The 47,280-nt window shown below is 61.6% G+C and carries 49 protein-coding genes and 1 tRNA gene; 16 read left to right on the top strand and 34 right to left on the bottom strand.

Going from position 1 to position 47,280, the window contains the following annotated elements:
* Window positions 1–298 precede the first annotated feature (298 nt).
* The 5 genes from JHD67_RS12425 to JHD67_RS12405 all read right to left on the bottom strand — a co-directional run bounded on the left by JHD67_RS12425 (window position 299) and on the right by JHD67_RS12405 (window position 4,916).
* Window positions 299–1,804, bottom strand: coding sequence for a hypothetical protein (locus JHD67_RS12425; protein WP_199099497.1), 1,506 nt, complete (start codon window positions 1,802–1,804; stop codon window positions 299–301).
* Window positions 1,805–1,943: 139 nt separating this feature from the next.
* Window positions 1,944–2,495 carry a hypothetical protein gene (locus JHD67_RS12420; protein WP_199099496.1) on the bottom strand — a complete coding sequence of 184 codons (552 nt, stop codon included), beginning with the start codon at window positions 2,493–2,495 and terminating at the stop codon, window positions 1,944–1,946.
* Between the two features lie 54 nt (window positions 2,496–2,549).
* Window positions 2,550–3,386 (bottom strand): hypothetical protein, encoded by an 837-nt coding sequence (locus JHD67_RS12415; protein WP_199099495.1) that lies wholly within the window; start codon window positions 3,384–3,386, stop codon window positions 2,550–2,552.
* 4 nt (window positions 3,387–3,390) lie between these two features.
* Window positions 3,391–3,915, bottom strand: a complete 525-nt coding sequence (locus tag JHD67_RS12410; protein ID WP_199099494.1) for a hypothetical protein — start codon at window positions 3,913–3,915, stop codon at window positions 3,391–3,393.
* Complete coding sequence (locus JHD67_RS12405; protein ID WP_199099493.1) at window positions 3,912–4,916, bottom strand: DNA-binding protein; 1,005 nt, start codon at window positions 4,914–4,916, stop codon at window positions 3,912–3,914. Before JHD67_RS12405 ends, JHD67_RS12410 begins: the two co-directional genes overlap by 4 nt.
* A 370-nt stretch (window positions 4,917–5,286) precedes the next feature.
* Between JHD67_RS12405 and JHD67_RS12400 the strand changes: the two genes are divergently transcribed.
* The 7 genes from JHD67_RS12400 to JHD67_RS12370 all read left to right on the top strand — a co-directional run bounded on the left by JHD67_RS12400 (window position 5,287) and on the right by JHD67_RS12370 (window position 10,483).
* Entirely contained in the window at window positions 5,287–6,318 is a 1,032-nt protein-coding gene (locus JHD67_RS12400) for a transglutaminase family protein (RefSeq protein ID WP_199099492.1), read from the top strand.
* Between the two features lie 14 nt (window positions 6,319–6,332).
* Window positions 6,333–6,881, top strand: a complete 549-nt coding sequence (locus tag JHD67_RS12395; RefSeq protein WP_233171852.1) for an NlpC/P60 family protein — start codon at window positions 6,333–6,335, stop codon at window positions 6,879–6,881.
* 17 nt (window positions 6,882–6,898) lie between these two features.
* Window positions 6,899–7,492: a hypothetical protein gene (locus JHD67_RS12390; RefSeq protein WP_199099490.1), complete on the top strand. Its 594-nt coding sequence runs from the start codon at window positions 6,899–6,901 to the stop codon at window positions 7,490–7,492.
* Between the two features lie 101 nt (window positions 7,493–7,593).
* Window positions 7,594–8,190: an RHS repeat-associated core domain-containing protein gene (locus tag JHD67_RS12385; protein WP_343214355.1), complete on the top strand. Its 597-nt coding sequence runs from the start codon at window positions 7,594–7,596 to the stop codon at window positions 8,188–8,190.
* A gap of 15 nt (window positions 8,191–8,205) precedes the next feature.
* The gene (locus tag JHD67_RS12380) at window positions 8,206–8,643 is read left to right on the top strand and encodes a hypothetical protein (RefSeq protein WP_199099489.1); all 438 of its coding nucleotides are present in this window, start codon (window positions 8,206–8,208) and stop codon (window positions 8,641–8,643) included.
* Between the two features lie 21 nt (window positions 8,644–8,664).
* On the top strand, window positions 8,665–9,108 hold the full coding sequence (locus tag JHD67_RS12375; RefSeq protein WP_199099488.1) for a hypothetical protein: 444 nt from the start codon (window positions 8,665–8,667) through the stop codon (window positions 9,106–9,108).
* Window positions 9,109–9,493: 385 nt separating this feature from the next.
* Window positions 9,494–10,483, top strand: a complete 990-nt coding sequence (locus tag JHD67_RS12370) for a site-specific integrase (protein ID WP_199099487.1) — start codon at window positions 9,494–9,496, stop codon at window positions 10,481–10,483.
* 24 nt (window positions 10,484–10,507) lie between these two features.
* Here JHD67_RS12370 and tnpC read toward each other — a convergent pair whose 3' ends face one another.
* The 12 genes from tnpC to JHD67_RS12310 form a co-directional block, all read right to left on the bottom strand.
* A complete protein-coding gene (gene tnpC / locus JHD67_RS12365) occupies window positions 10,508–10,834 on the bottom strand; it encodes a Tn3 family transposase post-transcriptional regulator TnpC (protein ID WP_199099486.1) in 327 nt (108 codons plus the stop codon).
* Complete coding sequence (locus JHD67_RS12360) at window positions 10,827–13,850, bottom strand: Tn3 family transposase (protein ID WP_233171851.1); 3,024 nt, start codon at window positions 13,848–13,850, stop codon at window positions 10,827–10,829. The genes tnpC and JHD67_RS12360 overlap by 8 nt, the downstream gene beginning before the upstream one ends.
* Before the next feature lie 77 nt (window positions 13,851–13,927).
* Window positions 13,928–14,524: a zonular occludens toxin domain-containing protein gene (locus tag JHD67_RS12355; protein WP_199099485.1), complete on the bottom strand. Its 597-nt coding sequence runs from the start codon at window positions 14,522–14,524 to the stop codon at window positions 13,928–13,930.
* The gene (locus tag JHD67_RS12350; RefSeq protein ID WP_199099484.1) at window positions 14,521–14,811 is read right to left on the bottom strand and encodes a DUF2523 family protein; all 291 of its coding nucleotides are present in this window, start codon (window positions 14,809–14,811) and stop codon (window positions 14,521–14,523) included. The genes JHD67_RS12355 and JHD67_RS12350 overlap by 4 nt, the downstream gene beginning before the upstream one ends.
* Window positions 14,811–15,641, bottom strand: a complete 831-nt coding sequence (locus tag JHD67_RS12345) for a hypothetical protein (RefSeq protein ID WP_199099483.1) — start codon at window positions 15,639–15,641, stop codon at window positions 14,811–14,813. The genes JHD67_RS12350 and JHD67_RS12345 overlap by 1 nt, the downstream gene beginning before the upstream one ends.
* 531 nt (window positions 15,642–16,172) lie before the next feature.
* Window positions 16,173–16,400, bottom strand: a complete 228-nt coding sequence (locus JHD67_RS12340; protein ID WP_199099482.1) for a major capsid protein — start codon at window positions 16,398–16,400, stop codon at window positions 16,173–16,175.
* Window positions 16,397–16,603 (bottom strand): hypothetical protein, encoded by a 207-nt coding sequence (locus JHD67_RS12335; RefSeq protein ID WP_199099481.1) that lies wholly within the window; start codon window positions 16,601–16,603, stop codon window positions 16,397–16,399. The genes JHD67_RS12340 and JHD67_RS12335 overlap by 4 nt, the downstream gene beginning before the upstream one ends.
* A gap of 11 nt (window positions 16,604–16,614) precedes the next feature.
* The gene (locus JHD67_RS12330) at window positions 16,615–16,899 is read right to left on the bottom strand and encodes a hypothetical protein (RefSeq protein WP_199099480.1); all 285 of its coding nucleotides are present in this window, start codon (window positions 16,897–16,899) and stop codon (window positions 16,615–16,617) included.
* Window positions 16,896–17,918 carry a hypothetical protein gene (locus JHD67_RS12325; RefSeq protein WP_199099479.1) on the bottom strand — a complete coding sequence of 341 codons (1,023 nt, stop codon included), beginning with the start codon at window positions 17,916–17,918 and terminating at the stop codon, window positions 16,896–16,898. The genes JHD67_RS12330 and JHD67_RS12325 overlap by 4 nt, the downstream gene beginning before the upstream one ends.
* Window positions 17,915–18,109: a hypothetical protein gene (locus JHD67_RS12320; RefSeq protein ID WP_199099478.1), complete on the bottom strand. Its 195-nt coding sequence runs from the start codon at window positions 18,107–18,109 to the stop codon at window positions 17,915–17,917. Before JHD67_RS12320 ends, JHD67_RS12325 begins: the two co-directional genes overlap by 4 nt.
* On the bottom strand, window positions 18,099–18,350 hold the full coding sequence (locus JHD67_RS12315; protein WP_199099477.1) for a hypothetical protein: 252 nt from the start codon (window positions 18,348–18,350) through the stop codon (window positions 18,099–18,101). Before JHD67_RS12315 ends, JHD67_RS12320 begins: the two co-directional genes overlap by 11 nt.
* Window positions 18,350–18,532, bottom strand: coding sequence for a hypothetical protein (locus JHD67_RS12310; RefSeq protein ID WP_199099476.1), 183 nt, complete (start codon window positions 18,530–18,532; stop codon window positions 18,350–18,352). The genes JHD67_RS12315 and JHD67_RS12310 overlap by 1 nt, the downstream gene beginning before the upstream one ends.
* Before the next feature lie 195 nt (window positions 18,533–18,727).
* On the opposite strand from JHD67_RS12310, the gene JHD67_RS12305 reads away from it, so the two are divergent.
* Window positions 18,728–19,081, top strand: coding sequence for a helix-turn-helix transcriptional regulator (locus JHD67_RS12305; protein WP_199099475.1), 354 nt, complete (start codon window positions 18,728–18,730; stop codon window positions 19,079–19,081).
* Between the two features lie 4 nt (window positions 19,082–19,085).
* Here the strand turns inward: JHD67_RS12305 and fdhD are convergent, their stop codons facing one another.
* The 12 genes from fdhD to moaA all read right to left on the bottom strand — a co-directional run bounded on the left by fdhD (window position 19,086) and on the right by moaA (window position 29,948).
* Window positions 19,086–19,889 carry a formate dehydrogenase accessory sulfurtransferase FdhD gene (gene fdhD, locus JHD67_RS12300; protein ID WP_199099474.1) on the bottom strand — a complete coding sequence of 268 codons (804 nt, stop codon included), beginning with the start codon at window positions 19,887–19,889 and terminating at the stop codon, window positions 19,086–19,088.
* Window positions 19,890–19,893: 4 nt separating this feature from the next.
* Window positions 19,894–22,215, bottom strand: a complete 2,322-nt coding sequence (locus JHD67_RS12295) for an FdhF/YdeP family oxidoreductase (RefSeq protein WP_199099473.1) — start codon at window positions 22,213–22,215, stop codon at window positions 19,894–19,896.
* 144 nt (window positions 22,216–22,359) lie between these two features.
* The gene (locus JHD67_RS12290) at window positions 22,360–23,349 is read right to left on the bottom strand and encodes an ABC transporter ATP-binding protein (RefSeq protein WP_199099472.1); all 990 of its coding nucleotides are present in this window, start codon (window positions 23,347–23,349) and stop codon (window positions 22,360–22,362) included.
* Entirely contained in the window at window positions 23,349–24,131 is a 783-nt protein-coding gene (locus JHD67_RS12285; protein ID WP_199099471.1) for an ABC transporter permease subunit, read from the bottom strand. Before JHD67_RS12285 ends, JHD67_RS12290 begins: the two co-directional genes overlap by 1 nt.
* Complete coding sequence (locus tag JHD67_RS12280; RefSeq protein WP_199099470.1) at window positions 24,128–25,036, bottom strand: extracellular solute-binding protein; 909 nt, start codon at window positions 25,034–25,036, stop codon at window positions 24,128–24,130. Before JHD67_RS12280 ends, JHD67_RS12285 begins: the two co-directional genes overlap by 4 nt.
* Entirely contained in the window at window positions 25,033–25,383 is a 351-nt protein-coding gene (locus JHD67_RS12275; protein ID WP_199099469.1) for a hypothetical protein, read from the bottom strand. The genes JHD67_RS12280 and JHD67_RS12275 overlap by 4 nt, the downstream gene beginning before the upstream one ends.
* Window positions 25,380–25,952: an NTP transferase domain-containing protein gene (locus JHD67_RS12270; protein WP_199099468.1), complete on the bottom strand. Its 573-nt coding sequence runs from the start codon at window positions 25,950–25,952 to the stop codon at window positions 25,380–25,382. Before JHD67_RS12270 ends, JHD67_RS12275 begins: the two co-directional genes overlap by 4 nt.
* On the bottom strand, window positions 25,936–26,451 hold the full coding sequence (locus JHD67_RS12265) for a molybdenum cofactor biosynthesis protein MoaE (protein WP_199099467.1): 516 nt from the start codon (window positions 26,449–26,451) through the stop codon (window positions 25,936–25,938). The genes JHD67_RS12270 and JHD67_RS12265 overlap by 17 nt, the downstream gene beginning before the upstream one ends.
* A gap of 1 nt (window position 26,452) precedes the next feature.
* Window positions 26,453–26,713 (bottom strand): MoaD/ThiS family protein, encoded by a 261-nt coding sequence (locus JHD67_RS12260; protein WP_199099466.1) that lies wholly within the window; start codon window positions 26,711–26,713, stop codon window positions 26,453–26,455.
* A complete protein-coding gene (gene glp / locus JHD67_RS12255) occupies window positions 26,710–27,966 on the bottom strand; it encodes a gephyrin-like molybdotransferase Glp (protein ID WP_233171850.1) in 1,257 nt (418 codons plus the stop codon). Before glp ends, JHD67_RS12260 begins: the two co-directional genes overlap by 4 nt.
* Entirely contained in the window at window positions 27,963–28,961 is a 999-nt protein-coding gene (gene moaCB, locus JHD67_RS12250) for a bifunctional molybdenum cofactor biosynthesis protein MoaC/MoaB (RefSeq protein WP_233171849.1), read from the bottom strand. The genes glp and moaCB overlap by 4 nt, the downstream gene beginning before the upstream one ends.
* A 3-nt stretch (window positions 28,962–28,964) precedes the next feature.
* Window positions 28,965–29,948, bottom strand: coding sequence for a GTP 3',8-cyclase MoaA (gene moaA, locus JHD67_RS12245; RefSeq protein WP_343214354.1), 984 nt, complete (start codon window positions 29,946–29,948; stop codon window positions 28,965–28,967).
* Between the two features lie 517 nt (window positions 29,949–30,465).
* Between moaA and fdnG the strand changes: the two genes are divergently transcribed.
* Genes fdnG through fdhE form a run of 4 tightly spaced genes read left to right on the top strand, consistent with a single transcriptional unit; the run spans window position 30,466 to window position 36,059 of the window.
* A complete protein-coding gene (fdnG, locus tag JHD67_RS12240) occupies window positions 30,466–33,537 on the top strand; it encodes a formate dehydrogenase-N subunit alpha (RefSeq protein WP_199099464.1) in 3,072 nt (1,023 codons plus the stop codon).
* Window positions 33,538–33,547: 10 nt separating this feature from the next.
* Window positions 33,548–34,459, top strand: coding sequence for a formate dehydrogenase subunit beta (gene fdxH / locus JHD67_RS12235; protein WP_199099463.1), 912 nt, complete (start codon window positions 33,548–33,550; stop codon window positions 34,457–34,459).
* Window positions 34,456–35,115 carry a formate dehydrogenase subunit gamma gene (locus tag JHD67_RS12230; RefSeq protein WP_199099462.1) on the top strand — a complete coding sequence of 220 codons (660 nt, stop codon included), beginning with the start codon at window positions 34,456–34,458 and terminating at the stop codon, window positions 35,113–35,115. Before fdxH ends, JHD67_RS12230 begins: the two co-directional genes overlap by 4 nt.
* A complete protein-coding gene (gene fdhE, locus JHD67_RS12225; protein WP_199099461.1) occupies window positions 35,112–36,059 on the top strand; it encodes a formate dehydrogenase accessory protein FdhE in 948 nt (315 codons plus the stop codon). Before JHD67_RS12230 ends, fdhE begins: the two co-directional genes overlap by 4 nt.
* 40 nt (window positions 36,060–36,099) lie before the next feature.
* Here the strand turns inward: fdhE and JHD67_RS12220 are convergent, their stop codons facing one another.
* Complete coding sequence (locus JHD67_RS12220; protein WP_199099460.1) at window positions 36,100–37,158, bottom strand: permease; 1,059 nt, start codon at window positions 37,156–37,158, stop codon at window positions 36,100–36,102.
* A 355-nt stretch (window positions 37,159–37,513) separates the two neighbouring features.
* Here JHD67_RS12220 and selA point away from each other — a divergent pair, with 355 nt between their 5' ends.
* The 3 genes from selA to JHD67_RS12205 all read left to right on the top strand — a co-directional run bounded on the left by selA (window position 37,514) and on the right by JHD67_RS12205 (window position 40,976).
* Window positions 37,514–38,938: an L-seryl-tRNA(Sec) selenium transferase gene (selA, locus tag JHD67_RS12215; RefSeq protein WP_233171848.1), complete on the top strand. Its 1,425-nt coding sequence runs from the start codon at window positions 37,514–37,516 to the stop codon at window positions 38,936–38,938.
* Complete coding sequence (gene selB / locus JHD67_RS12210; protein WP_199099458.1) at window positions 38,935–40,869, top strand: selenocysteine-specific translation elongation factor; 1,935 nt, start codon at window positions 38,935–38,937, stop codon at window positions 40,867–40,869. Before selA ends, selB begins: the two co-directional genes overlap by 4 nt.
* Window positions 40,870–40,880: 11 nt before the next feature.
* Window positions 40,881–40,976, top strand: a tRNA-Sec gene (locus tag JHD67_RS12205).
* A 12-nt stretch (window positions 40,977–40,988) separates the two neighbouring features.
* Here the strand turns inward: JHD67_RS12205 and selD are convergent.
* Window positions 40,989–42,029: a selenide, water dikinase SelD gene (gene selD / locus JHD67_RS12200; protein WP_199099457.1), complete on the bottom strand. Its 1,041-nt coding sequence runs from the start codon at window positions 42,027–42,029 to the stop codon at window positions 40,989–40,991.
* A gap of 176 nt (window positions 42,030–42,205) precedes the next feature.
* Window positions 42,206–42,679: an Lrp/AsnC family transcriptional regulator gene (locus tag JHD67_RS12195; protein ID WP_199099456.1), complete on the bottom strand. Its 474-nt coding sequence runs from the start codon at window positions 42,677–42,679 to the stop codon at window positions 42,206–42,208.
* Between the two features lie 157 nt (window positions 42,680–42,836).
* Here JHD67_RS12195 and ald point away from each other — a divergent pair, with 157 nt between their 5' ends.
* Window positions 42,837–43,955 carry an alanine dehydrogenase gene (gene ald, locus JHD67_RS12190; RefSeq protein ID WP_199099455.1) on the top strand — a complete coding sequence of 373 codons (1,119 nt, stop codon included), beginning with the start codon at window positions 42,837–42,839 and terminating at the stop codon, window positions 43,953–43,955.
* Between the two features lie 88 nt (window positions 43,956–44,043).
* Here the strand turns inward: ald and JHD67_RS12185 are convergent, their stop codons facing one another.
* Together JHD67_RS12185 and JHD67_RS12180 are read right to left on the bottom strand one after the other, a co-directional pair.
* Window positions 44,044–46,083: a trehalase family glycosidase gene (locus JHD67_RS12185; protein WP_199099454.1), complete on the bottom strand. Its 2,040-nt coding sequence runs from the start codon at window positions 46,081–46,083 to the stop codon at window positions 44,044–44,046.
* Window positions 46,084–46,231: 148 nt separating this feature from the next.
* Window positions 46,232–47,113, bottom strand: coding sequence for a TonB-dependent receptor (locus JHD67_RS12180; RefSeq protein WP_199099453.1), 882 nt, complete (start codon window positions 47,111–47,113; stop codon window positions 46,232–46,234).
* Window positions 47,114–47,280: the final 167 nt, after the last annotated feature.

The raw sequence follows: 47,280 nt of genomic DNA, 5'->3' as shown, positions 1-47,280 counted from the left end.
TACATCGAGGTTTTCTACAACCGGCAACGCCGACATGGACATCTTGGCGGCCTTGCGCCAATGATGTTCGAGGCGGCCAACTCAAAATCCGGCAGCTAACCGTCTACGAAAGCGGGGGCGTACCAATGTCTTCCTCGTAATGGTCGTCAATGTCAGACATTTCAGTCTCCCGGCGGCAGTGCGTCACTTGCCGCTAATAGGTGCCGGAGAGGCGATCCCTCACTCGTGGGGATCTGGCACGGCAGGCCTTATAGCGAATCAACTCGCGTGGCTCACGCTCGACCGGGCTAGAAATTACTCAAGAGTAGAAGCTTCCGGGTTGATGCACAGAAATGGGCTGGCCTGTGATGGTTTCAAGAAACTGCTGCGGCAACATTCTTTCGACAATAGTCAGAAACGTCTCAATCAAAGCCCTGAATTGGTCTAGGTCACCCTCCTGGATACGCCGCCACAAGCTTGGACGGTAACGAACCAAGATGGAAAGCGCGTACAAGATAACCACGCACGTGGCGCGATATTCCTGCAACGCTCCAAAGAGCGGTAACGTGAGCGCATTCCGTTGGAAGGGGCTGCTATGCAGCGGCAACACTTCGTGCCAATACTGTGCGCCCGGATGGTCGACGGCGACGCGGAAATGACGCGCATTGCGCCCCGAGGCGACCTGCGTAATCTCCCTGAGAGGACCGGGGAATGCTTGCAGATCCTCCGCTTTCGATCGACCCGAGCTATCAACTAGCAAGATGTACGACGCCGTGGCTTTTTCGCCGCTTGCGTTGAACGCTGAGCGCTGGTTGAGATCCGGCTGGTAGATGGCGCCCAGCCATGCAGGTGGACCATCGAAGACGTCGACATAGATGTCCCCGAGTTCGGGAATGCGGGCAAACAGTTGCTCCAACGTGAACCAACTATCGGCGGGCAGCGCCGCCAAATCATCAGGCTTTTTCGGTTTTTGATCCACGCTGACTATTGAGGTCGCGACCATAGTCTTGGCCCAGCGACTGAAGAAGCCTGATTTAAGAGCGCCCACAGTAAAATCAGCAACACCTTCATGCGGGCCGTCCAAGGTATACAGGCCGTGCCCTTGCTTGGTTGCACCTTCCAATTCGGCGAGCGTTCGCGCCCCCTTCGGTGACGCCAGGAGTTCGGCAAAGGCAAACGATAGGCTGCCATAGTAAAGGTTGAGCACCCGTTGACTGACATTGTGCGCTTCCTTGGGGGCGAAGTAGTCGATCGCATTGCGTACAGCGAACGCCACCCCTTCTCCTTTTGTGGAGATATCGTCTGCGTCCAAAGTGGCATGATCAATGAGCGCACGTTGCGCGATCATCTTTCTGGCCAGCGTGGCGCTTCGCAACTGCGAAAGTCGCGCCCAAATTGCGTCAATGGGCGTTTCTGAAAGGAAACGGCGTGGTTCAAGAGTTGGGGTGGTAGTGTCCTCGTCCATCACCTGTGTGATTCCTAACTTGCCTGAGGTGGCCCGATTCCAATCCACCAGAATGAGATGGAAGTCGCCGAGCGCTTTGACAGGCTTGGTCACGCCTGCGGTGAAGGATTGCACCATGTAAGGCTCGCCTCGATACAGAATGACATCGGCCTCGCTTTCCAGTCGCTTGTAGATCCGGTTGTCAGTGCCCGACGAAAAGAGCAACGCAGCGCGACGCGTAACGTCCTGTCGCGTTGCTGCAATCACCAACTGGCCATCGCCCTCCTCATCTTCGCGCTCAATTGTGGCCTCCCATCCATGCGTACGCAGCGGTGCAAGCACGCTATTTTCCGCATCCTGTCGAAGGATATTCAGCCGCATCTGCAGTCCATGATCGCGCACCTACTATCTCCGAATTGCCGGCACCATCGCCGCGTGAAACGTCTGATCAATATCAAGCAACGCAAGCAGGCACCTCCATCGTAATGAAGCCTTGAGGACCTCCAAATTGACCGATCTGTCAGGCTTGATCTGTGTAAGCGTCTTCATGGCGAGCAAGTATGTCGGCTGGCTTGATTGATGAAAGGACTCGATCGAACTCGTCAATCAAGTCACGAGCAAAGACCGATGTTGAGCTAGGGGCATTTACGAGCAAATCTCGGCGAGCAGTGCTCCAGCCGGAAGGACTTCGATCGGAAGGGATCGGTACTTTGGCGCCTGATTTCTCCATCTTCGCTGCGGGCATACGAACTTCGGCGAGTGTTTTTTTGAGTTCACGCAACTCATTGTGAATCGGCTTGGAAAAACAAGTCCCGGACTGACACATGGTGCGCACAACTTCGTAGGCCCCCAGTATCCAAAGCCACATAAGCGAATCCGCACGACCCAGCCTGCCGCCATCGATAACGTGGGCCGAAAATCCCTGATCGAGATTCAGGATGATTTCGTCGGAAAGGTCGAGAAGGACGTGGATTCGGCCAGATAGATAGTTTGAATACGCCAGGAAAGGATCGCGCTCGACCATCTGCTCCCAGGTGGGATTGATAAGCACGTTCTTGAATCGGTCACGCATTCGCATACTTTGGCTACCTTATCCTATAGATGATGCCTCTGATTTGCTTGGGTTCTACGGCGCCACCATTGCCTGGTAGCCAGGACAATGTGTAACGATTGTGTAAGTGCACGGGATGAGGAAGTTGAACAGGCTGATGTGCACAACCGTGCATGCGCCTCCCGCATACGTCTCAGCATCCATGATGTCCATCTGGTGCCAGTTAACCCCTTTTTGAGAGGGCTCCTCCATGGGCACGCATCCAACCCAGTTTCCGAAATCTTGCCGTTGCCCTAAAAGCAGTGACAGCGCAGGGCTTTCCTCTCTCGCAAATCCGCCACGCATGCCCACATGGAAACCGTAAGCGATCTTGCACAAGTAGCGTAAAAAGGGCCCGATATCGATCGCCTGCTTTCCGCGAATACCAGCCGCCTGGTGGCGAAGCAGGAATGCCTGCATCTCTATGCCAATCGAAGCCGAATCGATGGCCCGCACTTCCAGCGCGTTGTTATCCGGCAATGGCAGCGGGTCAGTCAGCGCACGTGCTGGCATGAACATGGGCATGATCAGCATGGACGCCGCTTCGCGGACGGGGACATTCTTCCTGAAGCTTCGATTTCCGGCGCCTACGAATTCCACCTTGATGTGGGTAGGTTGGGCTCTCTTGTTGTAAGACCGCATACCCAGGAGAAGGCGCGGGTGTAGAAACATCCCTTTTTTCTGCAGAGCTAACTCGATCTTACTGGTGAGATCCTGATGTTCTTTGCAGGTGGCCTTCGGGAGCAAGAGCGTCCCATTTAGCCCGCGCGGAACGACGTGCTCGTCCGTCAGTGGGCCGTCTTCGGTTCCGCAGTAGATGCAGTGATCGGCGGGAGACAGGCGTTCGGTCGGCGGAAGATCTGGACCCTGCATGGGTCTATGCCCCTTGCCGTTGCGCTGCTCGCCACCGAATGTCCTCCGCCGATGCTCTCGGCAAGGCAATGAAATCGCACTCCGCCATGACGTTGTAGGTGTCTTGGAATGGCAAGTACAGGTCGACCACCCAAGCATCCCCTTCCTTCCGGCCAGCGTAAGGATGCAGGATTTCCCCGTCCGATAGACGGCGGTCAAACCGCAGCACGCCTTCGTGCGGATAATGGTGTGCATGTCGCGCCTCCATCATCCGCCGGACCGCTTCCGCCGGGTAACCGGGATGCCCCGCAGTCTTGTGCTCATGGAAGGCAGCTTTCAGTGCTTCCGCGTTCGTGAAGTGGCAGCGCTCAATGTCCTTTTCATCGAACACGACTTCTTTCGCGATATACGGCGGCCCCTGGTACCAGCCCGGGTTGTCGCGATCCAGTTGGATGGCGAGGATGGTCCGCGTGCCGACATCCGTGCAGCGCCACCGAAAACCAGCACTGGCGACAAACTCCAGGCCAATATGAAAATCCGCATGATTCATGGTTTCTCCTCCGACGATCGCTGGGGCGCGAGCTGGGCCAGTAGTGCCTCAATGGCCTGTAGCCGCGTTTCACCGCGCCGGCGTTCTTCGACTTCGACGGTACGGGCATCCCGCTCGGCCGACAAGTCGACGATCGACCGGTCCAGTTCGTCGCGAAGCTGGTCCCGCTGGAGAGTGATCTGGACAACCTGTAGGCCGAGCCCCTCCACCTGTCGCTCTAGGCCCGGCACCGCCTTGGCGACCCGCGTCAGTTGCTCGTGCTCCCGTCGTAGAGTGCGCAGCGCAAGATCGCTTTGGCCATGGAGTTCGGTGAGTCGCGCATTGTCGCGATTGAGCTGCAGTAGTTCCTGGTTCTTACCGTTGATCCACTCCTGGGCTTGGCGCAGCTCCACCTGCAAGCCCTGCACCTGATGCTCATGGCGGCGTGACTCCGTCTCCCGCTGCTCCTTCGCCGACTGCCGGAAATGCTCCAGAGCCTCGCGAGCCTGCTGGTGTTTTTGCTCCAGCGACTGGACGTGAGTCATCTGTTCGGCCAGGCGTGCCTCCAGTCCGACCACCCGTTCTTCCAGTGCCCGGACCAAAGCGGTGCGGTCCTGCAGTTGCCCGACGGTATCCTGATACAAGCGTGTCGCCTCTTGAAGCGCGGTCTCCGTTCGCTGCAATTGATCGCCCAGGGCACGCCCCTCCCGCTCCTGGCTGGCCAGGGCTTCGGCCGCCTTCTGAACCGACGCATCGCACCGGGCCTGGATCTCCGTGATACGGGTGTCGGCCTCCTCGGCAAGGCGTTTGGAGAGTTGCCCGACCAAGCTCCGTAACGAATCACTGATGACGATCTCCGTCGTCGGCGCCGTCGAGCTCTCGGCTTCCAGCTCTTTCAGATAGCGATGAATCGTGCTCTTGGAGCCGGTATTGCCCAGCGCCACACGGACGGCATCGACGGAGGGGTGTTTGCCCTGCGCGATCAGGCCGTCACGGGCCTTCTGAACCTCGGTCTTGTACAAGCCTGCGCGCGCCATAGCCGCCTCTCTGATGAATAACGTAATGTATTACATACCATGTAATTACGTAATATACAATGACAGGTATTCAGCTACAGGAAGTAATGAACTGGAATCGGATAATGGGAAGTTATCCGGTGTCAGCGGAAATTTTCAGGTGCCGGGCCCGATACCCGTTATGAATGACCAGGAATAAGCCATGGCAGTTAGGCCCGGATGCCAGCGTATGGCCAGCCTGATGCCTCGAGGAAGAGTCTTCATTGGTGCAATAGCCTCGGGCCGGCTTGACTGGAGGCCGCCTGCCGCCGACTGAGCCAGTTGCCGGGCTTCATGAACAGGAAGTAGCATCAAACACTTGGAACGGGGAGGCAGGATGCGTCGCTGGTTTGTTACGCTGCTGATTTCGTTGGCGGCTGGGATCTCTCTTCCTGGCCATGCCGCTGTGCTTGCGAAAGGCACGCCACCCAAGGATCCTAACCTTCGAACCCTTGATTCGCTGCTGCAGCAGCCCGAGGAGCGGATCGACCTCGCTCGCGCCGAGGTGGCTATCGAGCGAATGATCGATCCATCTGTGGATGAGAAAGCGACGTTGGGGCTACTCGATGCATGGGCCTCGAGGGTGAAGGCTCGCCTTCCTCAGGGAGAGGCCATCAGCAACGACACCAAAGTGGGTGTGCTCGCATCCACGCTCTATCAGCCTGGCCCTTGGAACGACTTTCATCCGTTTAGCTACGACCTTGATGATGAGCTAGGGCTAAGCATTCCGGGAAAGCTGATGTCGCATTACCTTGCCACTCGCAAGGGAAACTGCGTCTCGATGCCAGTTCTGTTCGTCATCCTCGGGCACAAACTAGGTCTTCCCATCACACTAGCTATCGCGCCCAATCACGTTCTCGCCAAATACAAGCGCGACAACGGTGAATGGATGAATATCGAGGCCACGACCGGCGGAACGAAGTCAGACAGCAAGTACCAGGAAGAATTGGGCATCACGCCCAGGGCCATCGCGACCGGCATCTATCTGCGCCCGCTGAGTCAACGCGAGGCACTACTGGTCCCTGTAGACACGCTGATGCAGTTCTATCGGGAAAATCGACCTCCCGAGCAAGTCATGCCAGTCACGGACGCCGTGCTGAAAGTGGACCCGAACAACATCGTGGCCCTGCTGGTGAGGAGGGATGCCTATCGTCGCATCGTCGATGACCGGTATGCCAAGCAGTATCCGACCCCCGATCAAATGCCTCCCTCAATGCGGGATGGCTATATGGAGATTTACCGCAACCAGGTTGCACTCGTGCAAAAAATCCAAAGCCTGGGCTGGGTTCCCGAGACCCAGGAGCACAGAACTGGTTACCTACGGACAGTCGAACAGGCGAAAACCGGTCAACAAGGAGGAGTCCGATGAGGAAGGTGTGCGCCATGAGCCTAGGCGCCTTGTGCTCGCTTGCGTTTAGTCACAGTGCTGACGCCCGATACATTCAGTCGGACCCGCTCGGACTTGCTGCCGGACCAAACACCTATGCTTATGTGGCCGGAAATCCGCTCCGTTACATCGACCCTTTAGGCCTGGACTTGACTCCGGCACAGCAGGCCGCCGTGATGTCAGCGGCGCAGGATTGGGCGAACTCAAAAGTTCCGTACCTGTGGGGCGGGAACACAAAGAAGGGAGCTGATTGCTCGGGCTCAATATCCTCGATCTTCGCTCAGGCCGGGATCGATATCGGCAGGTTGCAGTCTCAGCAATTTAAGCAATCGCCATTTAGCCCTGTGCCAACGGACTCGGCGTTGCAACCTGGCGATATCGGAGTTTATCCGACACATGTTGTCATCTATGCCGGCACCGACAACACAGGCGTACCAGGGGCCAACGTTTTCTCGGCATTTGGCGCGAATTCCAGCCATCAGTACTATGGCGCCGCGAATGGGGCTTGGTTTGGCTCTCCTGTTTGGTACAGGTACTCGCCTTGAACTCTAAGAGACTAGCCATGCACACTTTATTGTTGATGGTGGCGATGTGTGCCGGGCAAGCACTGGCTGCCAATGCAGCGCCAGTAGACAGAACCTTTTCCCAAAAGGGGGATGTCATAGGCGATGGTCGGATGGAAACCCTGACGCTCCATGTGATCGGTCAATCCTTAGAGTCGCCGTTCAAATGGGACTTCACGATCGTTGACGAGGCAGGAAAGGTAATGTTCCGGGTCGAGAGAAATGACGCCTCCCTGGATGGCTTTTTTAAAGACGATGGGTACGTGGCAAATTGCACGGGCTATCAGCGATGCAAGTCGAAGTACTATTTCGATGATCTCCCGCAAGCAATCTTCGCGAGCGTAAAGCCATCTCCCAAGGCATGGAGCTTCGACGGCTATACGCTGTCCAATCTACGAAACACAGCCACCCCCTTTTTGGCGGCACATGGCTTCTCACCCGATGCAATCGAAAAGACGTTGACCCAAATGAAGGAAATTTTGAGCAAGCCAGGCTATCGCTTGGTGGCGGCCCCTCTCTCGCCGGTGCAGAGTGATCCGCCGATGCTTTGGGTGCCGAGTATCCAAATGTTTGTGCCGATTTATCAGGATTAGCGGCAATGCCCAGGCTTTGACCGAAGGTAATCAGGGGCATCGGGGCGCACGCTCGTTATGCGGCATCAAGTACAAAGGCCGGCCAACAAAGGAGTGACTCAGTGAAGAAATTGCTCGCTGCAAGCCTAGGGGTATTGTGCTTAGCTGCGTTTAGCCATAGCGCGGATGCTCGCTATATCCAATCCGATCCCTTGGGTCTAATGGCAGGCCCTAATACCTATGCTTATGTCCGTAGCAACCCGCTTAACGCGATTGACCCCTTGGGTCTCGCTACCGTGGTGATCTATAGCGGCGCAACTAACAGCAACCCGTTCGGGCACATCGCACTGGGAACGACAGGTGCTGGATTGTTTAGCTACGGAACTGCTGATCCGTATGGATCCAGTGTTACTAGCTATGTGGACACGCAGCTGTTGCAACGAAATGTTTCCATTGCGGTCATTCCGTATACGTCGAGTGCTGATGAAGCATCTATCGCCTGGGCGATGCAGGCTTATAGCAAAACGAAGTACGACGTCATGAACCACAACTGCTCCACAGCAGTCGGAAATGCCCTCAAGGCCGGTGGCGTCCCTGTCGATCCAACGACTGCACCGGGGGACATGTTCAATCAAATATCCAACTTGCCGGGAGTCCAAATTTTCAATCTCAGTCCCGGCAGCGCGCCTCCCGATCTATCCGGTTTCAATCGGCATTGACCGAGGGGCGCTTGCTTGAATAACGACACGCAAACAACAAGTGCCTGGGTATACGGCGGCGCGCTTCTCGCTGTGCTTTTGATTGCTGCTGGAGGCACGTATCTGGCCCTGTCGGGCTTTTTTAGCCGAGGGGAGCTCGGCACCAAGGATTACTACGCCACGCTGCAAAGGGTGGAGTTTGAAAATCGAGATAACAAGGACCCAAACCCCATCCGGAGAGAAAACGTAGATGATTCAGGGCTGGACGTTCTGGGTGTCCCCGGCGGGGATGCCCCGGAGACAAGGGTATGGATAGTTCTCAATCGGACGTCTCCTGACGGGCGCTTTTTGATCATCCCGCAAGATATCCCGATAAAAGCTGATTGTGATTCTATTAGTCGAGCCATATCGGGTGAGCACGTTGTGGACGCCGTCAAGCAGTACTTGCTGAAGAGTTGCGCACATCGCCCATAGGGCCTTGCCTGGAGGCCATTGGTGGAACTTCAAGCCAAAGACAAAATTTGGTTCGTGGTCTCAGTGCTTACGGTGTATTTGCTGCTTGACCTGGCTGCATCCCCAATGATTCACCCCTATTTCAGGGATATATCTTTCTATGCCCTGGAGATTTTTCTAGCGGCTTTTCTGCTATTTCTCTCCGCTGCGAGGCTGTACGGAGCGAGGCCATACATCTTGCTTATCGCAATGTGCGCGGCTGGCTATCTGCTGGGTGCAGTGGCCTATTTGATCAAGTGGACCTTCCTGGACCATCGCGTGGCATCTGTGGGTCACCTGACTCAAATTGGGAGCAGCGTCCTTTCCGCGAACCTTTGGTTGATGGCCATCTTCACTTACCGCTGGCTGTCTCTGCCTATTGCCACCTTGGCTGGGAGATGGATCGCGAATAACTTCAAGGGCAAGGCGGCTTTGGGTAAGGGCTGATCTCAGGAATATTGCCACCCTGATGACACCCCAACGACTTCAATTGATCGCCTGTGGGATATTGACCATCGTCCCTGCGCTTTATTTCACGTCATGCAGCGTCATATCAGCCCGAACGACGCACGCCTTCGAACTCATCAAGAAAGGCAATGCCGAGCGGCAGGTCATCGAAATCCTGGGAGAGCCAAAAGACCGAGAATTTGCCGGCGCACGACGCCTCATCCAATATGGTGGCCCGGAGTGTAGGGTTCCATGTGCGCAACGGCTTTGGTACCCGAATAGATTGAGCCTCGCAGGGGAAGCGTGGCTAGTGGAACTTGATGCCACAGGTCATGTGGTGGATTCCGGCCATCTCACATCGCCTTGATAGATGCGAGCACCTGCCATGACAGATCTACGTCCATTCCTCGACGCCGCTACTCGTGCCAATACACAGCGTAGCTACGCTACGGCCGTTCGTCACTTCGAGGTGGAATGGGGTGGATACCTGCCGGCGACCTCTGACAGCGTAGCCCGCTATCTGGCCGAACACGCCGATAAGCTTTCCATCAATACACTCCGACAGCGCTTGGCTGCTTTGGCACAATGGCACGCCGACCAGGGGTTTGCGGATCCGACGCGGACTCCACTGGTAAGGAAGGTGCTCAAGGGAATCCGTGCGCTGCATCCGTCCATTGAAAAGCAGGCAGTGCCGCTGCAACTGACTGAACTGGGCATGGTCGCAGACTGGCTCGATACCGCAGCTACCGCTGCCGAGCGCGATGGCAACTTCGTGCGAGCACTGCAGCATAGGCGTGACCGCGCCTTAATGTTGATGGGCTTCTGGCAAGGATTTCGAGCGGACGAGTTGACTCGGTTGCACATCGAACATATCCACCTGCAGCCGGGCGAAGGCCTGACGGGATTTCTACCCCGCAGCAAGACCGATCGTGACAACAACGGGCGTACCTTTAAGATCCCAGCGCTATCGCGTTGGTGCCCAGTCGATGCCACTCACGCTTGGATAGTTGTATCCAAGCGAGTGCACGGACCACTGTTCCCCCGGATCAACCGATGGGGAGCACTGGGTGTAACGCCACTAGACGTCGACAGCATCGTACCTGTACTGCGTCGCGCGTTTGGACGGGCGGGATTGGCGCAGGCCGACACTTACACCGGTCATTCACTGCGCCGTGGCTTTGCTAGTTGGGCCAATGCGAACGGTTGGGACATCAAGAGCCTGATGGCGTATGTGGGGTGGCGCAAGGTCGACACGGCCATGCGGTATGTGGATGCCGGGACACCGTTTATGCCGGCAGGTGCCGATCCGCGCCTGCCGCCGCCCACGGTCACGCAAGCACTTCCGCCGTCGGGTCGTGCCACCACGATCCCCTAGCGCTTTGCGCAAGAACTAACATGCCTATTGAGACAAAGCCTCAAGCGGCTGCACGCTACAACGGATTGAACCAAGCACACCTTCAAGTTGGTCGATCTCAAGATGAATCTCTGCAGCCAATTCACCGATCGCCGCTGGCGAGCTGGCGACGGACAGAGGGCCGCCGTTGATCACGGCATGCGCCATGGCATGCAGTCGTAACAAATCGGCGCGCAAGGCGTCTGGATCAGCCAGCGCGGCGCACACCTGGTCCAAGTGATCAATCAATTGCAGCAGCCGGGTCGTGTCGTAAGTGGACCGCAGCTGCTCCAGTGCGGCCAAGACTTCGGTGTGGCGGGTTGATTTACTCATCAGCGGCCTCCCGTTGCTCCTCCACGATGGCTGCAGATGCGCGGGCCGCCTTGACGGCCGCTCTAAGGGTGCGATCGCGAATCCATGGCTCGGGTGGGCGCTTCAGGTCCAGACGGTAGTCGCCGAAGCGTTTGATGCCACTGGTGACATAGGGTGACAGGCAGCTCACATCCACCCCCGAAATCTCAAGGCCATCATCGTTGAGCTTCTGCATGGCCCGCATCATATCGACCGTGTTCTGCAGGATGACTGCCGAAGCAATCAGGTCGTTGTAACGTAGGCGCTTTTGTTGCTCGTCCGGATCGTTCTCAGCAATGACATCGCCACCAAACGAAAGAAACTTGGCGAACCCATTGTACGACTCGATTTTGTTGGTCTCGCTGGTCACTTCCTGTCGCAGCGGCAGGCTGCCGATCCATTTGAGCAGGAAGACGGTGCGATGAGCGCGCCCAAGCTCCTGCGCAGCAAGGAACAGCCGGTTACGCTGGCTACTGGCCCCTAAGCGGCGAAGCAACAAGGGGGAGGAAATTTTGCCCGCTTGGATGGAAATGGCGACTTGGAGCAAATCTTGCCAGTGCCTCTCAATCAAGGACCAGTCGATTGACCCGTGAAAAAGTGATTCGATGTGGGTATAGCGAGCCTGTTTGTCCGGCCGAAAGAAATCTAAATCCTTCCAGTTGCGAATGCGCGGCAGCAGATTTATGCCTAACAGGTAGGTGAAGGCGAAGACCGTGGCCGATTGGCCCTGGGTATCGGAGTACACCGTGTCCGGCTCTACAGAAAGCTTAGCCTGGAGCAGTCCTTCAATCACGTAAATCGCTTCCCAGACACCCGGCGGAATGAAGTGCCGAAACGTAGCGATGTAGTTGTTGGCAACATGTCGATACGCCACTGCACCCATTTTCTTGTAGCGGAAGTGGTAGCCGGCGAGCAGATTCTGATCGTAGAAGTCGTATTGGGTGCCGTCCGCCGCTACGCGCTTGCCATCGCCCCAGGCACGGGGTAGATCCAGACGTAGGTAGAGCTCAGCCAGTTCACGCGTGGCAGCCTCCAGTTTCTCGATGGTCACGTGCCGGCGATTCACACGCGAGATCATGTGGGGGCTGACGTCGCCCACGAAATGCCGGGCGGCTTGATTGGGCCCCAGATTGCATCCCATGGCGAAGATCGTCTGCAGGTAGCGTTCGGCGGCTTGCTTGATCTTTGGCTCATGCCCGGAGATGGGCCCGAAATGCCGCGTGAAATGCGTCCAATGCTCGATATTTGCGAGAATGTCCAGCAGATTGCGAGTCGGCAGTTCTCGACTCAGCGCGCTTTGCAACGCGATCGCCGATGCCGGAATCTCGCGAGCCTGAAGCCTTCGCAGTACCGGCTCGCCTTCGGCGCCGATGGCCAAGTCACTCTTGAGATCGGGAAATGCAGCATCCAGTTGGGTCGCGGTATCCGCCAAGCGTTGTTTTAGCTCTGCCACGCAATCGGCCGCTGTGGAAGGAATATCCACCTTCGCGCAGAACGTCACCAAGCGAGCCTCACATTCAGGCCAGGGGAGCAAATGCTCGCGAAAATCTGCGTACGCTTCCGAGCCCGCCACGCAGGTGTCGCCCGATTTCAGCTCGCTGGCCAAGTGCGAGAACACACACATCTCGAGATACCGGCGATTGATCGCTGGCCCGTCGATCTCGGGGCGAAGGATCAGCTTGCGCCAACGCTCTGAACAAAACTGCAGATCCACTTCCGCTGAGATCCATTCCACCCGGCGGGATTCGTTGGCCAGCACAACCGTCATGGCAGCAATCAGCGATTGATTCTGGGTGGCTGACACAAACTCTAGCGTGCGCGCCAACCGCATCAGCACAGGGCGGTGGCTTGTGAAGAACCGCCACAGTAGCGGCAAATGGTTGCTCCCTCCCGCCTGTTGGATGACCGCACAGTCCTCACGTAATTTTGCCGAATCCCCGTTCGGTGTCAGCAGCGCCCGGATGCGGCGGCCAGCAGGCAAATCGTCGGATTCTTCCAGCAGGATGGCCAGAACGTCATCGAGCTTGGCAACCAACTGCTCCGCCATCGAGCGTTGGTGCAACTGAATCTGGAGCAGCTCGTCGCGAGCTCGTTTATGCAGTGCACTCACACGTCGAATGAACATCTCGGCCAGGTCATCCCTGGCTCGCACACGCATGCGGTGGATGAGGGCTAGCATGAGGGCATAACGACGCTGCGGAACGGTGCGCCGCAAGTCATCGGCATCCAGCAGCGCGGCCTGATGAGCCAGGTGCTGCAATTTACTTGCCGGCGCATGACGCAAGGGTTCATCGACATCACCGAGCGTATTCAACCAGGCGAGCTGGTCCAGCAATCCCTCCAGGTGCTTCTTAGTTGCCCGTTTTGGCAGCGCCTTGAGTGCCTGAAAGGCGCTCTGGCGCCGAGCGAAGTCGGTGGACAGCAATCCATCGAGAAAGGCGCGACGCTCCTCTGTCAGATCTTGATCAACGCGGGCGTAAAGGCGGTCCTGTGCCGTTGACGCCGCTGCCTCAGCCATTTTGTCCAAGGTGGAGAATGCAGGCAGCTCGTACCGGCGAAAAATCAGCTCCTCGATCGTCGCATTGATGATGTCAACGCGCTGATCCATCACTTCGGCCGCCTCGTAAGCGGCTCGAACTGCGATGTGTTGGGCTTCTTTGCCGTAATACCCTTTGACGTTGAGGTGGGTACGGATCGCGGTGTAGTGTCGGTAGAGAGTCTTGGACCCTCGGTAGTCCGCCTCAATGGAGGGCTTCAAGCCCATGACCGTTCGAATATGGCTGGTGATTTCCGGTGGCACCGTTGCCAGGTCTGGAAAGTGGTGTAGCTGTTGGAATGTCTTCAGCAGAACCATCAAGCTAAGGCGGGCCCGATCACCACGGGCAAAACCTGAAACCCAAGCGACCTCGTCAGCATCCGGGGTGTAACGCTGAAGCAGATCACGGGTCGTGATGACCCGTGGAAACCGCGGGTATGCCGTGCGCTCAAGGTTCGCCATAACCACCATCCAGGGCAGGGGGTGGGTCGAAGATAGCGAATCGGCAACGGGTGAGTCACCTGCTTACATGCTTTTTGCTAGTGATTTCGCAGGGATAGCGGCGCCATGACCCAATTTTTACCTTTTCCGGGCACAACCCCAATACGGCGCTCCGTGGTGTCCTGTTCGGTGGACACGTAGAGGTTTCGCTTCATCAGTTCGGACGGGTAGGCCCAAAATTTCTTGGTGTCGGAGCGCCGAACGTTGGGCTCAAAACGGTCCCACCAGAGAATGATCGCTTTCTTAAATCCGAACTTGCGGCGGATGTGTTCGTGGTGGTCGATCAAATCGTGCAGGAACCGGTCAACCTGCTTGCTGGGCGACTGCGCAACCAAGATGAAATCGTAACCGTAGTGGCGATGGGTCGCCATCAGATCAACGTGCTGAGGCACCTTGCCGGATGCGCCGCGCATCGGGAAAACACGGTAGCACTCGTCAATCAAAATAACGGAGCCGGGTGGGCAATCCATCCACCGGGTTGGGTCCTTAAGTTCGATGAAGCCCGCTTCATCGTACTTAAGGCCCTTCACGCCATAGGCGTAAACCGTGCGCCCCTGCTTTTTAAACTCCAAAGCTTGCCAGAGCGCGCGCAACGTCTTGCCGTGGCCGGGTTGGCCTGTCTTTAAATAGATCATGCGTTGGTCACCGCTTTAAGGGCGATGCTGCCCGTGGCGCGCGCCACTAAGGCAGAAATCACCATGGAAACGTAGACGTCGCCGCCAAACGCGCCGAACGCCTGAAACAGAAATGGGTCCCAGCCAGACATCTGCGATTGCACGAACGACATCAGCGCCGGCAATCCGACCTTGGTCACAACAACGGTTAAGCCGAGGGTCACGAGAACTTTCAACACCCATTGGCCGGCATAGGTAGAGACGAGCCAAAGGAGCATGCGGCCCAGGAGCTGAATAATCGCGCCCATCAGGACTTACCTCCCGCTGCAAGAATGCAAGCCGCAGTAAACGCGCCCGCGAACATCAGCGCATAGCGAATCACGCGCAGCCAACGGCAAAAGAAATCCTGATCGCTGAGCCAGGGCTTGCCGAAAACCTGAAGGTTCGGTAGTGCTGGGCAGGCACTGCCGGCCCAACTTGTGCGATCGATCTTGTCCAGGCCATCGGTCTGCGTTGAAAAGACGTCACCCTTCGATGTGTCGGAAACCTTGTAGCCGTCGCCGTCGCCGTCCTTTACGCGCGCCCACTCCGGCATGCCACAGCGCAACTCCCACTCCTGCCGAGCAATGAGGCCAAGGGCTGCACTGCCCTCAACCATCGGAGGCGTATTGCAGTCGCCGCCACCACTGGCGGTGGTGCCATCGTCCTTTTTCTTGTCATCGGGTTTGTCGCCCTTCCCGTCCACGTCCCCGGGCTGCGTGCCAGGATTCGGCTTGTTGCCGGTGTTGTTGTAGTTGTTGACGGTGGTGCTATCGACCGGACCATTGTCTTTCTGTGACGTGTACTTATCACTGGATGTGATCTGCGAAGCAGGGTCACTAATAGGTGGGTTCGGAGGCTTGGGTGCAGGGTTGCCGGCGCATAGCGTGGTGTCACCACTGGATGCGCACGCGCCCTGCTTTGCTGCGTCTTTGCTAACGCACACCTGCCCGCCACTGCCATCTACTGCACACCACTTGCCAGCGGCCGAGTCGTAGCAACTCCCGCCGCCGCAAAGCTTGCGCTGCGTCTCATCCTTGGGCGGTGGGTCTGTAGTGTTCTGGGGACCCGCTCCACAGGTTTCACCGGTAGGAGTCATCTTGCCGGCACCAATGCCAGACGTGCCGCCCGTTATGCCACGGACGGTCCAATTTTCCTTGCCCGGAGACGGCGCGTAAGAGCAGCCAGCCAAGCAGAGAGTGAGGTTCCCGGGGGACGTTGTTTGATAGGGCGCGCGGGCCTTGCAGATTTCGCCAAAGCCGCCGTCCGTGTCCCAACGAAACTGCAAGTAATTGCAATCCCCGTTGGGGCCGAGGCAGTACATCCTCATCGTCGTGTAGGCGACGCATGTCCACCATTGCTGAGAGGGCTGCAAATTACCCGACTTGAAAGTTGCGCATTGCTGAGATGCCTGATATTGCGTTGTAGCGGCGTGCGCAGCCCTGGGTGCAGCACCCAGGGCAACACAGAGCATCACGAACGCCCCAACGACCAAGCAGCGCATCACGGCGCGATGCATAGCCACACGGCGGGCAGCAGCCCCAGGATCACGAAATACCCTTCCATCGCTTCACCCTCAAAGGAAAAGAAAGGCCCGCCTAGATCGCTAGGCGGGCGTGGAACAGGCGGCTTAGCCCGCGCTCTTTTTGCTCATGCGAATGAGCACGATCACGCCGAGCAGGCTCAGAACGGCCGCGCCGATGAGCAGAATCTCGCCCTTACCGTCCTGCAGCTGCGCAGTGAAGGAACTCGACAGGCCGGTGTCGGCCGCGTGCGCCTGGGCGGCCAGCAGGCCGGTGGTCACCACCGCCGCAGCGGCGGTGCTCTTGCTCTTGATGAAATTGCCGATCTTGTTCATGCGTTTTCCTCTGCTGTTTTACGACTGATCCGCACGAGATAACCAACGGCCCACACCGCAGCAATCGCTCCGGAAATAACGGCACCATCGGCCGCAGACAGCGGCGGTAAACCGCCTGCGTAGTTCACCCACTCAAGGTGAGAGCACGTGAGAGTGGCCGTGTCGATGTTCTCCGGCGCACACGTCGCAATGAGATTCGGCACGGCCAATCCCCTTACTTGATCGGCGAAGCGGGCGTGGGGGCCGCCTTGTTCGCCAACGGAACGAGCTTCACGCGACCGAGCGCGAGGCGGCCGTTCGTAATGGAAAAGCTGCGCGGGTCAAGAGTGGCCGGGCCCGGCTGCACCGGCTCATCGCTGGAGAACTCGAACGAGTTCACAAGGCCGTCCACCTCCACCGATGCCCACTGCTTGAAGTAGTCGCGCACCACGCCGTCACGCTCAAAACGCGCCGGCTCCGGTTCGCGGGCCAACACCGTAATCATCAAAGGCTTGCTCATTGCACTGTCTCCGTTATTGGCGGCACATTCCGCCATGCAAATACCCGCCCAGATGGCAGGACCGTCACTTTCCACTCAGAGGCGAGGAACTCGCCCGTAACACGATTGAGGTAACCGCCGGTCACCTTGCGAATGTCGGCAGCGCCGCCGAACGTCTCGCGCGCAAACATGGGCGCACGCCACCATCGAATGACGCGCTTGCCTTCGTCAGTCGGGCCGCACACGCCATAAAGGCGCGCGCCCTTAGGAACATGCTTGGCCTGCTCCGCAATGAATTTGCTGGCGTACTTCGCCATGTAGGCGACCGGGCGGTTGATGTGCACCTTGCTGCTAAGCACATGGGCAAAACCATGCGGCCACCAGCCAGCCTTGTGCGGGTTCGGGAAATAGTCGCGCGCACGCACCCAGATCATGCAGTGGTAATGGGGCCGGCCGCGCTTGGTGAGTTCCATCACCCACACCATGCGCATCCGCGTTCCGTTGCAATTGCGCTTGAACCAATCGCGCACGTGCCGCCGAAAATCGCCCACATGACCCGCCTGCCATGCATCGTCCTGCGCGTAGGTGAGCGTGACGAACAGGCGGCGCCAACGAACGTTCTGTTCATCGGTATGCGCGGCTGCATCAAGAATGTGCGCCGAATTGCGCACCGCCTTCTGGAGCTTTCGCACACGAGATGAATAGACGTCTATTTCGATGATCTCTCGGAGCGGTGCTCCCTTTGTTTTATATGGGTCAAGTTTCGCGGGCGCGCCGCATGCGCTTGCGCTGTCTTCCACGCCAAAGAAGCGAGCGCGAGCGAGATCGGCGAACGGCGCATCCAGGGCGTTCTGTTGCTCTGCGTACTCGCGTGCCTGTCGTGCGCCGAATGCTCGCAATGCGCGCATGGCAGGACTGGCATATTCGCGCGTTCGTCGCGACATGCGCGGCGGCGGCAACTCAAGCGCGCTCGTGCCAGCAAACCTGCCGGCACCGCTGCGCATGGTGTAGAAGTCTGTGGGCTTGCCGTCAGCGATCACAGGCTCACCCCGAACGCATCGCCCAGGGTGTCAAGGTCAAGCTCCACGCCATCCTCTACGGCAGCATCAAGCAAGACGATGGCGCAGGTTGCATAGGCGGCTTCAAGACTCACCTGCCCCAGCAAGCCGGCAGCTTCAGAGTGAGAACGCATAGCCGCAATGCGGCCGCTCAGTTCGATATCAGCCGCCACTTTCGCGCTCCTGCAAGCTGCGCAACTGGCCTTCCCAGCGGCGCAAGTAGTCGATCAATCGTTCACGCCGCTGCAATGCGGCCACTGCAATCGAAAGGCCGGCGTGCACGCCTTCGACGTAAACGAGTCGAGCATCACGCTCAACACGTTCACTGCCCTGCCCTATGCGCGCGGCGTGCATGCACACACGACGGTCGAATGCCGTCGCGGTTTCTGAGATGGAACGAACGGGAGCGCTCATCAGCGCTTTACGCCCTGCTTGGCGCACTGTTGGCCGATGACCTCGCCCAATGCCGCGAAGTCGGCCTTCTCATCCCGGGACGCAACGGGAGAGTGATTGGCATAGAGAAGCGCCATTTCCAAATCCGACGCCTGATCGCGCGTCAGCGTGAGGATCACCTCGGCTTGAAGGATGCGGTTCACAGAACCCACCCTTCCGCACGCAGGCGGGCTTGGCGGTCGCGGTAGGGTTTCGAGGCCAAAAGCAGCCAGAAGGCCGGGAGAGCGACGCAGAGAGCGGCGGTGAGGTACATGGATGGCCCCTTGTGGTGTATCCGACTCGGATACAACGGGGCTATGTATACTGGTCGTGGACACCACTGTCAACGGGACGGAAACATGAGCGCGACCATCGATCTGCTAGACCGGTACATCAAGGCGTCGGCCTTACCGTCAGACAACGCAGTGGCAAAGAGTCTTGGTATTGGGCGGGCGGCGGTCAGCAAGTGGAGAAATGGGCTAGGCCACCCGGACGCCGATAGCGTCGCCGCGATGTGCGCCGCGACGGGCCAAGCCATCGCTCACTGGCTACCGCTGATCGAGGCAGAGCGCGCACGTAACCCGGAAGCGCGCAAGGTGTGGCTTCGACTTGCTCAAATGGCCGCAGCCGTGACCCTTGTTGTTGGCCTGTCGCCGGCTCACGCCGGGGCCGCCCCTTCGGCCCATAAACCGGGCACCCTGTATATTATGTAAAATTCTAGATGGAGCCAGTGAGCCGCTGCGGATGGCTGTAGACGACGTATCGTCCCGGCCGCACGAATCCAGCCAAGGTGAGATGGCTGGATTGAGCCAGGGCTACGGCGAGTGCCGTTGGTGCGGATATGGCGGCCAGGACGCCGACGCCAAGGTTGGCGGCTTTGGTGACCATCTCGTAGCTCGCTCGGCTGGTGACCAATACGAAGCCTTCGCGCATATTGGTGCCGTCGCGAGACAAGGCGCCCAAGAGCTTGTCCAGCGCATTATGGCGGCCGACGTCTTCGCGTACGCAGCGGATTTCGCCCTCGATCGATGCCCAGGCGGCGGCGTGCACGGCGCCGGTTTGGCTATTCAGTGGCTGATGCTGTGCTAATGCGGCCAGCGCTTGTTCCAGTGCGTGAGCGGCGACCAGGGGGCCTTCCGGTATTTGAGGCGATGGTCGAAGCACGTCTTCCAGGTGGCGGTTGCCACAAAGCCCGCAACCGCTGCGGCCTGGCATGAGGCGAGCGGATTCGTTGTCCACGGCTTCCACGTCATCGGCCTCGATGTCGATGACGTAACCTTCCAGTTGTTCGTGTACGGCGACGCTGCGGATGTCGCCGGCGCGCGCTACGCGGCGCTCGCTCAGGGAGAATCCGTAGGCAAAATCCTCCAGGTCCAGCGGCGTGGCCATCATGACGGCAAAGGCTTCGCCGTTGTAGCGCAACTCGACGGGCATCTCTTCGGCCAGCCAGTCCTCGCCTGCCCGCTTCTCTGTGCCCTGGTGGACGATAACCGCGCGACGCGCCAAGCCGGAATGTTCCATGACGTCAGATCTCGTGTTGACTGGGCAAGGACGAGGCGGACAGCCGCACGGGAATGGATTTGTAACCGGGCGTGCCGGACCGGGGATCGTGATCGTCCAGGGCTAGCAAGCCGTTACCCTCCGGGTAATACATCGCCACGGAGCCTCGCGCGATACCAAAGGCTACCGCGACCAAGCCGTTCACGGTGCGTCCGTTGGGCGTGCCATCCAGTTGACTTGCGACCACATCGATGCGATCGCCCTCTCGCAGGCCGCGCTCGGCAAGGTCTTCCGGGTTCACGAAGACTACGTCACGCCTGCCGGTAATGCCGCGATAGCGGTCGTTGAGGCCGTAAATACTGGTGTTGTACTGATCATGAGAGCGGATCGTGGCCAGCCGGAGTAGATCCACGGCCTCCGCAGGCTGCTCAGCCATGGGAGCGAGCAAGAAATGAGCTTTGCCGTCCGACGTGGACCAGCGCCGCTGTGCCGCGGCGTTCTCCAGGTAGAAGCCTCCGGGCAGACGGATGCGCGCGTTGTAGTTGGCAAACATGGGCAGCACCGCCTCGATGCCCTCGCGGATACGATCGTAGTCCGCGACCATCGCCTCCCAATTCACCTTGGTGTTGGGCAGCGTAGCGCGAGCCAGCAACGCAATGATGGCGGGCTCGGATCGCAACTCTTGGGAGGCGGGCTTCAGCCTGCCTTGTGAGCCGTGCACCATCGACATTGAGTCTTCGACGGACACGAGTTGCGGCCCGCTGGCTTGAAGGTCGAGTTCGGTGCGCCCCAGGCATGGCAGTACAAACGATTGGCGTGCGGGTATCAGGTGTGAGCGATTGAGCTTGGTGGCGATATGCACCGATAGCTCCAGTTTACGCATCGCGGGGAACGTAAGCTGTGGATCGGACATGGCGGTGGCCAGGTTGCCGCCCAGGCAGATCAGTGCCTTGGATTGTCCCGCAGCGATGGCTTGTACCGCCGCCACAGCGTTATGCCCAGGTGCCGATGGCGGCTCGAATCCGTACGTGCGACGGATGCCCTCCAGCAAGGCAGCGCTGGGTTTTTCGGTGATGCCCACCGTGCGATCGCCCTGCACATTGGAGTGTCCGCGCAACGGGCAAATGCCGGCACCCTGCTTGCCAATATTGCCGCGTAGAAGCAGCAGGTTTACCAGTTGCTGTACGTTCTCGACGCCATGGCGATGCTGCGTGATGCCCATGCCATAGCAAATGATGACCCTCTCAGCACGGGCGTAAATAGCCGCGGCGGATGCGATCTCCGCCTTTGCAAGGCCCGATTGATGCTCGATGCTTTCCCATGAGGTGCCGTGCAGGTCTGACGCCAGGGCGTCAAAGCCTCGGGTGTGCTCATCGATAAAGCTCCGGTCGAGCATGCCGGCGCCTCCGGCCGCACGGTCAGCAGCGTCGGCCTCCAGCAGCCACTTCATCATGCCCTTCAGTGTGGCTATATCGCCGCCAATCTTTGGCTTGAAGTAGGTCGAGGCGATCGGCACCGAGCGACCGGTGAGCATTTCCGTAGGGTCTTGCGGTGAAGTGAAGCGCTCCAGCCCGCGTTCGGGCATGGGGTTGAACACCACAATCGGTGCACCGCGCAGCGATACCTCTCGCAACGTACCCAGCATGCGCGGATGGTTGGTGCCTGGGTTGTGGCCCACGCAGAACACCGCGTCCGCATGATCGAAATCTTCAAGGGATACAGTGCCCTTCCCTACGCCAATGGCTTCGGTCAAGCCGACGCCGCTGGCTTCATGACACATGTTCGAACAGTCAGGGAAGTTGTTGCAGCCGTATTCGCGCACGAACAACTGATACAGGAATGCCGCCTCGTTGGAGGTTCGACCTGAGGTGTAGAACTCGGCCATGGCCGGATCGGGCAAGGCTTGCAGTGCGGCGCCAATGCGCGCGGCGGCATCCTCCCAGGAGATCGGGAGGTATTTGTCCTGCTCGGCATCGTACGCCATGGGATGCGTCAGGCGCCCCTCGTCCTCCAGCGCGTGGTCACTCCACTCCCATAGCTCCGTGAGCGTGTGCTCGGCGAAGAATTGGGGTGTAGTGCGCTTGGAGGTGGCCTCCCATGACACTGCCTTGGCGCCGTTTTCGCAGAACTCGAATGAGGACGTGTGACGGGGATCAGGCCATGCACAACCCGGGCAATCGAAACCCATAGGTTGATTGACGCGACGCAATGCCTCGACTGAACGCCCCGTCGCCATCTGTCCACGAATGGCCTTGGCCACGGCACGTAGCGCGCCCCAGCCACCGGCGGGGCCCTCGTAGGGCTGGATGCTTTTGTCGGGTTCGGAGTCGTTGGGCGGCGTGCTCATGGAGTTGTCACTTTGCGGAAAGGCTTGCTGTTGCGCCCCACATGATTGGCGCAGAGGTGATTCTGCACACGGATCATGGAGAAGTCGTTGAGTGTACGTCGCTATCGAAGCAAATCGTGGGCGCCAGTACGCGGTGGAGCGCGCTCAAGCCTCGCCTTCCGTTGGCCAGCAACGGATGGCGTCGGGCTGCAGCGACAGCCATGGCGCGGGTGGCAACTCGCGTCCCGGCGGCAATTGCATCCACAGTCGTGCCTGTCCGCAGCGCATGCCCAGGTAGCTGCCATGGACATTCGTCTGTCGCAGGTCGAACTGGGCCGCGATAGCCCCCTGCGATGCCGATTCGCTCAGTGCGACGGCACTGGGCGGGATATGCCAATCCACTGTCGCACCGTCAGCCAGCGCGGTGCGTACGGGAACGGCGACACCCGCCTCAGGCCACCACAATTGTTGTGCGCCGGGCGTGCCGATCACGCGCCCGCGTTGCACATTGCGCAATCCAAGAAGGCGCGCCACAGCCCCGCTGGCCGGCTGTGCGTAAACCTGATCGGGCGTGCCTATCTGCACAATGCGTCGCGCATGCATTACTACGAGGCGATCCGCGACTGCGGCCAGCGCCGGATCGTGGCTGACAGCGAGGGCGGGAATGGCGGCCTGATGCACTTCCGCAATCAGCTCGGCGAGCACTTCGTCACGAGTAACAGGGTCCAGCGCGGAGGTGGGCTCGTCCAGAAGCAGCAAGCTGGGACGGCGGGCCAGCGCGCGGGCCAGCGCCACGCGTTGCTGCTGGCCACCCGATAGCGATGCCGGCCAGCGTTCCGCCAATTCGGCCAAGCCTACGCGCTCCAGCCACTGGATAGCCATCGCGCGGCGATCTGGTCCACGCAGGGTAAAGGCGACGTTCTCCCAGGCGCGCAGGTGCGGAAACAGGGCGTGCCCCTGCGGCAGATAACCGACGGCACGCTGCTGCGGCGGCAGATGGTTGAACGGTTCGCCGCGCGCCGAAATCAGCCCGGCGATGGCCTTCAGCAATAGCGTCTTGCCTTCGCCGCTGGCGCCCAGCAATACCGTAAAACCCTCCACTTCGAAGCGGGCATGCAGCGATACGGGGTATTCAATGCGGTAATCGATCTGCATTAGGAGAGCCGCCTGCGTACCGCCATGCCCAGAACCAAGGGCAACGGCAGCGCGACCAGGAAGAACACCCAAAGGAGCGGGTAGACGGCATCCAACCCGACGTTTTGCAGGTTCACCCACAGCTTTACTGGAATGCCCTGCGGGTAATAGGCAATGATCAAAACGGCGCCGAATTCACCCAATGCGCGCACCCAGGCCAGTGCTACGGCCGCGGCCAACCCCAGCCGTGCCAGCGGCAGACTGACGTGAATAAAACTACGCCAAGGCGAATAGCCAAGCGTGAGCGCTATCTGCTCCAGTTCGCGCGGGACACCTTCAAACGCGGTTCGGGCCGCCATCACGTAATAAGGGAGTGCAGCGTAAAACTGGGCCAGCACGAACGCAGGGGCGGAATTGGTGAGCAGTAGCCCTGCCCGCTCCAGCACGTGTCCCGCGGCCCCGTAGGGGCCATACATGGTGGCCAGCAGCAGGCCCATGGCTAGCGGCGGCGTAAGCAATGCAACGAGCAGCAACGCATCGATCAGCCACTGGCCGCGCATTCGATGCCGCGCCAGCCACCAGGCCAAGGGCGTGCCCAGGCCCACGATCGGCACAAGCGACAACAGACTGTAGCCGAGTGATACGCCAACCGCCGCGCCATCGCCCTGGGTGAAAGCGAAATGCCGCCAATGGGTGGACAGCAGCAAGCCGACAAAGGGTGTAACCAGTATCAGCAGCGTCAGTGCTGCTGGCAGCGCAGACAGTCGCAGGCGAAAGGGCGCCGTATCGGCCACGGATGTCACAGGGTGTCGCCGTGTGGTGGATCATAGCCGCGCTCATGAAGCATGGCCTGGCCTTCACTGGCTTGCAGCAGGTGCACGAAGTCGGCGGCAAGCGCCGGTTGCCTGCTTTCACTCAGCACCGCGGCATAGAACACCAGCGGCTGCGCCTTGAGCTCCTTGCCGTCGGCAAGATGCAGGCTTGCCTTTGCGTACCACGCCTCTTGCATGGCCGGCTGTGCCAGGTTGATCTCGTCGGGAAGGTCGATGGTGGGCAAATGGTGCGAATACGCTGCGCTGGCATAACCAATGGCAGCGTCGATCTGGCCGGCCTGGAGGCGCGACATCAGCGAGGGTTCGGCGAATATCTGGCTGGGATTTTGCAGTTCGCCAGCGACCTGTCGCAACAGGCCGGCCTGTTTGTAATAGCGCTCGGCGAGCTGTAGCGTGAGCAAGGCATTGGCGCCCTGGGGATCGACCGCGGGATCGGTTCGCCCAAGGCGAACACCGGGTTCGCGCAGCACGTCTTGCCAATGTTTTTCACCGCGCGCGGCCGCCGCGAAGTCTGCCGCGTAGCGACTGCCTGGGCTGTAGATCACCACCATGCGCGTGCTGGCTATGGGCACGGCATGCTCGATACGTGCGGCCTGCTGCAGCACCTTGATTGGCCCCGGGGTAATGGCGATGAACACGTCCGCCTGCAGCTGTTTTGCCGCCAGTAGCCGGGCAAGCGCGAACGAGCCCTGCCCGATGCCTTCGTAACGTGCGTTGTGCGCCTTTGCAAAGGCTGGCCCCAGCGATTCATCCATCACCACGCCCATTGAGCCGGCGTAGGCGACACGAAGCGTCGGCGTGTCGTCTGCGTAGCTGGCGATGCTGGTGAGAAAGAGTAGTGGCGCTAGCCAGCGCAATAGGAACGGTCGGGTCATGCCCTGCCCTCTTTCGAGTGACGACGATGACGCACGCTATCGCGCACATCGACATCAAACAGTAGTTGCAGCGGCTCCCCGCTGGGTACAGCCAACGTTATCGGCAGGCCATCGCGGCTAGGCAGGCGAGAGGCGAAGGCATGCACCTCGGCCCTGTTCAATACGATGCGCCAACCATCGCTCTCGCGTTGCCATCCGGGCGTGGCGCCCAGGGCCAGTCGCTGGCACTCCACCACACCGTCTGGCCATTGCGTGTGATTGCTCACCTCGGCGCCGTCGAGAAGCCGGGCCAGCTCCGCTTCGTCGATGCGCACACGGAGCGTCTGGTCCTGCAGTTGCACCTTCATCCAGTCACCTCGTTCCATTGGGTTGCGGTGTTGCAGTCGGCGAGTTGCGCCCGTTCGCTTGCATCGAGCGGAAGGGCTTGATGGTTCAGGGCGACCTGCAGGGCGCGCAGCGAACGTTGGCGCGGATCGTCTTGCTGCATAAGATTCTGCAGCATTGCGCGACTGGCGTTGTCCAGGCGCAAGCGCAGCGGCAGTACGTGATCCACAAAGCTGAGGCTGCGTGCACCGGGGTGTTCGCAGCGCAATCGTCGCAACAGCGGGGGCTGCAGCAGCGGCATGTCGACCGGGATCACCAGTAAGTCGATATTGCCCGCGATGGCTCGTGCGATGCCCTCCAGTCCGCCCAACGGGCCGGCATGCGGCCACGCGTCGGCGATGCCGCCGTAGTCCGGGCGGTCGCCCGCCACCCGGGTTTCCGTGACGTCGGCTTGCTTTAGTGCCGCGAGTTGGCGCTCGATCAGCGGCCGCCCTTGCCAGGGAAGCAGCGCTTTGTCGCGCCCCATGCGCGAGGATAAGCCGCCAGCGAGTACCACGCCGATGCATGGCAGGATTTCAGTGATGGTGTCCATGAACGGCGTTGCCGTCCTCGCCGGTCGCGTCGTGCGCGGTAGCATCCGACTCCGGCTGGCATAACGAGCAGCCTTCGCTCCAGGCGCTATCGCCGTCGATGTAGTGTTCCTGCTTCCAGATCGGCGCCTCGTGTTTGACAGCCTCGATCGCCAACCGGCAAGCCTGGAAGGCTTCGGCCCGATGCGGCGTGCCAGCGGCCACGACAACGGCCACGTCGCCCAGGCTCAGATGTCCCTTGGCATGGGCGATATAGAGCTTCAGCGGCGCACCTAGTTCGTGCTGGGCGCGTTCGCCGATGGCGCGGAACGTGCGCAGGGCTAATGGCTCAAAAAGATCGTAGCTGATGCCGGTGACCTGCCGGCCCAGGTTGAACTCGCGCACCTTGCCCACGAAAACGGCGATGCCGCCAAAGCGGGGGTCGGAGACGAAATCGAGTGCTTCTGCCACATTCAGTGCGGCCAATTGGCGCTCGACGACGGCAACGTGCAGGTCATCCATGTCAGCCTCCGCTCACCGGGGGCAGTACCGCCAGCTCAAGATTTTCCGGGACCTTGCGATGGTTGTGGAGAATTTCGTCCGCACTGGCGAATGCCGATACCCGCACCAGCCCAGCATTGATTGCGGGGGCATGGTCGCGCAGGTGCTCCGTCAGCAGCTCGCGCAAGGTGGCGATGGTGCTGTCCGGCGGCACGTCTACCTCAAGGTAGCCGCGTGGATCTGCTTCGCGCAGCGCCCCATAGAGTGCAATTCGAACATTCATTCGCCGCTGCTCCACACCCATGAAGGGCTTTCCAAATGACCTGGGCCATAGACATCTACTGGTGATCCCGCTGGCAACTCACTGGCCTCCAGCGGGATTCTGATCCAGGCATTCGCCTCGGCAAGCGGGCGGATGCGGTAGGACTCCTGCCCTGTCAGTGCAATGGCGGCCAACTGCCCTTGCCGATTGATCTCAAGCCGTGATTTCAAATACATGTCCAAGCGCGGCTTCTTGGAATACGCCGCAGCCAAGGGCACCTGCCACGGCCGCTCCGGTGACAGGCCCAGCATGGTGCGCAGCGCGGGCTCCACAAAGAAGCGCAGCCCCACGGCCACCGCCACGGGATTGCCGGGCAGCCCGAAGAACAAGGTGCCGTCGGGCAGTCGCGCAAACAGCAAAGGCTTGCCCGGTCGAATCGCCACCTTGTGGAACAGTACCTGCGCGCCCAGTTGTTGCAACGCGACCGGCACAAAATCGTAGCGCCCCATGGACACCGCGCCGGTGGAGATGATTACCTGCGCGCCCGAGGTACGCGCACGTGCGACCGCCGCGACAAAAGCATCGACGTCATCGCCCACGGTTTCGGCATGCGTCAGGTCGGCGCCGGCCAGCGGCAGTCGAGCGGTGAGAAAAGGTCCGTTGGAATTGCGGATCTGCCCCGCTGCCAGGGGTGTCGTGGGGTGATCGACCAGTTCGCGGCCTGTGCAGAGCACGGCCACGCGCGGCCTTGCGGCTACTTGGACGCTATCCACGCCGAGCGCAGCCAGCAGCATGAGGTGCTGCGGTGCCAGCAAGGTGCCGGCGGCCATGACCGATGTGCCGGCAGCTACGTCGGAGCCAGCGAAGCGCACGTTCTGCCCAGCGGCCACGTCGGCCAGTAAACGCGTGCGCGGCGGGTTGTCCAGGCGCTCGGTCTGTTCCAGCGGAATGACCCGATCGAGTCCATCGGGCATGCGGGCGCCGGTCATGATCTCCCAGGCGCCATGCGCGTTGCCGCGCATCGCATCGCCCGCGGCTTGTTCGCCTTCGATCCCCCATTCGGAACCGGCGCGTAACGGCTCAACCCCGCCGCCGAGCGCGTAACCATCCATCGCCGAATTGTCGAACGGCGGCAGATCGCTGGCACTCACCACCGGCTGTCGGAGTATGCGGCCCAGCACGGCGGCGCCGGGGCAGCTTTCGGTCGGCGTCTGCGTGGAGGCTTCCCGGATGATCTGCAATGCATCGGCAGGATCAAGCAAAGCGTGACTCATGCGTGGCCCTCGCCGGCCGCCATGTGCAGGGCATGACCGAGGATGGGCGCGAGAATGTCCATGCCTTCCGCCACCGCCTTGGCGCTACCCGGCAAGGCGATCACCAGCGTGCGGTCGATCAGTACCGCGTCGGTGCGGCTCAGCCAGGCCATGAGCGTGTGTTGGCTGCTTTCGCTGCGGAATAGCTCGCCAATGCCGGCTACATGTCGATCGGCCACCATGGACAGCGCCTCCGGCGTGCGATCGCGCGGGCCCAATCCGGTGCCGCCCGTGCAAAGTACGAGCTGGGTGCCGGTGGTGGCCAGTTCACGCAGGCGCGCAGCCAGCGGCTCTGCTTCATCGGCATGCAGCTCGGCCCGTGCCGTATCAGCCCCCAGGGTACGCAAGCGATCGACCAGGGTGGGACCGGAGACATCCTGGTAGTCGCCGCGACTGGCGCGATCGCTGAGTGTGATCACGGCCGCGGTTACGCCATCCAGGCGGGCGGGCGTACGGGGGCGATAGTGCTCGCGCTCCGCCTCGCTCATGCCATCCGGGTGAAGCCACAGCCCTTTCTTGCCGCCTTCCTTGAACAGCAGGCGGACGCCGCCCAGCGACAAGGCAGGCTGCACGGGCTTGGTCAGGTCGTAGAGCGTGAGCAGGGCCGCACTGACGCCGGCCAGGGCTTCCATCTCCACCCCGGTACGGGAGAACGTCGCTACCTCGCAATAAACGCGAATAGCCTGGCGCGCGGCCACGCATTCGCAGCGAACATCGATGTACTCCAGCGGCAGCGGATGGCACAGCGGCATGAGCTGCGAGGCATTCTTGGCGCCTTGCAGGCCAGCGATCTCCGCCATGGTGATGGCGTCGCCTTTGGGCAGTCGCCCCTGTGCGATGGCGTCGTACGCGTCGCCTGCCTGCAGCTCGCCCACGGCCACGGCGCGGCGCGCGGTGGCGCGCTTGCGGCGCACGTCTGCCATATGGAAATGGGCGCGCGGTTCGCGCTCGGGCATGAATCAGCCTCCGGTAGATGCCAAATGAGGAGTGATGCCGGTACGGCCTTGGTGCAAGTGGTGTGTCTCTTCCTTGCGCACGAGCTGGCCACCGATGGCGCGCACTAACTCGTCCAGTTGCTCGTCGGCCTGCAATAGCGGGCGCAGCGGGATGCCGAACTCACCAAAAAGGCACAGGCGGAGGTCGCCCGTGGCCGTAACGCGCAATCGGTTGCAGCCGCCGCAGAAATCTTTCGAGTACGGCGCAATGATGCCGATGCGTCCGGCATAGTCGGCATGCTGATACTCGCGCGCCGGGCCTGCATCGGCTGCGCGCGGAAGCGCCTGCCAGCCCGAGGCCTGCAGTTGGGCCTCCAGTAGCTCAGCGCGTACATGGTGTTCGCGGAAAAAACCGAGATTGTCGCCAGTCTGCATCAGCTCGATAAAGCGCAGGCCTATCGGCCGATCGCGTAAATAGTCGAGCCACGCGGGTAGCTCGCGGTCGTTCACGTCGCGCAGCAGCACCGCGTTGAGCTTGACCGCGGGAAGTCCGGCCGCCACCGCCATATCGATGCCATCCAGGATGTCAGCAAGGCGGTCGTGACCGGTGATGCGCGCAAAGCGGGCCGGGTCGAGACTATCCACGCTGACGTTGATGGCGTTGAGTCCCGCATCCATCCACTCATTGAGGCGCCGCGAAAGCAAGGTCCCGTTGGTGGTCATGGCCAGCTTGCGTACGCCAGGTACGGCGGCGGCGGTGCGCAGCACGTCGGTGAGGTCATGGCGCACGGAGGGTTCGCCACCGGTGATGCGCAGCTTGTGCATGCCGACCGCCGCGAAGCCGCGAAGAAGTCGCGCGATCTCAGGCAGGTCCAGTGGCGCGGCCATGCCCGGTGCGGCGTGATAGCCCTTCGGCAGGCAATAGGTGCAGCGGAAGTTGCACGCTGGAATGACCGATAGGCGCAAATACGGAAAGCGACGGCCGTAGCGATCGGTCAGCACGGGCACGTCGTCCCCTCGCCGCTCCGGAGGCGGTGAAGCGAGCGCGTTTTCCCGCCCAGGCGGGGAACTGCAAACCACGGACACTGCACTCCATTCCTTATCGGGGCGTGGGCCTGTCTTCCAGGCGTTGGAGACATTACGTCGCGTTAACAATCGCCCTGCCTGTCGACGTCGAGCCGAGCCTCGGCGCATGGCTTGAAGTATGTGCGCAGCCGCGCCAGGACACCAAGTCTTTTTGACGATGCTGTCATAAAGCCCATTGTGTGAAGGTGCCCCTCACAATCGGTTCGGCATCCATACGACACGCCATATGGCGGCCTGAGGTATCCACCCACGGCTAAGCCCTGTCGCATCCGACGTACCGTCATTCCTCCCAATGACAAGCGAACGGAGCGTGCCCAACTTATGCTAACTTTTGCCTAGCCAACGGGACGCGTCCCGTTGCCTTCAGGGAGTAGTACGAGCCACGTCCGCCCCTTTACCCGGGCGGCATGTTTAGCCAGATTTCCCGGGAGCAACAACGATGGCACTCACCCGTCGCGAGTTCATCAAATTCACCGGCTTGGGGTTGGCTGCGTCCAGCCTGGGCGTGCTCGGCTTTGGGGCCTCGGGCGAGGCGCAAGCCGCCGCCGTGCGGCCCTTCAAGCTCACCCACGCCACCGAGACGCGTAACACCTGTACGTATTGCTCGGTAGCGTGCGGCATTCTGATCTACAGCATGGGCGATCGTGCCAAGAATGCCCGCTCCAACATCATCCATATCGAAGGCGACCCGGATCACCCGGTGAATCGAGGCACGCTGTGCCCGAAGGGTTCGGCCCTGCTCGATATCGTGCATGCGCCTACCCGCCTGAAGGCGCCGCGGTATCGGCCGCCAGGGGGCACCGAGTTCAAGGAAGTGTCCTGGGATTTTGCACTGGATCGCATCGCTCGCCTGATGAAGGACGATCGCGACAAGCACTTCATGACGCAGAACGCGGCCGGCACCACCGTCAATCGCTGGACCAGCACCGGCATGCTGGCGGCGTCGGCATCGTCCAACGAAACCGCCTACCTCACGTGGAAGGTAGCCCGTTCGCTCGGCATGGTGGTGTTCGACAACCAGGCGCGCGTCTGACACGGACCGACGGTGGCCAGTCTGGCCCCATCATTCGGTCGCGGTGCGATGACCAACACCTGGCAGGACATCAAGAACGCCAATCTCGTTATCGTCATGGGTGGCAACGCTGCCGAAGCGCATCCTTGCGGCTTCAAATGGGTCATCGAGGCCAAGATCGAGAACGGCGCCAAGCTGGTCGTGGTCGATCCGCGCTTTACCCGCACGGCGTCGGTGGCCGATTACTACGCCCCCATCCGACCGGGGACGGACATCGCATTCCTCAACGGGCTGATTCGCTACCTGCTGGAAAAGGACGCGATCCAGCACGAATACGTGCGCGCCTATACCAATGCCGGCCTGATCGTGAAGGATGGTTTCGCGTTCAACGAAGGCCTGTTCAGCGGCTACAACGAAGAGAAGCACAGCTACGACAAGTCCAGCTGGGACTACGAGTTCGACCAGGACGGCTTTGCCAAGTCGGACGACACCTGGCAGAACCCGCGCTGCGTCATCAACCTGCTCAAAGAGCATGTTTCCCGCTACACGCCGGACATGGTGTCGCGCATTTGCGGCACGCCGCAGGACAAGTACCTGCACATCTGCGAGCTGGTGGCCGCCACGGCGGCGCCGGACAAGGCCATGACCAGCCTGTTCGCCCTGGGCTGGACCCAGCACTCGGTGGGTGCGCAGAACATCCGCACCATGGCGATGATCCAGTTGTTGCTGGGCAATATCGGCGTGGCCGGTGGAGGCATGAATGCCCTGCGCGGTCACTCCAACATTCAAGGCTTGACCGATATCGGCCTGCTTTCCAACTTGATGCCGGGTTATCTCAACCTGCCCAACGAAAAGGAAACCAGCTTCGACGAATACATGAAGACGAAGCTGTACAAGCCTTTGCGGCCGGGCCAGACCAGCTATTGGCAGAATTACCGCAAGTTCGTGGTCAGCCTGCAGAAGGCCATCTACGGCGATGCGGCAACCCAGGACAACAACTGGGCGTACGACTGGCTGCCCAAGCTGGACGTGCCGCTGTACGACATCATCAAGGCCTTCGAGATGATGAATAGCGGCCAGATCAACGGCTACATCTGCCAGGGCTTCAACCCGCTGCAGGCGTTTCCTGACCGCGGCAAGATCCGTCGCGGGCTCAGCAAGCTGAAGTTCCTGGTCACCATGGACCCGCTGGACACCGAGACCTCGCGCTTCTGGCAGGATTTTGGCCCGCAGAACCCGGCCAAGTCCGCCGAAATCCAGACGGAAGTGTTCCAGTTGCCCACCACGTGCTTTGCCGAGGAAAACGGCTCGCTGGTCAATTCGGCGCGCTGGCTGCAATGGCACTGGAAGGCGGCCGACGGACCGGGCCAGGCCATGTCCGACATCTGGATCATGACGGGCCTGTTCCATCGCCTGCGGGATCTGTATCGCAAGGAAGGCGGCGCGTTTGCCGACCCGCTCTTGAACCTCACCTGGAAATACACCGATCCGAACAATCCGGACCCGGAGGAACTTTCCAAGGAGATGAATGGCCGAGCACTGGCCGATCTCACCGACGCAACCAGTGGCGCAGTCACCAAGGGGGGCACCCTGCTCGATGGGTTTGCCCAGCTGCGTGACGATGGCACGACGGCCTCCGGTTGCTGGATATTCGCCGGCAGCTTTACCGAGAAGGGCAACCAGATGGCGCGGCGCGACGCCACCGATCCGCGCGAGCAAGGCATCGCCCCCAATTGGGCGTGGGCGTGGCCGGCCAATCGACGCATCCTGTACAACCGCGCCAGTGCCGATCCGGATGGCAAACCATGGAATCCGGCCAAGCCGATCATTTCCTGGAATGGCATGCGCTGGGTGGGTATCGATGTACCCGACTACGGCCCCACGGTGAAGCCATCCGATGGTGTCGGCCCATTCATCATGAACGCCGAGGGCTTGGGGCGACTGTTTGCGCGCGACCAAATGGCCGACGGCCCGTTCCCTGAGCATTACGAGCCGATGGAGTCACCGGCAGCCAATGTGCTGCATCCCAAGGTGAGCGCCAACCCGGTCGCCCGCGTGTTTTCCGATGATCGCGCGGCCTTCGGCACGCCCGAGCACTTCCCTTATGTGGCTACCACCTACCGCCTCACCGAGCACTTCCATTACTGGACCAAGCACGCGCTCATCAACGCCATCCTCCAGCCCGAGGAGTTCATCGAGATCGGCGAGGTGCTGGCCAAGGAGAAAGGCATTGAGCAAGGCGGCTGGGTAAAGGTGTCGTCCAAGCGTGGCGAGGTGGTGTGCAAGGCCTATGTGACCAAGCGCATCAAGCCGCTCGCAGTCGATGGCAAGCCAACCCATGTGATTGGCGTGCCCATCCACTGGGGTTTCACCGGGCAAGCCAGGAAGGGCTACGGCGCCAATACGCTCACGCCATCGGTCGGCGATGCCAATACGCAGACGCCGGAATTCAAGGCGTTCCTGGTCAACGTTGAAAAGACCACGGCTCCGGCAGCCTGAGGACATAGTCATGTCAGACCTGCAATCGCAAGACTATATCCGCCGCTCCGCGTCGACCATGACGCCTCCCTCGGCGCGCAATCACGAGGAGGAAGTCGCCAAGCTTATCGATGTCAGCCGCTGTATTGGCTGCAAGGCCTGCCAGTCAGCATGCATGGAGTGGAACGACTTGCGGCCGGAGATCGGTCACTTCGAGGGCTCCTACCAGAACCCGGCCGACCTGGGCCCCAGCGTCTGGACCCTGATGAAGTTCGCCGAGTACGAGAACGAACAAGGCAACCTGGAATGGCTAATCCGCAAGGATGGCTGCATGCACTGCGAAGACCCGGGTTGCCTCAAGGCCTGCCCCGCGCGCGGGGCCATTGTGCAGTACGCCAATGGCATCGTCGACTTCATCAGCGACAAATGCATCGGCTGCGGCTACTGCGTAAAGGGCTGCCCGTTCGACATCCCCCGCATCAGCAAGACCGATCACAAGTCCTACAAATGCACGCTTTGCTCTGATCGTGTGTCGGTCGGCCTGGAGCCGGCCTGCGTCAAAGCCTGCCCCACCGGCGCCATCATGTTCGGCTCGAAGACGGACATGAAGCACTGGGCCGGCGAGCGTATCGACGAGCTGAAGTCGCGCGGCTTCGACAAGGCAGGCCTTTACGATCCGCAGGAAGTCGGCGGTACGCACGTGATGTACGTACTACACCATGCCGACAAGCCGTCGTTGTACTCCGGCCTGCCGGACAAGCCGCGCATCAGTCCCGTGGTGAGCGCCTGGAAGGGTGTCATCAAACCGTTGGCGCTGATCGGCATCGGGCTTGCCGCCCTCGCCGGCTTCTTCCACTCGGTGACGGTCGGCCCGAACGAGGTCACTGAAGAAGATGAGGTCGAGGGCGAGCGCGCGCTGCGGGAAAAGGAGAACACCCCATGAGCCGCCCGAAGACCGTCATCATCCGCTACACCGCGCTCAACCGCGTCAATCACTGGATTACCGCGATCTGCTTTGTGCTGCTTACGCTGTCGGGCCTGGCGATGTTTCACCCCATGCTGTTCTTTTTTTCCGAGCTGTTCGGCGGCGGCCAATGGATGCGCGCCGCACATCCATGGATCGGCATCCTGCTCTTGCTCAGCTATATCGGCTTGATCATTCAGTTCTGGCGCGAGAACCTGCCGAACAAGGATGACGCCGCGTGGATGGACTCGATGAAGTACGTGGTGACCAACGACGAGGAGCACGTGCCCCCGGTGGGTCGCAATAACGCCGGGCAGAAGCTGGTGTTCTGGTCGATGACCTTGTTGATTCCCGTGCTGTTCTTCAGTGGCATCCTGATGTGGGAGGTGTATTTCGGTGCGGCCACCTCCATCCCGGTGCAGCGCGTGGCGGTGCTGATTCACAGCCTGGCGGCCATCGCGGCCATCATCGTCTGGGTCGTTCACGTGTACGCCGCCATCTGGATTCGCAACTCGGTGCGGGCCATGACCCAGGGCTATGTGACACCCGGGTGGGCTTGGCGTCATCACCGCAAGTGGCTATGGGAACTGGCCTCCGGCCAGCACGGTAAGAACGTGATCAGGAAGCGTCCGTGAAGCAGGCTGGAGCACCACCTACCGGAAAATGGACCGGGCCGGCACATGCCGGCGTCAAGGCACCCGAACCGATCCAACTGCCCGATCCGGTTCAACGCTTCACCGCCGCGGCGCAACGGCTGGAGCAGCTGGCCCCTGGGCATCCACTGCAAGCCTGGTTGCACTTCATTGCGCGACTGACCCGGGCGCAGTGCGCGGTTGCCGCCAGCCTCGCCCCTGCCGCAACACTTAATGCCGCGACGGTATCGCAATCGGTGGATGCGCGCCTTCCGCCCCTGGCGGCGGACGGACTTCGCCGTGAAGCGTCTTGGCGTGAGGGTTTGACCCTGCTGCTCGATCACATCGAGCGTGGCGAACTGCCGCCGGCCGCGCTGGATGCCATCCATCAGCTGCGGCGAAGCGACGACGTGGCCCTGGAAAGGTTGGCCGATCACTTCCTTCGCGATGGCTTGGCTGCCACGGAGGCTGGCCCTGCCGTGTATGTGGTTGCGGCTTTGCAGGTCTATTTCACCTGCTCGGCGGCGCGCTTGAACGTTGAGAATCTACGATTGCTTGAGGAGCGAGGCCTCTGCCCCTGCTGCGGCTCGCCGTCCGTAGCGGGCGTGATCACGGCCAGCGGCCTCACGCCCGGCACGCGCTATCTGTATTGCTCGCTGTGCTCTACGGCTTGGAACCACGTGCGTGCGGTGTGCATCACCTGTGGTGGTACACGCCAACTGCTATTGCAAGGTATCGAGGGCGACGCCGGCGTGGTCAAGGCGGAGACCTGCGACGAATGCCACACCTATACCAAGCTGCTCTATCAACTGCAGGACACGCAGGTCGATCCGTATGCGGATGACCTCGCCTCACTGGGGCTGGATCTATTGGTCGCCGATGCGGGATATGCGCGACATGCTCCCAATCCGCTGCTGCTGGTAGGTGAAGGCGACGCGGTCGCATAGTACATGGCGCCCCGCATGGCATCCTCCATGCGGGGCGATTTCAGCGCATCCCCGTGATCGCCGCGATCAATCCGGCGAGTATGCCAAAGCCGACCACCGCCGCGGCAACCATCATCAACGCGCGCATCGGAAAAGAGCGCGACAGCATGGCCAGCGATGGCAGGCTGACGGGCGGCAAGGTCATCAACAACGCGGCTGCCGGCCCGCCTCCCATGCCAAGGGCCAGCATGGCCTGCACGATAGGCACCTCGCCCGCCGTCGGGATAACGAAGAGCATGCCGGCAAGCGCCAGTGCGACGATCCATAGCCATTGATCGCCAATGGCCGGCCCGATGTGCGGAAACATCCATGCACGCACTGCGCCGAGCAGCAGAACGATCACCACGTACTCGGGGATCAACCTGGCGGCCATCCGCAAGAAGATCTGCAGCCAGCGCCGCCCCACGTCGGCCAGGGAGCGTGGCTCCGCCTCCACGGGCGATGCATCCACCGTCACCGTTGAGCCGGGTGCCGTTATCTTGTCGGCCAGGTAGCCCAGGCCAAATACCATGGGCACGCCCAGCAGCACGCGCAGCAAGGTCCAATGCCAGCCGAGCACAAAGCCGGTAAAGATCAGCGTTGCCGGGTTTAAGGTGGTGTTGCCCAGCCAGAACGCCACCGCGGCGCCGGGCGCGGCTTGTTGTTTGCGCAACCCCACTACCACGGGTGCCGCGCAACAGGTGCACATCATTCCCGGCATGGCGAGCAGGCCGCCGGCCAGTACGCTGCCAATGCCGCGACTACCTAGCACGCGCTTAACCCAGTTCATCGGCAGCAATGCCTGGATGCCCGAGCCGAGCAACAGCCCCAGCACCATGGCTTGCCAGATGGCCTTGCCGTAGCTCAGTGCGTAATCAAGTGCCGCGCTCCACGAGGGTGCCGGCGCACTGGCGGCCTCACCCATCAGGATGGAATGGCCGATCGAATGCTGGGTGGCCGCCACCAGGGCGCGACCGTAATACGGATGCCACTTCACATAAAACAGGCCGGCGATCGCCAGCAATACAAATACCAACACGGAGACACGCACGGTGCGCGCGGTTTGCGTAGCGGTGGACATCCTTCCCCCTGCGAACAGCAGGACATCACGGCCCTACAGGGCACGACATTGCCCGCTGGTCGCCGCACGCCGGCTGCGCTGCGGAGGGCAAGACCTTGGTGGCTGCGCGAACAGCCATGCGCTCAGCATGCTACGGCATCTTGGCAAAGTCACTACGGATCGGAGCGGCGCTTCAATCGACTCCGGTAAGGCGTCGACGAATCCCGGGCGTGCGTGCGGGAATGGGGTGACGTGCGATCTCGCCTTGACCCTGCCCCAATCCGCGCCGCAGCATAGGATCTGATCTGGCCTGGCTCGGTGGCCGCGTATGCGGCTCGGGGCCGGGATACATCGACAACGCCATTGGATGAATGTCATGACGGAATCCCAGGCAAGCCCCCTGCGCCATCTGCCCGCGGTCGCTACCGTGCTGGCGACGGCCGAGGCGGCTTTGTTGCTGGAGCGGCACGGGCGCATCGTTGCGACCGATGCCATCCGCCAGGTCATCGAGGATGCACGCAAGACCTTGCGCGCCGCGCCGGCCGCGGCGCCCAGTGCGAGCGAACTGGCGCAACGTGCCCTCGCTTGCCTGGAGTCACAGTCGTCCGGGCTGCGTCCGCTGTTCAACCTCACGGGTACGGTGCTGCACACCAATCTTGGTCGCGCCATGCTCGCCGAGGCGGCGATCGATGCGGCGGTAGATGCCATGCGTCATGCGGTGGCGCTTGAATACGACCTGGCGGACGGTGAGCGCGGCGAGCGCGACGATCACCTGCGCGCCCTGCTCTGCGAGTTGACCGGCGCGGAAGACGCTACCGTGGTCAACAACAACGCGGCGGCCGTGCTGCTTTGTCTTAATACCCTTGCGCTCGGACGCGAGGCCGTGGTCTCACGCGGGGAGCTGATCGAAATCGGCGGTGCCTTCCGCATGCCCGACATTATGGCGCGGGCCGGTGCATGCATGGTCGAGGTGGGCACCACCAATCGCACGCATCCCACGGACTACCGCCAAGCCTTCAACGAAAGTACGGGCGTGGTGCTGAAGGTACATACATCGAACTACCGGATTCAGGGCTTCACGGCGGAAGTGAGCGCGCATGAATTGGCGGCGATGGCGGCCGATGCCGGCGTTCCGCTGCTGAACGACCTGGGTTCGGGCACCCTCGTCGATCTTTCTCGCCATGGGCTGGCCAAGGAGCCTACGGTGCGCCAGGCTGTTGCCGAAGGCGCATCGCTGGTTACCTTTTCCGGTGACAAGCTGCTGGGTGGACCTCAGGCAGGCTTCATTGTCGGAAAGCGCGCACTTATCGAGCAGATCAACCGCAATCCCTTGAAACGCGCGTTACGCGTGGACAAGGTGCGCCTGGCGGCGATCGAAGCCACGCTCCGCCTCTATCGCGATCCGGATCGTCTTGCCGAGCGCTTGCCCACTCTGCGCTTTCTGGTGCGCGATCATGCCGATATCGAGATGCAAGCGAACCGCCTGCAGCCGATGGTCGCCGAGCGACTCGGCGACGCCTTCGCGGTGAGCGTGGGTGAATGCCTCAGCCAGGTGGGCTCGGGATCCTTGCCGCTCGATACGCTCCCCAGTGCGGCACTGCTGGTTCGCTCGCGCGGTAGCCAGCACGCGCTGGAGAGTTTATCCGCCGCGCTGCGCGCGCTTCCCAAGCCCATCATCGGGCGTATCGCCGACGGCGCCCTTCGACTGGATTTGCGCTGCCTGGGTGAAGCGGACGAACTGTCGTTCCTGGCGTCGCTGGCTCAGCTCGATATCGATCACGGGGCTGCGCACGCCACATGATTGTCGGTACGGCAGGTCATATCGACCACGGCAAAACTTCCTTGGTCAAAGCCTTGACGGGCGTCGATGGCGATCGCCTGAAAGAAGAGAAAACACGCGGCATCACCATCGACCTCGGCTTTGCCTACCTGCCAAGCGAAGATGGTTCCATCCTGGGCTTTATCGATGTGCCCGGTCACGAGCGCTTCGTTCACACCATGGTGGCGGGGGCCAGTGGCATCGATATCGCCCTGCTGGTGGTCGCGGCCGACGACGGCGTCATGCCGCAGACGCTGGAACACCTGGCCATTCTCGATCTATTGGGTGTCGGGCGCGGCTTGATTGCGCTGACCAAGGCAGATCGGGTTCCCGCAGGGCGGCTGGCGGAAGTAAGCACGCAGATCCGGCAAGCGACGGCGGGCACGGCGCTGGATGGCGCCGACATCCTTCCCGTTTCGTCGGTTTCCGGGCTGGGTATCGACGTGCTGCGCGAGCGGCTGTGCAGCGAAGCACGCAGGCGGGGGGAGCGCGCCGCCGACGGCCGCTTCCGCCTCGCCGTCGATCGCGTGTTCACCCTGCCCGGCATCGGCGTCACGGTCACGGGCACGGTGTTGTCCGGCGTCGTCGCCGTCAAGGACGTGGTGCGACTGAGCCCGTCCGGGCTGACGGCGCGTGTGCGCTCGGTGCATGCGCAGAACCGGCCGGTGGAATACGGGCGCGCGGGCGACCGCTGCGCGCTGAATCTCGCGGGCGAGGGTATCGCCAAGCTCGCGATTCACCGTGGCGACATGGTGGTCGATCCGTCTCTGCATGAGCCGACCGATCGCATCGACGCTCGCCTGCATGTACTGCCGGGTGAGCCAAAGCCTATCGGCCAATGGTTTCCCGCACGGCTGCACCATGGGGCGGCCGAGGTAGGCGCCCGCATCGTGCTGCTGGAGGACACACCGTTGTCGGCCGGTGGCTCGGCCGATGTCCAGTTGGTGCTGAGTCGACCGATTGCCGCCACCGCACTCGACCGCTTTGTGCTGCGGGATGTTTCCGCGCAACGCACGATCGGTGGCGGCCATTTTCTCGACTTGCGCGCGCCTCCACGCCAACGGCGCACGCTTGAGCGCGCAGCCTTGCGTGCGGCGCTTTCCATCGGCGAGCCGCATGCTGCTTTTGCCGCGTTGCTCGACGTGCCCCCGTTTGCCTGGGACCTCTCGGCGTTCGCGCGGGATCGCGCGCTGTCAGCCACCAAGCTCGAAGCTATCGTTACCACGCTCACCCCGGTGATCTTTGCTGCGGGCGAAGAACGCATCGCGATCAACCCGGCGCACTGGCAGGCCTTCGTCGCCGCCCTTATCGAGCACTTGACGGCGTTTCACGCCGCGCATCCGGATCTGCAAGGCATTGGACGTGAGAAACTCCGGTTGGCGTTGCAGCCGAGACTGCCTGCGGCAGCCTTTGCGCTGGCCCTGCAGCATGCCGATGTCGCCGGATCGGTGGCTCGCGATGGCGCCTTCGTACGATTGGCCACTCACGCGCTGCAGATGAGCCCCGAGCATGAGGCGTCGTGGCAAAAGATCTCCCCATGGCTTGATGGCGACGTTCGCTTTCGCCCGCCAAGGGTGCGCGATATCGCTACGGCGCTGGCGCGGCCAGAGTCCGAGATTCGGCGGCTCATGAAGCTCTCGGCGCGCATGGGTTTGGTCGATGAAGTCGCTCACGACCACTTCTTTCTGCGCACGACGATGAACGAGATGGTGGGGATTGCCGCCGACGTCGCCGCACAGGCGACGGATGGCCGGTTCACCGCCGCGCAGTTTCGCGACCGGCTCGACAATGGCCGAAAGGTGGCGATCCAGATACTGGAGTTCTTCGACCGGCAAGGTGTTACGCTCAATCACGGCACGCTACGCAGAATCCGGCCGCAGTACATCGATTTGTTCGGAGCTACTTCGCCGTAAGCATGCCGCATGGAAGAGAATCGTCTCCGGTGGGGCGTCCGGACTTCAAATCCGGGTGAGGCAGTCTGACTGCCTTGGGTGGGTTCGACTCCCACTCTCTTCCGCCATATCGCGATGGCTCAGCTCACCTCGATGCCGGGCGCGCCCGCCGTCACCGAGCCGATGATGCTTGCACGCGGGTACCCAGCTTGCTCGATCATCGCCCGAACAGCCTCGGCACGCTCGGCCTTGCAAGCGACCAGTAAGCCACCCGACGTCTGCGGATCGGTCAGCAAGGCGCGACGCCACTCCGGCAGGTCATCCGGCAGGCTCACCTCGTCGCCGTAGCTGGCCCAGTTGCGTTTCGATGCGCCAGTGACATAACCAGCCTCGGCCAGCGCCTCGGCGTGAACGAGAAACGGAATGCGTGCCTGTTCGATGTGCAGGCGCAGGCCGCTGCCGCGCGCCAACTCCATGCCGTGTCCCAGCAGGCCGAAACCGGTCACATCGGTGATCGCGTGAACATCCTCGTCCTCGGCCAGTACGTGACCGATGCGATTGAGCAAGGTGGTCGAGGCCAACATTTCCGCGTAAGCCTCCTCGGATAGCGCCTGCTTCTTGAAGGCTGCCGAGTAGATACCTATGCCAATGCCCTTGGTCAGGATCAGGGCATCGCCTGCCCGAGCATCGGCGTTGCGGCGTACGTTGGACGGCGCGCATAGCCCGATTACGGCGAGGCCATAGATGGGCTCGGCCGAGTCGATGGAATGGCCACCGGCAATCGGTATGCCGGCCTGCGCGCATATTGCCTCACCGCCGGCAAGAATGGCGCGCATCGTATCCACGCTCAGCTTGCCTAACGGCATGCCAAGAATGGCCAGGGCCATGATCGGCTTGCCGCCCATGGCATAGACGTCCGAGAGAGCATTGGCAGCGGCGATGCGGCCGAAATCGTAAGGGTCGTCCACCACGGGCATGAAGAAATCGGTGGTGGCGATGACGCAGGTGCGCTCGTCCACTTGCCACACCGCGGCGTCGTCGCTGGATTCGGTGCCGACCAGGAGTTGGGCGAAAGGCATGGCGGCCGGCTTGTCGGCGAGCAACTGCTGCAGCACTGCCGGAGCCAGCTTGCAGCCACAGCCACCACCGTGGGCGAGGTCGGTTAAGCGTTCAGAGGTCATGGCGCGCCTGCGAAGTCCCGATGGCTCGATGGCCGTTAGCCCTTGAGCATAGCGAAATGCGCCCCGCTTCAACGACGCCCCGGGATTCGGCAGTGGCGATGCGGCGTGCGCGCGAAGGCGGCAGGGCCTCGTCAGGCCACCGCCACACCCTAGCCGCGCCCGTCACGGGCGCCTGCCTACACTGGCAGTGCGGTGGTCTTCTTGACCGTGCGTAGCGCCAGGGTCGACTGCACGCGGACCACGCCGGGCAACTGGGTCAGGATTTCGGTATGAATGCGCTCGAAGTCGGCGGAATTGGCATAGGCCACGCGCACCATGTAGTCGGCCGCGCCGGCCAGCAGGCAGCACTCGGTGACTTCGGGATGGCGCTGAATGGCCTCTTCGAACGCGTCCAGCGCGGCCCTTCCCTGCTGGTCCAGGGTCACCAGCACAAACGCGGTACCCGGCAGGCCGGCAGCTTTCTCGTCCACCAGCATCACGTAACGGGAAATCAGCCCCCGGTCTTCGAGCAATTTGACCCGGCGCAGGCAGGCAGACGGTGAAAGGTTTATCTGACTCGCGAGCTCCAGATTGGTCAGTCGCCCGTCCTGCTGGAGCAGCCGGAGAATGGCGCGATCGCGGTCGTCGAGGGCTTGTTCCAGGCTTGGCATAAAAATTCACGATTAAGGCAAAAATGCCACTTTGGATTCGACTTTAACGGTCTTTTACATGGTAAATCAGCGACAAATTGCTTGAAAGCTCAATCATACTGCTGCGCCGGCGCAGCCGCCCGGCGTCGCGCCCCTTCCCTTTAGAGAGATTCGAACGATGCGCATCGGTGTGCCGAAAGAAATCAAGAACCACGAATACCGTGTAGGCCTTATCCCATCGTCCGTGCAGGAATTGGTGCACAACGGCCACCAGGTGCTGGTGCAGGCTGGCGCGGGCCTGGGCGCGGGCATCACGGATGCCGACTACATCGCCGCCGGCGCGACCATCGTGGACGCGGCGGACCAGATCTTTGCCGAAGCCGACATGATCGTGAAGGTGAAGGAGCCGCTGGCCGTCGAGCGCAAGAAGCTCCGTAAGGGCCAGATCCTGTTCACCTACCTGCATCTGGCGCCGGACGCCGAGCAGACCAAGGACCTGATCGACTCGGGCGCCGTCTGCATCGCTTACGAAACCGTCACCGCCGCGAATGGCTCGCTGCCGCTGCTGACCCCGATGTCCGAGGTGGCCGGTCGCCTGGCGCCGCAGGTCGGTGCGCATTCGCTCGAAAAGGCCCAGGGTGGCCGTGGCGTGCTGTTGGGCGGTGTGCCGGGCGTGCCGGCCGCTGAGGTAGTGATCCTGGGTGGCGGCGTGTCCGGCACCCATGCGGCCACCATCGCCGTGGGCATGGGCGCCAAGGTCACCGTGGTGGACCGTTCGGCCGACGCGCTCAAGCGTCTGGCGACCCAGTTCGGCACGTCCATCTCCACCGTGTTCTCCACCCGCTCGGCCATCGAAGAGCTGGTGCGTCGCGCCGACCTGCTGATCGGCACCGTGCTGGTGCCGGGCGCCGCCGCGCCGAAGCTCGTCTCGCATGACATGGTGCGCACCATGAAGCCGGGCTCGGTGATCGTGGACGTGGCCATCGACCAGGGCGGCTGCGTGGAAACCTCGCACGCCACCACCCACTCCGATCCCACCTACGTGGTCGATGGCGTGGTGCACTACTGCGTGGCGAACATGCCGGGCGCCGTGGCGCGCACCTCTACGTTTGCGCTGAACAACGTGACCCTGCCGTTCACCCTCGCCCTGGCCAACCTGGGCTGGCAGAAGGCGCTGGCGCAGGACGTGCACCTGCGCAACGGCCTCAACGTGGCCGACGGCAAGGTGACCTGCGAGCCGGTGGCCGAGGCCCACAACCTGCCGTACGTGAAGGCGGAATCGCTGCTGGGCCTGTAAGGCCGCGAGTCACGCACTGGCTGCGGCGCGTGGCCAGCCAGTGCATCGACACCAAGGGCGGACACCTCCGGGTGTCCGCCCTTTTTCGTTATGGCTGATCGGGGGACACCTTCGCGCCATCGGCCGTATCGCGCAGCAGCAACAGATAGCTCGCGGCCGACCAGCTGAAGTTGGGCGATTGATAGCCCTTGCCCGTCAGCGGATCGTAGTTCTCGTACATCGGCGCCTGTTCCGTGAGGCCTTGCGCGTGCAGCACAAGGCGACGCGCCATGCTATCGGCCTCGGCCTGATAGCCGTAGCGCCGCAATGCCTCCACGCCGAAGTAGGCCTGGTCCATCCATACCGGACCGCGCCAGTAGCCCTTGATGGGCGAGAAGCGTGGATCGTCTTTGGCGAGCGTGGGGAACGGCATAAAGGTGGCGAACTTGTTCGGATCCAGCATGACGCGGGACACCGCCTTGGCTTGCGCCGGCGTGGCGATGCCTGCCCAGAGCGGCGCCCATCCCTCGGAGCCATACACACGCACACGCTCGCTCTTGCCCAGTCGCGCATCGAAAAAGTAGCCGGCTTGCGGGTCGAACATGCGCTGCAGGATCGCGGGCTTCATCGCCGCCGCCTCCTTCAGCCATGCATCGTGATCGGCCGTCTTGCCCAGCACGCTCGCCAGCTCGGCCAGTTCAAGCTTTTCACGATAGAGGTAGGCATTGAGGTCTACCGATTCCTGGTCGATCGACCAGGCGCCTTCGCCATTCTTCACCATTGTGGCGTGATCGAAACGCACCGCGTTGTCCATGCCGCTTTCCCACGCGGCGGCGATTCGGGTGCCATCGGTGGCACCGTACTCGGCCAGACCGTTACGGTCGTGGTCGCGGGCCTGAAACCACCAGCGGTGGTAGCGCACCAGCTTGTCGTACATCTCGGCAACGAAGGCGCGATCCCGGGTGGCGCGGTAGATCTCCAGGGTCGCCCAGCTCGCCAGTGGCGGCTTGGTGTCGCGCCAGTTGTTCTCTGCCTTGTCGAGGTAGATGCAGTCGGGAACCATGCCATCGGCGCCCTGGTAATCAAACATGGCGCGCACCTGGTCGCGCGCCAGGTCTGGCGCGAAGTGCGCCAGTGCGGCGGCGTGCTTCCACGAATCCCAGGCCCAGAAGCCGTTGAAGTCAGGGTTGGAATACGAAGGGATCACCCCATCGTGATGCATATCGCCACGAGCCGCGCGCCAGTTGCCGAGCAGCGTCTGCATGGCTTTGACGTCGATGCGCTGCGCCACATCATCCGGTACGCCGGCAAGGTGACTGGTGGCGGCGGCGCCCAGGTACGCCGCCCAGCGCGCGCGATTGGCAGCCCACGCGTTGGCGCTGTCCAGCGTTGGCGCTACATCGGTGCGGGCATCGTAGACCAGTTGCTGCTCGACAAAGAGGGTGCGTGTCTCGCCGGGCTGGAGCTGAATGGGTGCGTCGAAAGCGATGCGATAGCCATTCGCGGCGCGGGTTGCGCGGACCTTGTTCGGCTCGACAAGGTAGGCGCGCGTGGTCAGCTGCGAATGCGATTCGGCAAAGGTCTGCACTACCGCGCCATCATCGGCGGTCGCGAGCACGGATGATCCGGCCAGGACATCGCCTTCGATGGCGGCGGTAAGACTGCGCGCCGTCGCCGACGACACCTCGATCATTACCAGCGCGCGCCATGCATCCGGATAGAACAGCGTTTCGCGAACATCGAGCCCACCGCCGGAGAACTGGCGCATCAAATAGCCTGCGCCGGCGTGGCTTTCCTTGGCGACGAGTTGCGCGTCCTGCGATTGACTGGATTCGCGTATCGCGAGACGTGCGAAGTGAGACCCCACCCATTGGCCGCCATGCAGGCTATGAACGAAGGGGCCGATGAAGCCGGTGCTGCGATCGCTGTCTGGCGGCAGGCTGTAGCCGTGCCAGGCGCCGGCATCGAAGAAAATGTTGAAGCTGCGATCGCTGGCGTCCGCCGGTGCACCTCGCATATCGAGCACGTCGAGATAGCGCTGCCCAACCTCTGTGGAGGCGGCGGGCGCGGCGGCCGATAGTACGCCGGCCGACAGGGTAAGGGCCGCCGCCAGGGCTAGGGCGATACGGCGCTTGGAAAACAATGACATTACAACGTACTCCTGGGTCCCCTGCTCCGCCACGGGCGCGGGCCACGCGGAGCGTCCTTCCGACATGCCCAAGCCAGTGCGCCTCACGGCGACTGGCTCCGGCACCGTGCAGCCTAGCGAATTCGCCAGGCGGCCACCACGCAGTTCATCAGAACTGGTATTTCACCTGCACGTTCACTTCGCGCCCCTCGATGGAGCGCGCCAGGATCACGCCGCCACCGCTGGCAAAGCCAAACAGGCGCGCGTTGCCTTCGGTAATGCCGATCTGGTTGGTCATGTTGGTGCCACGCAGGGTCACCATCCAGTTCTTGCCGATGTTGGCGATGGCGCCGATGGCAATGTCGTAATAGCTGCCCAGCGGCTGTTGTTGCAGCTGGTCGCCATAGCGGTTGCCTACGTACTCGTAGGTCAGCCAGAGCTTCATGCTGCCCCAGCTGGTCGGGATCAGGTACGACGGTGTCAGGCGATACTGCACCTGGGGCTGGCGATCCAGGCGCATGCCGCTGATGGTGCTGCACTGGTTGCTGCCATCCTGCGCCACGTACGGCACGCAACCGTCGTAGTCGGAGTAATGGCCGTCCATGTAGTTGCCGCTGAGCGCCAACGAAAAGTTCTGGAACGGCTTGACCGTGACGGCGGCATTGAGACCCTTGGTCACCGAGCCGTACACCAGATTGATCTGTCCCGTATCCAGGGTGATTGAATACGGCACGCCGGTGAACACGCGGCGATACGCACTGATGTCGGCAAAGATCCAGGGTGCCTGATACTTGAAGCCCACTTCGACGTTGTGGATCTTTTCGATCGGCGGACTTTCCAGGTTCACCACATCATCGAAGCTCGGCAGGAATACACCCTGGTTAACGCGGCCGTACGCGCTCATGTTCTCGTTGATCGTGTAGTTGGCACCCATCGTCCAGGAGGGTGCGCTGCGCGAGCTGGACGGGTGGAGCTTGCTGCCGATCAGGTACTCGGCGTTGTTGTTGTAGACCGTGTACGGGTTGTTATCCAGGCTGTCTCTTATACACATCTGACGCTGCCGACGACAACGTTCGGGTGTAGATCTCGGTGGTCGCCGGAGCATTAAAAAGGGGGGGGGGGGGGGGGGGGGGGGGGGGGGGGGGGGGGGGGGGGGGGGGGGGGGGGGGGGGGGGGGGGGGGGGGGGGGGGGGGGGGGGGGGGGGGGGGGGGGGGGGG

This window comes from Dyella sp. ASV21 (assembly GCF_016428975.1).
Taxonomy (GTDB): domain Bacteria; phylum Pseudomonadota; class Gammaproteobacteria; order Xanthomonadales; family Rhodanobacteraceae; genus Dyella.
The sequence above is the reverse complement of the archived record's forward strand: the minus strand, read 5'-3'. Positions and strand labels throughout refer to the sequence as shown.

Excerpts from the sequence above, each read along its gene's own strand:
- JHD67_RS12265 (WP_199099467.1), bottom strand. The coding sequence starts at position 26,451 with ATGGATGACCTGCACGTTGCCGTCGTCGAGCGCCAATTGGCCGCACTG.
- JHD67_RS12410 (WP_199099494.1), bottom strand. The coding sequence starts at position 3,915 with ATGAATCATGCGGATTTTCATATTGGCCTGGAGTTTGTCGCCAGTGCT.
- JHD67_RS12195 (WP_199099456.1), bottom strand. The coding sequence starts at position 42,679 with ATGCCAAGCCTGGAACAAGCCCTCGACGACCGCGATCGCGCCATTCTC.
- selA (WP_233171848.1), top strand. The coding sequence starts at position 37,514 with ATGACGGAATCCCAGGCAAGCCCCCTGCGCCATCTGCCCGCGGTCGCT.
- selB (WP_199099458.1), top strand. The coding sequence starts at position 38,935 with ATGATTGTCGGTACGGCAGGTCATATCGACCACGGCAAAACTTCCTTG.
- JHD67_RS12420 (WP_199099496.1), bottom strand. The coding sequence starts at position 2,495 with ATGCGTGACCGATTCAAGAACGTGCTTATCAATCCCACCTGGGAGCAG.
- selD (WP_199099457.1), bottom strand. The coding sequence starts at position 42,029 with ATGACCTCTGAACGCTTAACCGACCTCGCCCACGGTGGTGGCTGTGGC.
- JHD67_RS12395 (WP_233171852.1), top strand. The coding sequence starts at position 6,333 with ATGAGCCTAGGCGCCTTGTGCTCGCTTGCGTTTAGTCACAGTGCTGAC.
- JHD67_RS12340 (WP_199099482.1), bottom strand. The coding sequence starts at position 16,400 with ATGAACAAGATCGGCAATTTCATCAAGAGCAAGAGCACCGCCGCTGCG.
- JHD67_RS12360 (WP_233171851.1), bottom strand. The coding sequence starts at position 13,850 with ATGGCGAACCTTGAGCGCACGGCATACCCGCGGTTTCCACGGGTCATC.
- JHD67_RS12415 (WP_199099495.1), bottom strand. The coding sequence starts at position 3,386 with ATGCAGGGTCCAGATCTTCCGCCGACCGAACGCCTGTCTCCCGCCGAT.
- ald (WP_199099455.1), top strand. The coding sequence starts at position 42,837 with ATGCGCATCGGTGTGCCGAAAGAAATCAAGAACCACGAATACCGTGTA.
- JHD67_RS12185 (WP_199099454.1), bottom strand. The coding sequence starts at position 46,083 with ATGTCATTGTTTTCCAAGCGCCGTATCGCCCTAGCCCTGGCGGCGGCC.
- JHD67_RS12260 (WP_199099466.1), bottom strand. The coding sequence starts at position 26,713 with ATGAATGTTCGAATTGCACTCTATGGGGCGCTGCGCGAAGCAGATCCA.
- JHD67_RS12180 (WP_199099453.1), bottom strand. The coding sequence starts at position 47,113 with ATGTGTATAAGAGACAGCCTGGATAACAACCCGTACACGGTCTACAAC.
- JHD67_RS12350 (WP_199099484.1), bottom strand. The coding sequence starts at position 14,811 with ATGGGCGCGATTATTCAGCTCCTGGGCCGCATGCTCCTTTGGCTCGTC.
- JHD67_RS12390 (WP_199099490.1), top strand. The coding sequence starts at position 6,899 with ATGCACACTTTATTGTTGATGGTGGCGATGTGTGCCGGGCAAGCACTG.
- JHD67_RS12280 (WP_199099470.1), bottom strand. The coding sequence starts at position 25,036 with ATGACCCGACCGTTCCTATTGCGCTGGCTAGCGCCACTACTCTTTCTC.
- fdxH (WP_199099463.1), top strand. The coding sequence starts at position 33,548 with ATGTCAGACCTGCAATCGCAAGACTATATCCGCCGCTCCGCGTCGACC.
- JHD67_RS12345 (WP_199099483.1), bottom strand. The coding sequence starts at position 15,641 with ATGACTCCTACCGGTGAAACCTGTGGAGCGGGTCCCCAGAACACTACA.
- JHD67_RS12425 (WP_199099497.1), bottom strand. The coding sequence starts at position 1,804 with ATGCGGCTGAATATCCTTCGACAGGATGCGGAAAATAGCGTGCTTGCA.
- JHD67_RS12330 (WP_199099480.1), bottom strand. The coding sequence starts at position 16,899 with ATGAGCAAGCCTTTGATGATTACGGTGTTGGCCCGCGAACCGGAGCCG.
- JHD67_RS12230 (WP_199099462.1), top strand. The coding sequence starts at position 34,456 with ATGAGCCGCCCGAAGACCGTCATCATCCGCTACACCGCGCTCAACCGC.
- JHD67_RS12305 (WP_199099475.1), top strand. The coding sequence starts at position 18,728 with ATGAGCGCGACCATCGATCTGCTAGACCGGTACATCAAGGCGTCGGCC.
- moaCB (WP_233171849.1), bottom strand. The coding sequence starts at position 28,961 with ATGCCCGAGCGCGAACCGCGCGCCCATTTCCATATGGCAGACGTGCGC.
- JHD67_RS12275 (WP_199099469.1), bottom strand. The coding sequence starts at position 25,383 with ATGAAGGTGCAACTGCAGGACCAGACGCTCCGTGTGCGCATCGACGAA.
- JHD67_RS12290 (WP_199099472.1), bottom strand. The coding sequence starts at position 23,349 with ATGCAGATCGATTACCGCATTGAATACCCCGTATCGCTGCATGCCCGC.
- JHD67_RS12315 (WP_199099477.1), bottom strand. The coding sequence starts at position 18,350 with ATGAGCGCTCCCGTTCGTTCCATCTCAGAAACCGCGACGGCATTCGAC.
- JHD67_RS12400 (WP_199099492.1), top strand. The coding sequence starts at position 5,287 with ATGCGTCGCTGGTTTGTTACGCTGCTGATTTCGTTGGCGGCTGGGATC.
- fdhD (WP_199099474.1), bottom strand. The coding sequence starts at position 19,889 with ATGGAACATTCCGGCTTGGCGCGTCGCGCGGTTATCGTCCACCAGGGC.
- JHD67_RS12295 (WP_199099473.1), bottom strand. The coding sequence starts at position 22,215 with ATGAGCACGCCGCCCAACGACTCCGAACCCGACAAAAGCATCCAGCCC.
- JHD67_RS12355 (WP_199099485.1), bottom strand. The coding sequence starts at position 14,524 with ATGATCTATTTAAAGACAGGCCAACCCGGCCACGGCAAGACGTTGCGC.
- JHD67_RS12270 (WP_199099468.1), bottom strand. The coding sequence starts at position 25,952 with ATGGACACCATCACTGAAATCCTGCCATGCATCGGCGTGGTACTCGCT.
- JHD67_RS12220 (WP_199099460.1), bottom strand. The coding sequence starts at position 37,158 with ATGTCCACCGCTACGCAAACCGCGCGCACCGTGCGTGTCTCCGTGTTG.
- tnpC (WP_199099486.1), bottom strand. The coding sequence starts at position 10,834 with ATGAGTAAATCAACCCGCCACACCGAAGTCTTGGCCGCACTGGAGCAG.
- JHD67_RS12370 (WP_199099487.1), top strand. The coding sequence starts at position 9,494 with ATGACAGATCTACGTCCATTCCTCGACGCCGCTACTCGTGCCAATACA.
- glp (WP_233171850.1), bottom strand. The coding sequence starts at position 27,966 with ATGAGTCACGCTTTGCTTGATCCTGCCGATGCATTGCAGATCATCCGG.